Annotated in this window: 53 protein-coding genes and 1 tRNA gene (1 of these 54 running past the window's edge); 31 read left to right on the top strand and 23 right to left on the bottom strand. The window is 43.9% G+C overall.

Annotation, left to right across the window (positions count from 1 at the left end):
* Together ISR87_02275 and ISR87_02270 are read left to right on the top strand one after the other, a co-directional pair.
* A protein-coding gene (locus tag ISR87_02275) for a threonylcarbamoyl-AMP synthase (GenBank protein ID MBL7024256.1) crosses the window boundary here: on the top strand, positions 1–622 show its 3' portion. It extends 11 nt beyond the left edge of the window; the window shows 622 of its 633 coding nt (coding positions 12–633); its start codon lies beyond the left edge, outside the window; the stop codon is at positions 620–622.
* Between the two features lie 7 nt (positions 623–629).
* The gene (locus ISR87_02270; GenBank protein MBL7024255.1) at positions 630–2,459 is read left to right on the top strand and encodes an ABC transporter ATP-binding protein; all 1,830 of its coding nucleotides are present in this window, start codon (positions 630–632) and stop codon (positions 2,457–2,459) included.
* A 3-nt stretch (positions 2,460–2,462) separates the two neighbouring features.
* Here the strand turns inward: ISR87_02270 and ISR87_02265 are convergent, their stop codons facing one another.
* The gene (locus ISR87_02265) at positions 2,463–2,888 is read right to left on the bottom strand and encodes a GtrA family protein (GenBank protein ID MBL7024254.1); all 426 of its coding nucleotides are present in this window, start codon (positions 2,886–2,888) and stop codon (positions 2,463–2,465) included.
* An 89-nt stretch (positions 2,889–2,977) separates the two neighbouring features.
* Between ISR87_02265 and ISR87_02260 the strand changes: the two genes are divergently transcribed.
* The 4 genes from ISR87_02260 to ISR87_02245 all read left to right on the top strand — a co-directional run bounded on the left by ISR87_02260 (position 2,978) and on the right by ISR87_02245 (position 6,577).
* The gene (locus ISR87_02260; GenBank protein ID MBL7024253.1) at positions 2,978–3,649 is read left to right on the top strand and encodes a DUF3108 domain-containing protein; all 672 of its coding nucleotides are present in this window, start codon (positions 2,978–2,980) and stop codon (positions 3,647–3,649) included.
* A gap of 91 nt (positions 3,650–3,740) precedes the next feature.
* Positions 3,741–5,078 carry a nodulation protein NfeD gene (locus ISR87_02255; protein ID MBL7024252.1) on the top strand — a complete coding sequence of 446 codons (1,338 nt, stop codon included), beginning with the start codon at positions 3,741–3,743 and terminating at the stop codon, positions 5,076–5,078.
* Positions 5,079–5,098: 20 nt separating this feature from the next.
* Positions 5,099–6,073 (top strand): flotillin-like protein FloA, encoded by a 975-nt coding sequence (gene floA / locus ISR87_02250; protein ID MBL7024251.1) that lies wholly within the window; start codon positions 5,099–5,101, stop codon positions 6,071–6,073.
* A gap of 12 nt (positions 6,074–6,085) precedes the next feature.
* Positions 6,086–6,577 (top strand): hypothetical protein, encoded by a 492-nt coding sequence (locus tag ISR87_02245; GenBank protein ID MBL7024250.1) that lies wholly within the window; start codon positions 6,086–6,088, stop codon positions 6,575–6,577.
* A 69-nt stretch (positions 6,578–6,646) separates the two neighbouring features.
* Here ISR87_02245 and ISR87_02240 read toward each other — a convergent pair whose 3' ends face one another.
* From ISR87_02240 to ISR87_02195, 10 genes are all read right to left on the bottom strand, one after another.
* On the bottom strand, positions 6,647–7,903 hold the full coding sequence (locus ISR87_02240; GenBank protein MBL7024249.1) for a hypothetical protein: 1,257 nt from the start codon (positions 7,901–7,903) through the stop codon (positions 6,647–6,649).
* A 39-nt stretch (positions 7,904–7,942) separates the two neighbouring features.
* Positions 7,943–8,782, bottom strand: coding sequence for an SPOR domain-containing protein (locus ISR87_02235; protein MBL7024248.1), 840 nt, complete (start codon positions 8,780–8,782; stop codon positions 7,943–7,945).
* Between the two features lie 26 nt (positions 8,783–8,808).
* Positions 8,809–9,216, bottom strand: coding sequence for a nucleoside-diphosphate kinase (gene ndk / locus ISR87_02230; protein MBL7024247.1), 408 nt, complete (start codon positions 9,214–9,216; stop codon positions 8,809–8,811).
* A gap of 51 nt (positions 9,217–9,267) precedes the next feature.
* Positions 9,268–10,140: a succinate--CoA ligase subunit alpha gene (gene sucD / locus ISR87_02225; GenBank protein ID MBL7024246.1), complete on the bottom strand. Its 873-nt coding sequence runs from the start codon at positions 10,138–10,140 to the stop codon at positions 9,268–9,270.
* Between the two features lie 4 nt (positions 10,141–10,144).
* Positions 10,145–11,308, bottom strand: a complete 1,164-nt coding sequence (gene sucC / locus ISR87_02220) for an ADP-forming succinate--CoA ligase subunit beta (protein MBL7024245.1) — start codon at positions 11,306–11,308, stop codon at positions 10,145–10,147.
* A gap of 64 nt (positions 11,309–11,372) precedes the next feature.
* Positions 11,373–12,326 carry a carbamate kinase gene (locus tag ISR87_02215; GenBank protein ID MBL7024244.1) on the bottom strand — a complete coding sequence of 318 codons (954 nt, stop codon included), beginning with the start codon at positions 12,324–12,326 and terminating at the stop codon, positions 11,373–11,375.
* A 115-nt stretch (positions 12,327–12,441) separates the two neighbouring features.
* On the bottom strand, positions 12,442–13,167 hold the full coding sequence (locus ISR87_02210; GenBank protein MBL7024243.1) for a hypothetical protein: 726 nt from the start codon (positions 13,165–13,167) through the stop codon (positions 12,442–12,444).
* The gene (locus ISR87_02205; GenBank protein ID MBL7024242.1) at positions 13,164–14,006 is read right to left on the bottom strand and encodes an ABC transporter permease subunit; all 843 of its coding nucleotides are present in this window, start codon (positions 14,004–14,006) and stop codon (positions 13,164–13,166) included. The genes ISR87_02210 and ISR87_02205 overlap by 4 nt, the downstream gene beginning before the upstream one ends.
* Complete coding sequence (locus tag ISR87_02200; protein ID MBL7024241.1) at positions 14,003–14,965, bottom strand: ABC transporter ATP-binding protein; 963 nt, start codon at positions 14,963–14,965, stop codon at positions 14,003–14,005. Before ISR87_02200 ends, ISR87_02205 begins: the two co-directional genes overlap by 4 nt.
* A gap of 126 nt (positions 14,966–15,091) precedes the next feature.
* Positions 15,092–15,283 (bottom strand): 50S ribosomal protein L28, encoded by a 192-nt coding sequence (locus ISR87_02195; GenBank protein ID MBL7024240.1) that lies wholly within the window; start codon positions 15,281–15,283, stop codon positions 15,092–15,094.
* A gap of 226 nt (positions 15,284–15,509) precedes the next feature.
* On the opposite strand from ISR87_02195, the gene rnd reads away from it, so the two are divergent.
* The 14 genes from rnd (at position 15,510) to ISR87_02125 (ending at position 29,743) form a co-directional block, all read left to right on the top strand.
* Complete coding sequence (gene rnd, locus ISR87_02190; protein ID MBL7024239.1) at positions 15,510–16,643, top strand: ribonuclease D; 1,134 nt, start codon at positions 15,510–15,512, stop codon at positions 16,641–16,643.
* Between the two features lie 87 nt (positions 16,644–16,730).
* Complete coding sequence (locus tag ISR87_02185) at positions 16,731–17,345, top strand: methyltransferase domain-containing protein (GenBank protein ID MBL7024238.1); 615 nt, start codon at positions 16,731–16,733, stop codon at positions 17,343–17,345.
* A 97-nt stretch (positions 17,346–17,442) separates the two neighbouring features.
* A complete protein-coding gene (locus tag ISR87_02180; protein ID MBL7024237.1) occupies positions 17,443–18,216 on the top strand; it encodes a C-GCAxxG-C-C family protein in 774 nt (257 codons plus the stop codon).
* Between the two features lie 41 nt (positions 18,217–18,257).
* Complete coding sequence (locus tag ISR87_02175) at positions 18,258–18,458, top strand: hypothetical protein (GenBank protein MBL7024236.1); 201 nt, start codon at positions 18,258–18,260, stop codon at positions 18,456–18,458.
* Between the two features lie 45 nt (positions 18,459–18,503).
* Positions 18,504–19,634 (top strand): acyltransferase family protein, encoded by a 1,131-nt coding sequence (locus ISR87_02170; GenBank protein MBL7024235.1) that lies wholly within the window; start codon positions 18,504–18,506, stop codon positions 19,632–19,634.
* 142 nt (positions 19,635–19,776) lie between these two features.
* Positions 19,777–20,859, top strand: coding sequence for a ribosome small subunit-dependent GTPase A (gene rsgA / locus ISR87_02165; GenBank protein MBL7024234.1), 1,083 nt, complete (start codon positions 19,777–19,779; stop codon positions 20,857–20,859).
* Between the two features lie 51 nt (positions 20,860–20,910).
* A complete protein-coding gene (locus ISR87_02160) occupies positions 20,911–22,332 on the top strand; it encodes a trimethylamine methyltransferase family protein (protein ID MBL7024233.1) in 1,422 nt (473 codons plus the stop codon).
* A gap of 18 nt (positions 22,333–22,350) precedes the next feature.
* Positions 22,351–22,794 (top strand): C_GCAxxG_C_C family protein, encoded by a 444-nt coding sequence (locus ISR87_02155; GenBank protein MBL7024232.1) that lies wholly within the window; start codon positions 22,351–22,353, stop codon positions 22,792–22,794.
* Positions 22,795–22,915: 121 nt separating this feature from the next.
* Positions 22,916–23,944, top strand: a complete 1,029-nt coding sequence (dusB, locus tag ISR87_02150; GenBank protein ID MBL7024231.1) for a tRNA dihydrouridine synthase DusB — start codon at positions 22,916–22,918, stop codon at positions 23,942–23,944.
* 172 nt (positions 23,945–24,116) lie between these two features.
* Positions 24,117–25,469, top strand: a complete 1,353-nt coding sequence (locus tag ISR87_02145; protein ID MBL7024230.1) for a GTPase — start codon at positions 24,117–24,119, stop codon at positions 25,467–25,469.
* Between the two features lie 101 nt (positions 25,470–25,570).
* The gene (locus ISR87_02140) at positions 25,571–25,885 is read left to right on the top strand and encodes a translation initiation factor (protein MBL7024229.1); all 315 of its coding nucleotides are present in this window, start codon (positions 25,571–25,573) and stop codon (positions 25,883–25,885) included.
* Positions 25,886–25,887: 2 nt separating this feature from the next.
* The gene (locus ISR87_02135; GenBank protein MBL7024228.1) at positions 25,888–26,184 is read left to right on the top strand and encodes a hypothetical protein; all 297 of its coding nucleotides are present in this window, start codon (positions 25,888–25,890) and stop codon (positions 26,182–26,184) included.
* 139 nt (positions 26,185–26,323) lie between these two features.
* Positions 26,324–27,817: a glycosyltransferase family 39 protein gene (locus tag ISR87_02130; protein MBL7024227.1), complete on the top strand. Its 1,494-nt coding sequence runs from the start codon at positions 26,324–26,326 to the stop codon at positions 27,815–27,817.
* Between the two features lie 9 nt (positions 27,818–27,826).
* A complete protein-coding gene (locus ISR87_02125; GenBank protein ID MBL7024226.1) occupies positions 27,827–29,743 on the top strand; it encodes a S9 family peptidase in 1,917 nt (638 codons plus the stop codon).
* A gap of 364 nt (positions 29,744–30,107) precedes the next feature.
* Here the strand turns inward: ISR87_02125 and ISR87_02120 are convergent, their stop codons facing one another.
* On the bottom strand, positions 30,108–31,346 hold the full coding sequence (locus ISR87_02120) for a dicarboxylate/amino acid:cation symporter (protein MBL7024225.1): 1,239 nt from the start codon (positions 31,344–31,346) through the stop codon (positions 30,108–30,110).
* A 176-nt stretch (positions 31,347–31,522) separates the two neighbouring features.
* Here ISR87_02120 and ISR87_02115 point away from each other — a divergent pair, with 176 nt between their 5' ends.
* A complete protein-coding gene (locus ISR87_02115; protein ID MBL7024224.1) occupies positions 31,523–32,716 on the top strand; it encodes a metallophosphoesterase in 1,194 nt (397 codons plus the stop codon).
* An 80-nt stretch (positions 32,717–32,796) separates the two neighbouring features.
* Here ISR87_02115 and ISR87_02110 read toward each other — a convergent pair whose 3' ends face one another.
* Positions 32,797–33,276, bottom strand: coding sequence for a periplasmic heavy metal sensor (locus ISR87_02110; protein ID MBL7024223.1), 480 nt, complete (start codon positions 33,274–33,276; stop codon positions 32,797–32,799).
* Between the two features lie 139 nt (positions 33,277–33,415).
* On the opposite strand from ISR87_02110, the gene ISR87_02105 reads away from it, so the two are divergent.
* The 3 genes from ISR87_02105 (at position 33,416) to pckA (ending at position 37,209) form a co-directional block, all read left to right on the top strand.
* On the top strand, positions 33,416–34,564 hold the full coding sequence (locus ISR87_02105) for a cysteine desulfurase (protein ID MBL7024222.1): 1,149 nt from the start codon (positions 33,416–33,418) through the stop codon (positions 34,562–34,564).
* A 75-nt stretch (positions 34,565–34,639) separates the two neighbouring features.
* Positions 34,640–35,437 carry a hypothetical protein gene (locus tag ISR87_02100; protein MBL7024221.1) on the top strand — a complete coding sequence of 266 codons (798 nt, stop codon included), beginning with the start codon at positions 34,640–34,642 and terminating at the stop codon, positions 35,435–35,437.
* Positions 35,438–35,592: 155 nt separating this feature from the next.
* Positions 35,593–37,209 (top strand): phosphoenolpyruvate carboxykinase (ATP), encoded by a 1,617-nt coding sequence (pckA, locus tag ISR87_02095; GenBank protein ID MBL7024220.1) that lies wholly within the window; start codon positions 35,593–35,595, stop codon positions 37,207–37,209.
* A 36-nt stretch (positions 37,210–37,245) separates the two neighbouring features.
* Here pckA and ISR87_02090 read toward each other — a convergent pair whose 3' ends face one another.
* The 7 genes from ISR87_02090 to ISR87_02060 all read right to left on the bottom strand — a co-directional run bounded on the left by ISR87_02090 (position 37,246) and on the right by ISR87_02060 (position 45,440).
* Positions 37,246–38,109: a GNAT family N-acetyltransferase gene (locus ISR87_02090; protein ID MBL7024219.1), complete on the bottom strand. Its 864-nt coding sequence runs from the start codon at positions 38,107–38,109 to the stop codon at positions 37,246–37,248.
* 32 nt (positions 38,110–38,141) lie between these two features.
* A complete protein-coding gene (locus ISR87_02085; GenBank protein ID MBL7024218.1) occupies positions 38,142–41,168 on the bottom strand; it encodes a xanthan lyase in 3,027 nt (1,008 codons plus the stop codon).
* A 189-nt stretch (positions 41,169–41,357) separates the two neighbouring features.
* Positions 41,358–42,077, bottom strand: coding sequence for a glycosyltransferase family 2 protein (locus tag ISR87_02080; GenBank protein ID MBL7024217.1), 720 nt, complete (start codon positions 42,075–42,077; stop codon positions 41,358–41,360).
* The gene (gene glf, locus ISR87_02075; GenBank protein ID MBL7024216.1) at positions 42,074–43,213 is read right to left on the bottom strand and encodes a UDP-galactopyranose mutase; all 1,140 of its coding nucleotides are present in this window, start codon (positions 43,211–43,213) and stop codon (positions 42,074–42,076) included. Before glf ends, ISR87_02080 begins: the two co-directional genes overlap by 4 nt.
* Complete coding sequence (locus tag ISR87_02070; protein MBL7024215.1) at positions 43,203–44,720, bottom strand: glycosyltransferase family 39 protein; 1,518 nt, start codon at positions 44,718–44,720, stop codon at positions 43,203–43,205. The genes glf and ISR87_02070 overlap by 11 nt, the downstream gene beginning before the upstream one ends.
* 301 nt (positions 44,721–45,021) lie before the next feature.
* A tRNA-Asp gene (locus ISR87_02065) sits at positions 45,022–45,096 on the bottom strand.
* A 113-nt stretch (positions 45,097–45,209) separates the two neighbouring features.
* Positions 45,210–45,440, bottom strand: a complete 231-nt coding sequence (locus ISR87_02060; protein ID MBL7024214.1) for a DUF3098 domain-containing protein — start codon at positions 45,438–45,440, stop codon at positions 45,210–45,212.
* Positions 45,441–45,569: 129 nt separating this feature from the next.
* Between ISR87_02060 and mltG the strand changes: the two genes are divergently transcribed.
* The 6 genes from mltG to ISR87_02030 all read left to right on the top strand — a co-directional run bounded on the left by mltG (position 45,570) and on the right by ISR87_02030 (position 52,216).
* Positions 45,570–46,592 (top strand): endolytic transglycosylase MltG, encoded by a 1,023-nt coding sequence (gene mltG, locus ISR87_02055; protein ID MBL7024213.1) that lies wholly within the window; start codon positions 45,570–45,572, stop codon positions 46,590–46,592.
* A complete protein-coding gene (locus tag ISR87_02050) occupies positions 46,589–48,817 on the top strand; it encodes a UvrD-helicase domain-containing protein (protein ID MBL7024212.1) in 2,229 nt (742 codons plus the stop codon). The genes mltG and ISR87_02050 overlap by 4 nt, the downstream gene beginning before the upstream one ends.
* Positions 48,818–48,989: 172 nt before the next feature.
* Positions 48,990–49,430: a transcriptional repressor gene (locus ISR87_02045; GenBank protein ID MBL7024211.1), complete on the top strand. Its 441-nt coding sequence runs from the start codon at positions 48,990–48,992 to the stop codon at positions 49,428–49,430.
* Between the two features lie 50 nt (positions 49,431–49,480).
* Positions 49,481–49,762: a ferrous iron transport protein A gene (locus tag ISR87_02040; protein ID MBL7024210.1), complete on the top strand. Its 282-nt coding sequence runs from the start codon at positions 49,481–49,483 to the stop codon at positions 49,760–49,762.
* A gap of 1 nt (position 49,763) precedes the next feature.
* Positions 49,764–52,037: a ferrous iron transport protein B gene (feoB, locus tag ISR87_02035; protein MBL7024209.1), complete on the top strand. Its 2,274-nt coding sequence runs from the start codon at positions 49,764–49,766 to the stop codon at positions 52,035–52,037.
* Positions 52,025–52,216 (top strand): hypothetical protein, encoded by a 192-nt coding sequence (locus ISR87_02030; GenBank protein ID MBL7024208.1) that lies wholly within the window; start codon positions 52,025–52,027, stop codon positions 52,214–52,216. Before feoB ends, ISR87_02030 begins: the two co-directional genes overlap by 13 nt.
* 11 nt (positions 52,217–52,227) lie before the next feature.
* Here ISR87_02030 and add read toward each other — a convergent pair whose 3' ends face one another.
* The 3 genes from add to ISR87_02015 all read right to left on the bottom strand — a co-directional run bounded on the left by add (position 52,228) and on the right by ISR87_02015 (position 56,912).
* Positions 52,228–53,283 carry an adenosine deaminase gene (add, locus tag ISR87_02025; protein MBL7024207.1) on the bottom strand — a complete coding sequence of 352 codons (1,056 nt, stop codon included), beginning with the start codon at positions 53,281–53,283 and terminating at the stop codon, positions 52,228–52,230.
* The gene (locus ISR87_02020) at positions 53,283–55,169 is read right to left on the bottom strand and encodes an oligopeptide transporter, OPT family (GenBank protein ID MBL7024206.1); all 1,887 of its coding nucleotides are present in this window, start codon (positions 55,167–55,169) and stop codon (positions 53,283–53,285) included. The genes add and ISR87_02020 overlap by 1 nt, the downstream gene beginning before the upstream one ends.
* Positions 55,170–55,256: 87 nt before the next feature.
* A complete protein-coding gene (locus tag ISR87_02015) occupies positions 55,257–56,912 on the bottom strand; it encodes a 1-acyl-sn-glycerol-3-phosphate acyltransferase (GenBank protein ID MBL7024205.1) in 1,656 nt (551 codons plus the stop codon).
* A 233-nt stretch (positions 56,913–57,145) separates the two neighbouring features.
* Between ISR87_02015 and ISR87_02010 the strand changes: the two genes are divergently transcribed.
* The gene (locus ISR87_02010) at positions 57,146–57,481 is read left to right on the top strand and encodes an anti-sigma factor antagonist (protein ID MBL7024204.1); all 336 of its coding nucleotides are present in this window, start codon (positions 57,146–57,148) and stop codon (positions 57,479–57,481) included.
* The last annotated feature ends 190 nt before the right edge of the window (positions 57,482–57,671 follow it).

The following is a 57,671-nucleotide window of genomic DNA, read 5'->3' as shown; positions in this document are numbered from 1 at the left end:
AAGTCCTTCAGGAGAAACCAGGCCCTTCTCAACCGAACAATCGGCTGAAATAAGAAGCGCTCTGCAGGCTGGTAGGGTTATTGTGTACCCAACTGATACCCTGTATGGTTTAGGAGCGGATGCCACCTCATCTGAGGCAGTAGATTTACTCTATGTGCTTAAATCTCGTGTGAATTCACCCGTTTCTGTACTCCTGGCCTCAATTTCTCAGCTATTTGATTTGACAAGTGATCTAAGTGAGAATGCTGCTGAGCTGATTAAATCTTTTATGCCAGGCCCTCTAACTGTCATATGTAGGAGTGAATACGGATTCGCTCCGCAATTGATATCACAAAATGGCACTATTGGGTTTCGGGTTCCGGGAGATGCAATTTCCCACGAAATACCTGAATTGTTTGGGAAACCCATCACAACAACCAGTGTTAACCCTACTGGAATGGCACCAGCCTCATCACGATCAGAAGTTGAAGCGTATTATAATGATCTGGTAGAGCTCATGATAGATGTTGGTCCCATGAAGCCTTCCAAGGGGAGTACAGTGATTGATCTTACTACCTCACCCTTCAAAATTCTCAGGGAAGGTGAAATCTCTCGCCAAGCCCTTCAAGATTTCCTAAACTAGCAGCCTTATGTATTTACGAATACTCAAACTGATCAAACCTTATTGGCTGCAAATTAGTGTAGGCATGGGTTTTTCAATTATTAATGTGATTTTCCATTCTTTGACACTATGGTTATCCGCATCCTTTATCACCACTATTTTTGCCAACCCCGATGAACAGATCGTCACTCCGGCAGAATCCATGGCTGGTAATATTGATCTAAATGAAAAATTGAAACAATTAACAAGTGAGTACTTTTTCTCAGGCACTCCTGTTGATGCTTTGGCTACCCTTGCAGTGGTTATCCTGTTCAGTTATCTCGTAAAATCAATAGCCTATTACGGTAACAAGCTTTTTACCGGTTATGTCCAGGCCAAAGTAGTTCAGGACTTGCGGCTGCGACTCTATCAGCATTTTTTATCTCAGCCACTGAGTTTCTTCCAAGCCCGTCGTAGTGGAGATCTCATTTCTCTTGCCATGAATGATGTATTAAAAGTTAACCAGGCCCTGGCCACTACCTTTCATCCCCTGGTAATTGAACCCATGTACATTGTCGCCTATCTGACCATTTTGTTTATTATAAATTGGCAATTGACTCTCATATCCATCCTGATTATTCCCATTACCATATTATTTATTGCAGTTATCAGCAAAAGCATTCGACGTAAGGTGGTTCGTGTCCAGACCCAGTTGGGAGAGATTACATCTCGATTTACGGAGATGATCTCAGGTATTAGAATCATCAAGGCTTTTGTCAACGAAGGTAACGAGAGCAAACGATTTGGCACTGAAGCCCAGAAACTTTTTCGACTCATGTTCAGGCAAATCAGTCTCCAGAGTCTATCCCTGCCGGTGACAGAGATGTTAGGGGTGAGCATGGCTGTGGTATTGCTTTGGATTGGTGGCGTTCAGGTACTTGAATATGGAACCATCACGAGCTCGGACTTTTTAAGATTTATTGTCATTCTTTTCGCCATCTATCAACCCATTAGGAATCTGGCAAAAGTCAATATCAGTATTCAGTCCGGTGTTGCAGCTGGAGGGCGTGTATTCAAAGTTTTAGATATAGAGCCAGCTATTCGTGATGAAAGTGGCAGCCAGGAGCTGGGACCTTTTGAAAAAGAGATTCGTTTTGAATCTGTTTCATTTGCCTATGATAATTCAGGAATGCAGGCCATCAAAAATCTCGATACAGTTATTGAGAAAGGGCAGGTGATAGCACTGGTGGGTCCATCAGGTGCTGGCAAAACTACTGTGGTGGATCTAATACCTCGTTTTCACGATATCAATGCTGGCAGTATCAGTATTGATGGGAATGATATCCGCAGCTTAACCCGGGCAAGTATTCGTCGACAGATTGGTATCGTCTCCCAGGAGACCATCCTTTTCAATGATACCGTATACAACAATATAGCCTACGGCATGGAGAGCACTCAGTTTGACGTTGAAGAAGCTGCCAAAAAAGCCAATGCCCATGATTTTATTCTCGAGCTGGAAGCGGGCTACCAAACCATGTTGGGTGAACATGGGGCGCGGTTATCAGGTGGTCAAAAACAACGCATTGCCATTGCCAGAGCACTGCTCAAGGATCCCTCAATTCTAATCCTTGATGAAGCAACATCTGCCTTGGATACCGAATCTGAAAAAGCGGTGCAGTCTGCCATTGAAACCTTGATGAAGGGTCGGACAGTGATTGTCATCGCCCACCGCCTATCCACCATTTTAAGTGCTGACAAAATATTGGTCATGGATTCAGGTGAGATTGTTGAGCAGGGGAACCATGCCAGTTTGAGCACAGCAGGTGGCTTATATGAAAAATTATATCGCCTCCAGTTTGCCGAAGGCGATACAGTCTAAAACTCAGTTATCAGATTTCTCGTTATTCCCAGGGTGACGAAATGTCCATAAATCATTCAAAAAATAATTCAAGATGGATGCAATAAAGATGGCGATCAAGTTTGCCAGGAGATAGTGGATTCCTACATAGTGATGAAGCAGGAGCAGAATGATCCAGTTTAGCCCTCCGGCAATCCAGCTAACCAGCGTAAATCTAATCAAGCCAGTTCTGATAGCCTGATACCCCTTCATTCCCCTGTCTGTCCAGGTGAATCGATGATTCCAGAAAAAATTGTTAAATATGGCTATCTGAATGGCTATGAGGGATGCTATTGGAATGGGAACATACAGGTATTCCTTTGCGTAGTACAGAATCGCACTGTTGACGAAAATACCGGAAACACCCACAAAGGAGAAGGCAATAAAGCGTTTTGGAAGTCTTATTTGCATGGATGAATTTAATTGTATCGTTATGAATGGATAGACAAAAAGCTTGAGGAATGCAAACATCCCGTCTAGTTTCTGAATCTATGAACCTGATGAATAAGATATTACTCAGTATTTTTCTTCTTTTTGCAAGTGGAAGATCTGCAGAGACCTATTCCTATAAAGTTAAATATGGACCAGTTCATGCAGGCGGGGCGACCCTGATTCATACAGTGGAAGAAAATGTTTTAAAGAGCATCTTTATTATCGAGTCTTCCCCCTGGCTTTCAACACTGTGGACCCTCGCTGATACTGTGATCACAGAGTATATGATTGATGTGGGACGTCTGATCACTCATCACAGAGCCATTCATGAAGGGTCTTATCATCGTAACTATGAAGTGAGTTTTAGCGATAGCAACCTGGCCACAGTAAATGGCAAGGATAAGAAAGTAGACACCCAGGGATTGAGGGATATTCCCAGTCTATTATACAGTTTATCCCTTACCAAGTTTCAGCACGGCGATACACTTCAGTATCATATGTGGGATGGTCGAGGATCTGGTGTGTTGAAACTTCTGGTTGAGAAAGTTGGTAAACCCTCACTATTCAAACCTTTTGAAAAACCAGGTTGGCGTCTGACTCCACTTAACAGTACGCGTAAGTCCAGAGCAAATCAGATTCAGCTCTCCATGCTTTATTCCAAATCCTACCCACACACTCCCTTAGAGATTGAAATTAATACGAAGTATGGCAACATTCAAATGCGCATAGAAGACCCCTGATATTTCGGAAAACGGTACCGACCAGCGAGATAAAAGGTTATCTTTGGCCACAATATTTATGCTGTAGAAATCAAAACAATTGGGAACAGTTATGCGACGAATATTCCTGCTTTTGTTAATCCCCATTCTCATTTTTCCCCAAGTCTATGTTCTGGAGGTGAAGGGAACCATTGATATGGGTTTGGCATATTTCTTTGAACGCCAGATTCCTGCATTGAATGCAGCAGGTGGTGATGCTATCATTTTGGATATAGACACCTTTGGTGGTCGAGTGGACGCAGCCACAATGATGAAAAATGCCCTCTTAAATTCAAAAATTGAGACATATGCTTTTATCAACACCAAAGCCATCTCTGCAGGCTCGCTTATATCTTTGGCTTGTGATACCATTATTATGCGGTCTGGAGCGACTATGGGGGCAACTACGGTCGTAGATGGGCAAAGCCAGAAGGCAGGAGAGAAGGCTCAATCCTATATGCGTGAGGAAATGGCCTCAACTGCTGAGTCAAAAGGGCGCAATCCTGACATTGCTATGGCCATGGTAGATGAATCCCTTGATATTGATACCCTAGTAACTGCTGCGGGTGATACCATTTTCCTCGACGATATTGAAGGCGCTCACGGGGGCAAATTACTGACCCTGAGAACATCCACAGCCATGAAATATGGAATGGCTGATTATCAAATGGACTCAATGGGTGAAGTGCTTGACCATTTTGGGTTTTCCGATTTAGAAATTGTATATGTGGTGCCAACGTGGTCTGAAGCAGTGGTTCGTTTTCTTACAGATCCCATCGTTAGCTCTCTGCTTATGACCCTGGGATTTTTGGGACTTATCTTTGAGATTCAGAGTCCAGGGTGGGGAATACCTGGAACCGTTGGATTGCTTGCCCTCTTCCTATTCTTCTCCACGTCTTTCATTGCCAATCTCGCCAGTATGATGGAATTGTTGTTCCTGATTGGGGGTATAGTTTTACTGGGTATAGAAGCCTTTGTAATTCCTGGCTTCGGAGTGGTAGGTATTCTGGGTATCATTGTTATGATTTACGCCATGTTCACCATGCTCCTGCCTATGGCACCTACATCAGGTGACATCAACGCAGCGTTGTGGGGTTTGGTCATTGCCATCATTGGAGGTCTATTTGGTTTGGGCCTCATGGTAAAACGGATGCTTAAAACGAAGGCCTGGCAGCGTCTCAGTCTGCCCGAAGCAGAAACCCATGCTAAAGGATACAGCGGAAGCCTTGGTCTGGAAGAAATGGTGGGAAAAAGTGGTGTTGCCATGACATCTCTGCGACCCGCTGGAACTGCACTGATCGAAGGACGGCGGGTTGATGTTGTAACCCCAGGTACCTTTATTGATAAAGACACAGAAATTACAATCATTCGCATCGATGGAAATCGAGTGGTTGTAGATAAAAAAGTTTAATAATTAACACAGGAGGAATTGTGGAAGCTATACCTTTAATGCTCATACTGATTGGCCTGGTTGCCTTTCTTGTATTATTTACTTATTTCATTCCAATTGGATTGTGGATAAGCGCAGCCGCAGCACAAGTCTACGTGGGTCTTTTAACGCTCATCGGAATGAGACTGCGTCGAATCCCGCCACCGCTGATTATCAATTCACTGGTAAGTGCCCGTAAAGCCGGAATAGACTTGGATACCAATGTGTTGGAAGCTCACTATCTGGCTGGTGGAGACGTAAACAAGGTTGTCCTGGCCCTCATAGCAGCGGACAAAGCCAATATTGATCTGGAATTTCAACGCGCTGCAGCCATTGATCTGGCCGGTCGCGATGTACTGGATGCAGTAAAAATGAGTGTGAATCCACGTGTGATTGAAACTCCACGTGTATCAGCCATCGCCAAGGATGGAATTCAGCTTTTTGCAGTGGCCAAGGTGACGGTGCGTGCCAATATTGATCGTCTGATTGGTGGTGCAGGAGAAGAAACAGTTCTGGCCCGTGTTGGTGAAGGAATTGTCAGTTCAATTGGTTCCTCACAGTCACATAAACAAGTATTGGAAAATCCAGATATTATTTCCAAAAATGTCCTGGCAAAGGGTCTCGATGCAGGAACTGCTTTTGAGATACTTTCCATCGATATTGCTGATGTAGATGTCGGTAAGAATATCGGTGCCACACTGCAAATGGATCAAGCTGATGCTGATAAGAACATTGCTCAGGCCGTTGCAGAGAAACGCCGTGCCATGGCTGTTGCCGAAGAACAGGAAATGAAAGCCAAGACCCAGGAAATGCGGGCCAAGGTTGTAGAAGCAGAATCTGAAGTTCCACGGGCTATGGCTGAAGCCTTCCGCCAGGGAAATCTGGGTATTCTGGACTATTATCGTATGGAAAACATCCAGGCTGATTCATCCATGAGACAGAATCTTTCTGGTTCAAACAAAACAGATAAGAAGTAAGGTCTAACCCTTATGGATTTGGACAATCTAGGTCCAATAGTTCTATTTATCGTTTATATGGCAATCTCTGCCTGGTCAAAGCAAAAAAAAGCCAGGCAGAGAGTCAAACCAGCGGAGAAACCTAGAACTGCTCCCATATCAAAACCACTTCAAGGTGTGGGTGGGATTCTTGATCAACTCAAGAAAGAGCTGTTTGAGATAGATGAGGAACCTCTGACTTTTCAGCAGGTCACTCCAGAGTATGAACCTGAAGAGGAAGATGAGGAAGAGGTGATTCCGGTTTCAACGATTGACACATCTCCACGGTTTGCGGAGGGATCGCAAAAGCAACCTCACAGTCATCCACTAATAAAGGTAGTTGAGTCGGTGAAGAGCAATGCCGGTCAGACTCTGGACGAGGTTTTAGAACCCTATTCGAAACTTGAGCAGGGTATTATCCTCCATGAGATTATGGGAAAACCTCGGGCTTATCAAAAAAACGAAGAATGGTTCCATCGGAGCTAGATAAAAATAAAATGAGTTAAAAAGGGCTGGGTGATACCCAGCCCTTTTTATTTCTAATTGATGAGAGACTTATTCGGCCTCAGGCTCTTCAGTCTTGGTTTCATCTTCAACTTCAGGAGTCTCAGACGGGTCCTCTTCTTCGGCGGCTTCAGCCTCTCCACGTTCATCAGCATCTTTTCGTTTGATCAAATCCTGATCATCTTTGTGCTTTGTGAGAACGATGAAGGAGGTGGATAAGCCCGTAGCTAATGTTGCCAGCGCATAGGCTGGAACTGCCAGGTGTGCCAGAAGTGTGAATAGACCAACTAAAACACCAGTAATTGTCTGAGTAATTGTGGCCGATATCACAGCTGGAGCTGTAGATGCGCAGCCACCACAACCACCACCACAACCTGCGGCGACAGGTTCAAACACACTGCTTAAACAATTGGGCATTAATAGACAGACAGAATCATGACAGGTGGCGGCGAAAATATTTGGAGGTAGGAAACTGTAATTACCGAATAAATCCATTCCCACCTGCTTGACGGCAATGTAGGCGTTGCCCATAATCATTTCATGGCCGAAAACCATCTCAATAAACTTGAAACTAGAGAGAATGAATAAGTAAAATATTTGATATCCTATCATGGCTGCAATTACAATCAGAATTGTGTAGCCGATCAAGCGAACGGGCTGATTCCAGAGGAGGGTATAGGAGCCGAACATGGAGCCCATGGTGTCCTCTTCTGCACAGGCAACGATGCTGGGTGACATTATCACGCCGACAGCAAAAGCCAGAGCAGAGAATGTGAGGAATAGGGCTGTGGGCAGAAAGATGACAAACAAAAGACCATAAAAGATAATATCCAGGACTGGCCATTGCGCTAGCCAACCAAAGAGGGCGGCCAGAAGTACAAAAAATCCAATCACAACTCCAATAGATATGGGGCCAAAAAATACAGGGAACCAATTTTTAGTCGCCCATTTCCAACCATCTCGGGAGGAGTAAAATAAATCACCCTTATACTCTTTGATGGTAATTTTAGCAACTGATGTGAGTCCAAGCCATATGGCGACCACTGAAATGACATAGGACAGAGAAATTAGAATTCGTGCGAAAATGCCCATGGAGGCAGTCACACAACATGATGGCAAGAGATGATATTTATTCCAGATACTCCCAAAAGAGTTGCCATCAACCAATAGGGCAAGATAGGTAAGGACAACGAAGGCCACGTATGAAATAAAAAGTGCTTCCAGCATAACCAGCATTCGTCGGCCAAGTGCCAGGCGAGGCGCGCGAAACATATCCTTGAAATTGAAATACAGTTGAGTTTCAAGCATGAGTGAGTCTCCGTATTGAAGTTTTAATATTTATATGGATTACATTTCCTGTCGGACAAAGTCAACCCAGACAGGGAGGCTGGTCATATCCTGGATTTCTTTGGCGTAGGCTTCAGCTTCTTTTGATCCTTGAAAATTTCCTACGCGCAGGCGATAGTAGATTTCGTCTTTATCCTTAAAGAATGCTCTCTGGATATAGCTTTCAATACCATATTTCTCCTGCAGATCCCGTGAGGCAGATTGAGCATCTTCTAATGATGGCCAGGAAGAAACTTGAATGGTCCAGGTGCGAGCAGCCAGGGGAATAAGATTTCCTCGACTGATAATAGCGGGTTTAGCTTTTTTAGCTTTTTTTCTCTTAACCACACTTTTGGTTGGTTTAACAACATCACCAGGCGTTTTCATTTTAGATAGATAACGTCTCTGGACACCATCATCCGTAAGACTTACTGAGGGTGTATCAGCCACAGTTGTGTCCCCGGTTTTAGAAGCTTCAAAGAGATGATCAGGGATTTCACCGTCCACGAGTGTATTGTCTTCACCCATTAGTGCATCGTAGTAGAAATGGGTTTGTTCTGTTTCACCATCCACGGTGACTTCAAGAATCACATCATATTTACCAGCGAAATCAGGTTTAAATGAGACCAATTCAAGCGTATCAGCAGGCAGAAAACCCAGCAACTTGCTGCTATCTGGTAATTGAGAAAAGATCCAATTTACTTCCTGTCCTTCGACAGGTTCTTCAACTCTAAGGGTGATATATTCACCCAGATTGACCTCTTCTCGACCAAATCGGCTATTATACATGTCGCAGTTGACAATAATGCTCAGACCTATCAGAATCAATATAGCGCGCTTAAGTAAAACATTATTAGTCATTTCTGCCTCCTGATACAGGATAATAATTAGAGATTTGAGGCGATAATTTCAGCCCCACTAAAGAAAAATGCAATCTCTTTCTCAGCATTTTCATCTGAGTCAGATCCATGAACCGCATTTCTGCCCTTGTTCTCTGCGTACATTTTACGAATTGTACCCTCTGCAGCCTCAGCTGGATCTGTAGCCCCAATAGTATCTCTCCAGGCCTGAACAGCGTTGTCTTTTTCCAGAGCCATTACAAATGTGGGCCCAGAGGACATGAAGTCAACCAGCTCACCATAGAAGGGACGCTCCCGGTGAACTGCGTAGAATTCTTCAGCCTGTGCACGCGTAATCAGTGTCAGCCGACCTCCCTTGATTGAAAAACCAGCCTGCAGTGTGGCATCGATAACTTTGCCTAGTTTGCCAGATGCCACGGCATCAGGTTTGATCATTGCGAATGTTTTGTTACTCAAAATCTTAACTCCTATAACGTTTAAATTTGCTTACTTCTTTAATATTTGTTCCATGAGTTCACCAATTCCTGCAGGACTTTCAGATACTGCAATACCAGCAGCCTTCAGAGCTGCAATCTTATCCGCTGCAGTTCCCTTACCACCTGAAATAATAGCACCTGCATGACCCATACGCCGACCTGGAGGGGCAGTAGTTCCTGCTATAAATGCTACGATAGGTTTGGTGAAATGCTTTTGTGCCCATTCAGCGGCTTCCTCTTCAGCAGTCCCACCAATCTCACCAATCATGACCACAGCATCCGTACCCTCGTCTTCATTGAAAAGGTTAAGTAAATCAATAAAGTTGGAACCGATGATGGGATCACCCCCAATTCCAATACAGGTAGACTGCCCGATACCCCTGGAGCTTAATTGATGCACTGCTTCGTAGGTGAGGGTACCACTTCTAGAAATCACACCAACAGAACCTTGCTGATGAATAAATCCTGGCATGATGCCAATTTTTCCAGCTCCAGGTGAAATCACACCAGGGCAGTTTGGACCAACCATACGGGTTTTTTTACCAGCCATATAGGCATGAACTTTAACCATATCAGCTGTGGGGATTCCTTCTGTAATACAGATTACCAGATCCAGCTCAGCATCCACAGCTTCCATGATGGCATCTGCCGCAAAGGGAGGTGGGACGAAAATGACTGAGGTATTGGCTTGAGCCTTGTCCTTCGCTTCTTGAACCGTGTTGAAAATCGGGACACCAGTATCTGTAGTTTGTCCACCTTTTCCTGGAGTCACCCCTGCGACCACCTTGGTTCCGTATTCAAGCATTTGTTCAGTATGAAAAGAGCCTTCGCTCCCGGTAATACCCTGAACAACCAGCTTTGTATCATTATTTACTAAAATCATTGGACTACTCCTTGATCGCTGCAGTAACTTTTTCTGCAGCGTCAGCCAGACTTGTGGCTACAATAAAATCAATATCCGAATTGGCCAGAAGCCGGGCACCTTCTTTGGCATTTGTTCCCTCTAATCTCACGACGATTGGGACACTCACCTTCACTTTTTCAAGCGCTAGAATGATACCCATGGCGACCCGATCGCATCTCACGATGCCACCAAAAATGTTGATCAATACTGCTTTGACATTGGAGTCACTCATGATGATACGGAATCCATTCGACACAGTGTCAGGATTGGCAACGCCACCAACATCCAGGAAATTAGCAGGTTCTCCGCCGTATAATTTAATGATATCCATGGTACCCATAGCCAGACCAGCGCCATTCACCATGCAACCAACATTCCCATCGAGTTTAATGTAGTTCAGGTTGTAGCTGGAGGCTTCAACTTCTGAGGCTTCTTCTTCACTGAGATCCCGATACTTAAGGATATCCTTTTGGCGATAGAGTGCATTATCATCAAAATTCATTTTTGCATCCAGGGCCATGACTTCGCCACTTCCAGTCACTACCAGAGGGTTGATTTCAACCAGTGATGCATCTGATGCATTGAACGCGTCCCAGAGTGCAAACATAAATTTGACGGCTTCTCGAACCTGGACTCCCTCCAGTTTTAAGGCATAAGCTAACTTCCTGGCCTGAAAAGCTTGTAGACCCATACCTGGGTCAATCCACTCCTTGATGATTTTTTCTGGAGTTTCAGAGGCAACTTTCTCGATTTCCATGCCACCTTCTTCAGAAACCATAAAAACGAACTGTCCAGTCTGTCGATCCAACACAATCCCCATATACAGTTCCCTGGCAATATCGATACCTTCCTCAACCAGAAGGCGTCCCACTGTTTTTCCTGCAGGACCTGTTTGATGGGTAACCAGTGTTTTGCCTAATATTTCGTTGGCGTACAGCGTGACTTCGTCAAGGTCTTTGGCAATTTTTACACCGCCAGCCTTACCACGTCCCCCTGCATGAATCTGAGCTTTGACTACAAAGATGTTCGAGTCAAGAGATTTGGCAACATTTAAAGCCTCCTCTGCAGAAAAGGCAACGCCACCCTTGGGAACTGGGACGTTGTATTTCCTAAAGATCTCTTTCGCCTGATACTCATGAATATTCATGTATTACTTCCTCATTTTTGTCAGATCTCAACCATGATTGAGAGAGTCATTTTTATAATTGTTTTTAATGTGTAATAATGGTTCCGTTTTGTCCTGAAGTGTCTTTTTTGATGCCCTCAATGCTGGTGATAATGACCTGCCTGCCGCCGCCTTCCAGGAAACTGATGCTGGCTTCGATCTTTGGACCCATATTACCAGCGGGGAAATGGCCATCAGCCAGATATTGTTTTGCATCGACTAGTGTGAGATTGGACAGAAGCTTTTGATTCTCTTTGCCAAAATTCAAAGCGACCCGTTCCACATTGGTGAAAATATAGAGAAGCTCCGCACCAATCTGAGTACCCAGCAGGGCAGAAGCCTTATCCTTATCAATGACAGCATCAAGACCTTCTAGATTTCCATTTATATCTCTAAATGCCGGGACACCACCTCCGCCGACGGCGATCACAATGTGCCCAGCTTCAATGAGCTGGCTAATCACCTTGGAATTAATGATATCAATGGGCTCTGGTGAGGGTACCACGCGTCTCCATTTGCCATTGTCAAGTTCCTTGATACTCCAACCAAATTGGGCAGCTTTTTTCGTCGCATCTTCTTTTGAAAGTTCAGTCCCGATATATTTGGTGGGGTTCTGTATGGAGGGGTCTTTTTCATCAACCAAGACTTGAGAGATCAAAGTGACAACTTGTCGGTTAATCCCATCTTGTCTGAGACGGTTGATCAAGGATTGCTCAATCATATATCCCATGCCACCTTCAGTATCGGCCACATTGATTCCCAAAGGTAAATAGGGAATGGAACCAGCCAGTTCTTCAGTTCGGAGAGCAGCATTGCCAACCTGAGGGCCATTGCCATGAGTGATGACAGGAATGATATCCTGTTTTAACAGGTCAATGATGGATCCAAGGCTTTCTCGCGTGTGTTTGAACTGGTTCCGAATTGAATCAACTTCTCCAGGTGGAGAGATAGCATTTCCACCTAAAGCTACAACTGCTTTTCGCAATAGTTTCTCCTTCAAGATTAAAAGCAAAGTAATGTATCTGCTGTGATATGAAACTCAACCCAAATCCATGAATTTGAACCAAATTATTGGATAAACCGTTGGTTAATAATGAAGCGAGGAAATCGGTAATTTAGTCCTGAATGGCGTCTTCAGTTTCATCCTCAAACTTGTAGTCTGGAATACCTCGATTGACTTTATAATTTTTGAATTGAATCGTAATGGAGCCGTTTAACCATTCATCAGTCAAGCTTGCTTCAAAATCCCGCATATCAGTTGGTTTTTTGCCCAGACGTTGAAGGTTTTTAAAGTCAGGTGGAAAGGTCATCTTTATGGATGTAGATGTTGGTAGGAAGATACCATCCACTTGGTCGTATTCAGAATAAAGCCGAAAAAATTCTTGACCATCATGAACCACCCAGGCCTCTGCAATATTCCCTGTCTTCTGATTTACAAAAAAGCTAATGATTCCTGGTTCATTCATAAATGTGTCTTCAAGAGTGACCTCAAATAGGGCCTCTCCTTTTATCAGTGAGTCATTTACGATCTTAAGGGAGACCGAATCCCGCAAAAAAGTGAAGAATGGTTGAATCCCCTGTTTAGGCACAATGGCGAATCCTTTTACCTCGACTTTGCTCATATCAGGTGATTTGTACATGTAGTGAATTTGGCGAGAGGGCATACGAAAACCTGGAATGTCCAAATCAAGCTTAATATCCACCTCATAGTCTTCAATGCGCTCCCAGTTGCTTAGCATCAGATCCTGAAGCTCTTTTTGGCTGGGATAGGTCTGGGCAGATAAGCCTGCAGACAGGCATAGCATGATAATAATTGCAATACTTTTATATGTATGATTCATGAAAGGATATCCTTTCTACGGAATATGATAAGGGCAATACCAAGAAACATTACGATATTGGAGAATACAAGTCCAAGACCCCTGAATAGATCAGCCCATGGAATAGGATCAAAAAATGATTGCTCCCAATTCGAAAAATAAGTGGTAAAAAGATAGGGTTGAATACTCTTGAATACCTCCAGGGGGAGGCTTGATACCATTAGAATAAAAATGAACAAGGCCATGGTTCCAATCACTGGACCTACGGCATTTCTCACCATGGTTGAAAAGAAAATAGCAATGGAACTTACCAGGACCATATTAATAAAGGAGAATGAGTACGCGATAAAAAATCTTACCAGCGCATCACTGGACTCCAGAATGAGAACGCCATTATGAAACACCAGCATATCACCACCACCATGCCAGATCAGTCCCAACCCCAACGTTAGTATCCCGAAATAAAACACGAAAATGAAGGTATAAATAATGGTTGCCAGAACTTTAGATGTGAATATGCTCAGCCGCGAAATTGGTCTCGTCGCATACACTCTAAATGTTCCATTGGCGTGTTCCCCGGCAAAGATATCACCTCCCACAAGGGCCAGCAGAAATGGAATGTGTATCCAGAAGAAATTCATTATAAAATATGCTGCTGTATAACCGTTGGTGGGGGAGCCTTCAATAAAGAACATGTCTGAGACTGAACTCTCAATTTGACCCTCAATATGGGAAGTGCCCATGCCGTAGCCCCACAGGATGAGGGGGACGATAGCGGTAAAAAGGATGATACCTATATAGGAGCGTACCAGTGAGAAAATCTTGTACAGTTCGTTACGAGTGAGCTTAAAGAGTATCATTTTCCCTCCATGAGTGAGAGAAAATAATTCTCCAGCCGATTCCGCTGAGAAACAGAGAAAATGTTAATTTTCGCAGCGGACATAAGTCGAATGAGCTCCGGAATTTTATTATAGTGAATCTCAATGCTGATGGCATTCGCCATTGGAGTCACCTGAGTAACCAGATCGTTCATCTCCAGAAATGCCAGAGTTGTATCCGAATCCTCAACCTCTAACTCAATAGTCACATTATCAATTTCACGAAATATGTTCTGCATGGAGCCCTGGGCTGCTAGCTTGCCATTGAAAATGAGGGCAATATCTGAACATATCAGTTCAACCTCGTGTAGCAGATGAGAGGACAAAAAAATGGTCACATTCTGTTCAGCTGCTATTTTCAGAATAAAATCTCGTATCTCATGCATACCCTGGGGGTCAAGACCTGTGGTGGGCTCATCCAGAACCAGGAGCCTTGGATTGGGGAGTAAAGCCTGGGCTAACCCCAGACGTTGTTTCATACCCTGGGAAAAAGTTTTAACCTTATCCTTGCGACGTCCATACAATCCCAGTAACTCTAGCAAACTGTTGATGTGTTCATCACTATCATGACCGGTGATTCTTCCCAGCATTTTCATATTCTGATAGGCGCTGAGGTTTTTATAGAAATCCGCCCTGTCCACCAGAGCACTCATCCCTTCACGGACTCTATGGCCTTCAAGACTTGATTTCCCCAGCACATCAAAATGTCCCTTATCAGCGGAGATAAGACCGGCGACCACTCTGATTAAAGTAGATTTTCCAGCTCCATTTGGTCCAAGAAACCCGAAAATGGATCCACGGGGAACCGTGAGACTCACATCATCCAATGCCTGGATGGTTTTAAATTTTTTAGATAACCCATAACACGCCAGAGCAGGGGAGCCCTGATCAACTGCAATGTGGTCGTTTGGTTGGGGTGGGCTCATGTCAATTTCAATCATGCCAGGGTCACTTGTTTTTTGAGAATGTTAATCATGGAAAAATCTAGCTCCAACGGGAAGCATTGGTACAAAAAAAGCTCCGATTCACGGAGCTTTTTTAAATTTTTTCTAAATATTGGAAAAAAATCAGGCAGCTTTAACAACTTTTCCTGACTTGATACAGCTCGTGCAAACTTTTTTATGTGTGTTTTGTCCATCGACTGAAACACGAACACGTTGCAGGTTAGGTAACCATCTGCGACGAGATTTCTTGTGTGAGTGACTCACATTGTTGCCCGTTTCTGGACCTTTTCCGCATATATCACATCGTTTTGCCATTTTCATACTCCCATTCTAAAGCGCGCAAATATAGACGGACATGTCCCTGTGTCAAAGAATATTTCATCTAATCTGTGAAGTAGCAGATATTCCTACCTCCAGGTTCAATCCAGGGGAAAAACTTACGCCAGCTCACATGTAAGCATAACCTGGGGAAGAGCTTTCTCGGAAAATTGTCTGCTTCAGGCTACATTGAATGAAAGAGAACAGGAGATACATCAATTTGTTGATTAATAAAACCCAGGATTTAGTCAAATTTATACACGATTTGGGGACGCCTCCCTATGTGTCGCTGGATACAGAGTTTCTTTCTGAAAAAACCTATTACCCTCAACTTTGCCTGATTCAAATCGCACATGGCCCCCACGCTGCTGTTATTGATGCCCTGGCTGACATTGATCTTGAACCCCTTATCCAATACCTCAAAAACCCCAAAATAGTGAAAGTCTTCCACGCAGCGGAGCAGGACCTGGTCATTTTATGGAATGACTTTAAACTCTCATTGACCCCAATATTTGACACCCAGATTGCTGCCATGGTTTGTGGATTTGGAGACCAGGTCTCTTATGCTCAGCTGGTGAAGACCTTTGCAAAAGCCAGAATAGATAAAAGTTCACAGATTGTTGACTGGTCAAAAAGACCCCTTCGTGATCGTCATATTGAATATGCTCAGGCTGATGTTACTCATCTTTGTTCTGTATATGAGCGCTTGCAGCACGAAATTGAAAAACAGGGTCGAGGGAGTTGGGTGGCTGAGGAAATGTTGGAATTGTCAGATAAAAAGCGCTTCGATTTCAACCCCGAAACTCAGGCCAGGAAATTAAAATTACGGAATATGACGCCACATCGAATGGCAATACTCCATGAATTGGTAACCTGGCGCGAAGAGCGAGCGAAATCTCAAAATATCCCACGGGGATGGGTCATAAAAGATCTCGCCTTACGAGACCTGGTCTCCAACCCCCCCGATAATCTAAAGGATTTGGGTCGCGCAAGGGGGATTGGCGGCAATGCCCAGGGAAGAACCGGAGAAGCAATTCTTGGAAGTATCCAGAAAGCCAGGGGACTACCCATCTCAGAATGTCCGCCCGTTCAGGATACTTCATCTGATGAAGAAATAAATGGCGATGCCATCGTGCTATTACGTGCCCTTCTCACCCAGGTATGTGAGAAAAATAATGTGGCCCCAAAACTTGTGGCTTCGAAATCCGATCTAGAGCAATTGACCCTGGGTGTGGAAACTAGATTATCCAGGGGCTGGCGTAAAGATCTGTTCGGAGAACTGGCTGAACAACTTCTCCTGGGACAAATATCCCTGACCTTGAGACAAGGAAAAATTGGGATATTAAAAAGGCAATGACATCCTGAATTAATCAAAATGAGCAATCCAGCACCCATAAATAGAGTGACTCGGTCCAAAGCAGAAGCCAGGGCAAGTTATGATAAAATGAGTGGTTGGTATGACTTGCTCGCAGGTCTCTCCGAAAAAAAGTATAAAGAGATGGGTTTACATATCCTGGATATTCAAGCAGGCGAGAAGGTCCTGGAAGTAGGTTTCGGAACTGGACAATGCTTGAAGAAAATGGTCAGAGCTGTTGGAGAAACGGGGTGCGTTTTTGGGGTTGATCTCTCTCAGGGGATGCTGGAAGTTGCCCAGTCAAGACTCCAAAAAGCGGGGATGGGTGATTCTGTTGAGTTATGTCTCGGAGATGCAACTGTACTATCATATGCAGACAATTCCTTTGATGCAGCCTACTCAAGTTTCACCCTAGAGTTGTTTGATACTCCAGAAATTCCTGTGGTTCTGGCAGACTGTCAGCGGGTACTAAAGCCTGGCGGTCGACTGTGTATTGTATCCATGTCAAAAAAGTCGCGGGGTGGTTTCATGGTGAAACTTTATGAATGGACTCAGAATAATTTCAATAGGTATGTAGATTGTCGGCCTATTTATGTTGAACAATCCATAAGGGATAGTGGTTTTATTATATCAAGTGTGACAGAGATGTCCATGTTCGGGTTGCCAGTTGATATTGTCCTGGCAAAGAAAGCCTCGTTGAGATAAAAAAAGGGGAACGATGATGGCTAAAACAAATGGTACTGTTACAGGAATGGGTGCTGTAGGAGCCTTCCTGAAGGTAGGCACGTGATCAGAGACCTTGTTGAGAGTTCTCAACCAGGGATTTGATAACAGCAGGGCTCCTGAGGAAAAGGCAACCGCCACCCTGGCAGGTGGTATCATGCAGCATGGCTACCAGTGTGGAATGATATGGGGAGCAGCACTTGCAGCAGGGGCTGAAGCTTTCAAACTCTATGGCTCAGGATCAGAAGCTGAAACCAGAGCAGTCAAAGCATCTCAACGATTGGTTGAAACATTTCGAGCTCAAAATAAACATATGAATTGCCTTGAAATCACTGATATAGACAAAACATCTTCTACATTAAAAATGGTGACATTCTTTTTACTCAAAGGTGGCACAATTGGCTGTTTTAGAATGGCAGCGAAATTCGCTCCTCAAGCCTATGCGGAAATCCAGAAAACACTCACAGATGATGGTCCTGAATTTCCACCACAACCTGTCAGTTGTGCATCCCTTTTGGCTAAAAAAATGGGTTTCTCAAAAGAACATCAGGTCATGGCTGCCGGCTTGGCCGGTGGTATTGGGTTAAGTGGAGGTGCCTGTGGCGCACTGGGAGCTGCCATCTGGCTGAAAGGCTTGCAAAGCAATCACGAATCTGGGGAGAGACTTGATTTTAATAATCCTGAAACACTAGCGGCCATGGAGAAATTTTTAGAAGTCAGCGATTATGAGTTTGAGTGTTCAAATATTGTTGGCAGAAAATTTGAAAATGTGGAAGACCATGCCGACTACATTGCCTGTGGCGGCTGTTCAAAAATTCTTGATCAATTGGCTAATACAGGTGTCATGAATTAACACCTCAAGTATGATTAGATATGAAAAAGGAATGTTGAGAAATGTCAATCTACATTGAAACCCGAACTCTCATCCATATCCTCCTTGGGCTTTTGGTACTATTAACTACGGTTATCACAATTCTACTAAAGTATAAGAACAAGAAAAATACTCAGGAAAGTATACCTGGTGTAGAGGAAATGGCCAAAACCACCTTCTTCTGGTCCGATTATCATCGGGGTAGAATTGGAGATGATGAATAGTTCTATTAGACAAAAACGAATTCTGGATTAAGGGGAGCAGCCACCATGAATAATAATGAAGAACCAAAAACAAATCTAACCACTCGACTCCATTGGATGGACAATTTGAGAACTTTCACCATTTTTTTGGTAGTTCTTTATCACGTAGGTGGTGTGTATGAGGCAGCTGGACTGTGGGGTTGGTTCTGGATTGTGGACGATCCAACTACAATCACCTGGGTGGGTATTATTGGAATCATGTTTGATGTTATGGTCATGCCAATAATGTTCTTTATTGCGGGCTATCTGGTTCCAGGGTCTCTAAGGAACAAGACCCCAATGGCATTCCTGAAAGGAAAGACCAAAAGATTACTCCTTCCCTGGTTGATTGCAGTCTTCACCCTAATTCCACTATATAAGGTCATCTTCCTCTATTCACGCGGTTTGCCCCAGGAGGTCTGGACCAACTACCTTCACTTCAACAACCCCAATAGCCAGAACTGGTTATGGTTCCTGCCAGTTCTCTTTTTGTTTAATCTGCTTTATCTTCCAATCTCAAAATCCAAATTCAAGTTTCCCGTATTATCAATCAAAGCATGGATCGGGATCACCCTCATTGTTGGATTTATCTATAGCTATGGTGTGGGGGCGTGGTTGGGAATGCGGAGTTGGACACTCACGCCTCTCCTGGATTTTGAAAACGAGAGGCTCCTAATTTATTTCATGTCCTTTTTACTGGGAGCCAACAGTTTCAGCCAAGGTTCGTTCACCAACAATCCCCCCAGGAAAATGCTGTATAATATCACAAATGGCGTTGCCTGGATACCGGTTACCCTTCACATTTTTGCCCGCTTGTATCCCTTCTTTTACCCCGAAGGGTTTAGTGTTACACCGCTATATCGAACTATCTGGTGGCTCAGTTTTGATTTATCACTCCTTGCTCTCCTCTTTTTAATGTTTGGCACCTTCTGGAGGTATTTTAATAAACCGGGAAAACTCTGGAATCATTTAAACTTAAATTCATATGGCGTGTACGTCATTCACGTCATCATGATCGGCATTTTTGGTACTTTGCTGATGAATACTGGTCTACCAGCTCTGGTCAAATATCCTTCACTTATCCTGTTAACCTATTTTTTCAGCAATCTGGCTGTTGCAGGATATCAACAGGTTCGCAGATTGTTATTTGGGAAATAGGAGCATACATCTTTCAACAGATTGGGAAGTCATTTTAATTCTGGTTCTTCACATCGGTATGCTTAGAATCGAAGCTATTGATAGATTATATAACTCAACCAATAGATCTCATGGTTGAGCAGCCAAAAAAGAAAGCGCTTATATGAGTCTTGAAGACTATGGGTGGGATGAAACCTGGGCTGAAAAGTTAGCTCTCGCAGAGGATATCCAAGGTATCCCTGCCCGTGTTGTTTCTGAGCATCGCAGCGAGTACAAGGTTCATACCGGTGAGGTTGAAATTTCTGCAAAAGCTGCAGGAAGACTCTTCCATGCTCCCTTCAAGCAAACCGAATTACCCGCCGTAGGGGATTGGGTGGTTGTGGATGACACTGATGAAAGAGGCAAAGCCACGATTCGTGGTGTTTTACCACGCAAATCCACATTCTCACGCAAAGTTGCTGGGAAAAACACCAATGAACAGGTCATGGCCACCAATCTGGATACAGTTTGGATAGTCACAACGTTTGGCACGGATTTAAATCCTGCTCGACTGGAAAGATATGTTTCACTTGTGGTTGAGAGTGGTGCAAAACCGGTAATCATCCTCGCCAAAGCTGATCTGGAAGAACTGACTGAACCAGCCATGGAATCAATTCAGGCAAGAATTCAGGATGTGCCAATCTATGCAGTCAGTGCCAAAGCACATTCAGGCCTTGATAGTCTGAATCAATATATCGCTCCAGGCCAAACCATCGCTCTATTGGGATCTTCTGGGGTAGGCAAGTCCACGCTTATCAATCATTTTGTGGGTCATGAACTTCTGCATACCGCCTCCGTTAGAGAAAAGGACGGCAAAGGCCGACACACTACCACCCATCGAGAATTAATCTTTCTCCCTACAGGAGGGTTGTTGATCGATACGCCTGGGATGCGCGAGCTCCAACTCTGGCAACGGGATGATAATCTAGACAAAAGTTTCGCCGATATTGAAGAAATTTCCGAGGGCTGCCGATTTTCAGACTGTTCCCATGAGACAGAACCTGGTTGCGCTGTCATAGCTGCCGTTGAAAGCGGTGTTCTTTCAGAGGAAAGAATTAATAATTATATGAAATTAAAAAAAGAACTCACCTATCTCGACAGGAAGACTGATGTACAGGCCGAGCAAGCGGAAAGAAAGAAGTGGAAGGCGATCAGCAAAGAGCAAAAGCGCCTGACACAGCAGCACAAAGGTAACAAAAAGAGATAAGACGCGGACCTTCCATTTTCAACACCCTGGGGTAACCCATTGCGAGAACATATGCATAGAATTCAACCCAAGCTTTCCGTTCTTAGCGAAGAACAAATTCTGAAAGTCCATCAAGACTCCCTTAAGGTTCTGTCTCATACTGGGATACGGGTAGACTCAGAACGAGCGAGGGTAATGTTCTCTGGTGCAATTGGTGGGACAATTCACGACAATCTTGTTCGAATACCGGCTGAACTGGTTCAGCAATCACTCCAGTCTGCACCTTCAAATATCCATATGTACAATAGGGATGGCAGTCTGGCTTTTTCTTTAGGTGGCCATCAGCAATCTGGAACTATTTATGGGATTGGTGTAACCAACTCCTGGTATCAGAATCCGGAAAATGACTCTCTCACCCCCATAACGCGGAAGCATATTGAAATCGCTTCCTCCCTGGGCAATACCCTTTCCCGGTTTGATCTTGTTTCAACCCCAGGGGTGATCCAAAATGACAGTTCTAAAGTAGGGGAGGTACTGGCTACCCTGGAGATGATGGCCAATACCACCAAACCTCTATGTATACTAATATCTGAACCAATACAATTTGACCGAACGCTTGACATGCTGGAGCATCTTCATGGGAATATCTCGCAAAAACCATTTATCCTCCCATATTTCAATCCAGTTACACCCCTGGTCCTGAATGAGGACACCACGGATAAGATGTTCTCCACAATTGATCGTGGCTTGCCTTTCATATTCTCCAGTTACGGAATGTCAGGGGCAACAGCACCCATCAGCGCGGAGGGTACTCTGATCATGCTCAATGCTGAATTATTGGCAGGTCTGGTACTCTCTCAATTAATCAAACCCGGGACACCAATCATTTTAGGGAGCCTGCCTTCAGTTTTTGACATGCAGAATATGATTTCCGCATATACATCTCAAACCATGCTGGTCAATCTGGCTTGTGCCGAGATGATGGATCACTACCACATTCCACATGCAGGAACGTCTGGCAGCGGTACCGGGTGGGGACCAGATTTATTAGCCAGTGGTACCCTGTGGATGAATCATCTTACCAATTCCATAGGCAAGGTTGGATTGGCCCCTTTTGTTGGAGGTAATTTTGATTCACAAGCATTTTCACCTACCACAGTGGTCTATGCTGATGAAATCATTCGTCAAGTGAGACAATTTGCTGCCGGTTTTGTAATGGATGACCATCCCGATCCTTTACCGGATATCGAATCAGCGGGACCGGGGGGGAGTTTCCTCATATCCGAAGCAACCCTGGCTCAATACCGAGAAGTGCATGAACAGCACAGTCAAATCTGGCCAGGATACACTTTAGAAAAGTGGCTCGATGAGGAAGAGCCCAAGGCTTCGGAAAAGCTGAGGAAGCACACAATGGACATTTTAGAAAATCTGAGTTTGCCAGAAGACCATGATGAGTTGATTGAAAACGGTGAGCGAATTATCTCCAGAATATAAACGAGAGAGGTTGGTGCTATGAGTAGGGTAGAGGATGCCATGGGAAAGTTTAATAATGGAAGCAATTGTGCTCAGTCCATAATCGGCACCTATGGCCCCCTGCGAGGTCTTGCTGAAGCTGATTGTCTCAGAATTGGCAGTGGCTTTGGCAGTGGTATGCGCCGTGCTGAAGTTTGCGGGGCTGTCAGTGGATCCATTATGGTGCTCGGCTTGGATTTTCAGCCTTCAGATTTGACTGGTGTCTCAAAAGATTACGTCAATCAGAGAACACTGGCATTCACCAACAAATTTGGAAAAAAGTGTGGGTCCATTCTTTGTCGTGACTTGTTGAGTTGTGATGTCAGTACGCCTGAAGGTGAACTCGAAGCAAAATCCAAAGAAACATCCCAAACGATTTGTCCTGGTCTGGTCCAGGCTGCCGCAGAACTAGTGGAAGAATTCATTCTATTACCCGAAAAATAATCAGTATAAAAACCAATTCAATTTCACCAAATAATGACTCCCGAAATCAATACAAACTAGTTGTTGACCAAGATCTCTACGAATAACATGTTCTGAGATGTTTAAGATTGGATCTATAGAATTGAAATCGATAGCTCTGTTGGCTCCCATGGCCGGTGTGACAGGTCATCCTTTTCGTGTGCTCTGCAAAGAACAGGGTGCCGGTCTGGTCTATACTGAATTTGTTTCTGCCAACGGTATCATCCGAGAGAATCAGAAAACGCTGGATATGATGAAATTCACAGAATCTGAGCGACCCATCGGGGTTCAGATTTTTGGTGAAACGCCAGAAGTCCTGGCTCAGAGTGCCAAATATATCGAAGACATTGTCAAACCAGATCTCATAGATCTGAACTTTGGATGCCCTGTTCCCAAGGTTACCAAGAGGGGAGCGGGATCGGCCATCTTAAGAGATTTGCCCCTGATGGACGAAGTTGCCCGAGCTGTTGTGGAAGCTGTTTCGATACCGGTGACAGCAAAAATTCGATCAGGTTGGAACAACGGTTGTATTGTTGCTCCAGTAGCTGCCGCTGCCCTGGAAGCAGCTGGCATTAAGGCTCTCACTTTGCACCCCCGTACCACCAAGCAACTGTATACAGGTGAAGCGGATTGGAGTTTGATTGCTGAAACACGAAAGGCCATCAGTATTCCTCTCATTGGGAACGGCGACATTAAAAGTGCAGCGGATGCCAAGCGCATGCTTGATGAAACGGGTTGTGATGGCGTTATGATTGGTCGGAGAGCTCTGGGGAATCCCTGGATATTCCGAGAGATCAATGAATATCTCAGTACTGGGGTTCTGCCTGAGGCAGTTAGATTGATTGACCGTGTGAAATTATGCCATCGTCATTTGTACCTTGAATCAGTAGCTATGGGTGATTATCGGGCAACCAATTATATCAAGAAACACCTCAGTTGGTATCTCAAAGGTTTCCCCGGTGCCTCAGAATACCGGAAGCGTCTCTATCGCCATATGGAATTTGCTTATATGGAAGGTGAAATTTCAAGAATTATTACTGAGTTGGAAAATGATCCTGAATTGGCAAACTTCTCATATCGTGAAGAAGGAGCCTTGTTCCCCAATGTTCCTGGTAGCAAAGATAATTACTAAATAGTTGTTTTAAGAATGGCTGGGCATTAAAAAGCCTAACAATCTCTATACATATTAATAAAAAAGATTATAATGTTTGCATTACAATCCTGCCTTTATTGGCGGGAATTTTGCATTGAATCGTGTTGTAGATTTTGTTTCAATCCAGAAATAATTATATAAAGGAGATAAAATGAGCGATCGAACTAAAGTATTGATCATGGGTGCAGCCGGGCGCGATTTTCATAATTTCAACGTTTTTTTCCGGGACAACGAAGACTACGATGTGGTTGCCTTCACCGCCACACAGATTCCAGATATTGATGGCAGAAAATACCCGGCAGAATTAGCTGGAAGCCTTTATCCAGAGGGCATATCAATTCACGATGAAGAAGAACTCGAAGATCTGATTTACGATCTTGATGTGGATGAAGTTGTTTTTGCCTACAGTGATCTTCCCTACGATTATGTCATGTCAAAAGCTGCCATTGTGAATTATGCCGGTGCAGATTTTCGTCTCATGGGTGCCAAATCAACCATGATTCCAAGCACTAAACCTGTGATTGCCATCTGTGCTGCTCGTACAGGTTGTGGTAAAAGCCAGACAACCCGTGCTGTCTGTGATCATCTTACAGCCCAGGGTAAAAAAGTGGTGGCCATCCGTCATCCCATGCCATATGGTGATCTTGTAAAACAAAAGGTGCAGCGCTTTGCTGAGCTGGCAGATCTCAAGAAACATGATTGTACTATTGAAGAAATGGAAGAATATGAACCACATATCATGAATAATACGGTTGTCTATGCCGGTGTCGACTATGAAGCCATCTTGAGAGAGGCCGAAAAAGAAGCTGATATCATCATCTGGGATGGTGGGAATAACGATATGCCCTTTTATATGCCTGATATCATGATCACCGTTGTTGATCCTCATCGAGCTGGTCACGAATTGACCTACTATCCTGGTGAAACCAACCTGCTCATGGCTGATGTGATAGTCATCAATAAAATTGATACCGCAGATATTGATGATATATCCACGATACGTGAGAATATCCGTATCGTCAATCCTGAAGCCATTGTAGTCGATGCTGCATCACCAGTTTCTGTTGATGATGAAGAGGTGATTTACGGCAAAAATGTATTGGTCGTCGAAGATGGCCCAACCCTGACCCATGGCGAGATGCAATATGGTGCTGGCGTGGTAGCTGCTGAGAAATATGGCGCTGCGAGTCTGGTTGATCCAAGACCCTGGACAGTCGGCAAGCTTTCTGAAACCTTCGAGAAATATCCAAATATTGGTGAGATTTTACCGGCCATGGGATATGGTGAAGAACAGATGAAAGATCTTGAAGCCACCATTAATGCAGTTGATTGTGAAGCCGTGGTTATTGGTACTCCAATCGATCTCAGACGCATCATTAATATTGAAAAACCCTCAGTCCGCGTGACCTACAAGTTGCAGGAAATTGGGATGCCTACCCTGGCTTCCATTCTGAATCCTGAAGTTCTCAAGGAAATGGAAGAGGCGGTTAAAAAGAGTCTCTAACGACTGGCTACGAGCCACATGTTAGATTGAAGAGGTCCTGTCTGCATGCATTCGGGACCTTTTTGTTTTAATCAGACCAGTCAGTCATAGATTATGGGCGTATGAGCCGTAAGAAATCAAATAGAATCAGTGTGGGCGAAGGCTGGACTTTCAATGCAGCCGCAGACCACTCAACGAGTAACCGTGGGAGTGGTAATAAGATTGTACGGTTACGCATGGAAAAGCGTAAAGGGAAACCTACCACGATTTTATATGACATGGAGGGAGTCGCTGACATGAAAGCGCTGGCAAAACAGCTAAAAAACCTGGTAAGTGCCGGCGGGACGACAAAAAACGAGAAAATTGAAATCCAGGGTGAACATCGAGACCGTTTTCGTGTATACTTGAGCGATGAAGGTTACGAAGTGAAAGGTTGACGATGTTACTACTCCTTACAATCGGTATTATCGGAGGCGCCATGCTCATCATGAGTATTGCGTTGATTCTCACGGGTGAAAATAAAGTCCATAGCTCATGCGCTGCGACTCATGAGCTTGATGGAGACGACCAATCCTGCGCCTTTTGTCCCAATGATGAGGATGAGGATCAACTCACGACTCTCTCCAAAGTTGGATATCCCGGACGTAAGGACATCGTCTCACAGGAAGCCTATAAGGGCAAATCGAATCGTAACATTATCGTGGAGCGTCTGAAATATAATAGCGGTCGCGACTAAGATCTTTCTCCCCTGATCCTTTGGGGCTGGTCTTCTTAGCCCTTCTTTTTCACAGCATTAATAACAAACTCATCGACATCCGAATTCGTATTCCTATCTTCTGACCTGAGCCACCCCAGACTAGAATAGGAATCGTTCCATGTCAGATAAAATCACACGAAAAGAAAGCTATTTGGGAATCTCCCCAAGTGCCTGGAAGGTTATCCTGGGTTTTACGCTCTTTAGATTATTCCTGGCCATCATCTTGCCGTTGACACCCCAGGAAGCCTACTATTGGAGCTGGAGCAGGGATCTCGCCTTATCCTATTTTGATCACCCTCCTTTGGCCAGTTATAGCATCTGGCTGACGACCCTCATTTTTGGCCAGACCATCTTTGGTATAAAGCTGGCTGCAGTGCTCTGGTATCTCGGAATGAACATCATCTGGGCTTCTATGATCCAGGAGATGTTTGACAATTCACGACAGACATTCTGGACCCTGCTTGCTTTGAATGCTTCTATTGTTTTCGAACTCTATGGTTTTGTCATTACCCCAGACACACCCTTATTATTTGCCTGGACCGCCACTATTTATGCGCTATGGAAGCTTGTTCAAACTGATCACCCCAAATGGTGGTATGTGGCTGGCTTGTTGATGGGACTTGCCTGGTTGGGAAAATATTCAGGGATCATGTTGGTACCTTCAGTTCTGCTTTTTACCATTGTTTCAAAAAATCAACGGAAATGGTTGCTTACGCCACATCCCTATCTGGGAGTATTACTGGCAATTGTGATCTTCTCACCTGTACTCATCTGGAACGCTCAACATGATTGGATGTCCTTTGCATTTCAAGGATCAGAAAGGGCATCCGGGATGGGTCACTGGAAGGTGAAACATTTTGGAGAGCTGTTGGGGTCACAGTTTTTTATCTTATCCCCCTATTTGTTTGTCGTCGTATTTGCCACATTAATCCGATATGGACGAAGGCTTTTCTCAGATCTGGATGACAAGATTCTACTCCTGCTTAGCAGTGGTCTCGTCACCGCAGTCTTTTTTATTGCCGTGAGTTTTAGGAGTCTGGTCAAAATGAATTGGTTAGCACCAGCGTACTGGTCACTCATCATTTTGGGTATTTATTTTCTCTTTCAATCTCCACAAAGATTTAATCGTATGCGAATCGGTATTTTCTCTTCAATTGTATTTCTCGGAATAGGTATCTCCGTCGTGGCGATTCCCAATGTACCTCTGGGCGAAGGGAATACCTGGAGTGGTTGGAAGCAAGCTGCTCATGATGTGAAGACCATACAGGATTCCCTTAAAAATGAGGGCCAAAATCCATTCATCTACAGCACCAATTATAAGGCGAGTTCACTGCTGAAATTCTATCTGCCCAATCAACCCAGAACCTATGCCCAGGACATCATCGGAAAACACGCTCTCCAATTCGATATCTGGCCCAAAGATGAAGAACTGAAGGGGCGGACAGGATTGCTTGTCGTGGATAATCGACGCGAATATCGTTTTAAATCTAAAAAAATAGTACCCTATTTCGATGATGTGAAAAAGGTGAAGACCACCAGGATTGAAAACTTCGGCAAATTGGTTCGAAAAATTGATATTTATCAATGTTCCAACTATCATGGTATAGAATAGGACACCAGTATGATAACTAAACCATATGGTTCCTGGAAATCTCCCATTTCAGGGAAGTCACTGGTGCAGAGTAGCTTGCGGTTGGGGCAAATCCAAATTAACGGTGATTCAATCTGTTGGACAGAGGGTCGACCTGCTGAAAAGGGTCGTACTGCACTCATGGGGTGGTCTGATGGTGAAATCCACGAGATTACATCCCCTGAATGTGATGTACGAACGCGAGCCCATGAGTATGGTGGAGGTGCATTTCTATGTCATGATGATTGCACTTATTATATAAACAACGCAGATCAACAAGTTTACCAAGTTCTTGGCAATGGTGGGTCCAGACAGATCACCCATGAACCAGATTACCGCTTTGCAGATATGATAAGAGATGAGGACCGCAATTTACTTTATGCTGTTGGCGAGAATCATGCAGATTCCAAAAAAGTTGTGAACTGTGTGCTCAGAATCTCTCTTTCAACTGGTGCATTGCATATCATTGCTGAAGGACATGATTTCTATTCCAACCCCCAGCTTAGTCCAGATGGAAATCAGCTTCTATTTCTGACCTGGGACCATCCAAATATGCCCTGGGACGGAACCCAGCTCTATGTAGCCAGCCTGAACATGGAAGGGGACGTCACGGGAATTCAGAACATCGCCGGAGGGAACCAGGAATCCATATTTCAGCCATGCTGGGATCCTGATGGCAGCATTTATTTTGTTTCTGATCGCACGGGGTGGTGGAACATCTATCACTATTCTGACTCTCAAGCTATTTGTGTCCTCGGAAAAGAGGCAGAATTTGGACTTCCACAGTGGGTTTTCGGAATGAGCAAGTATGCTGTTTTGGATTCTGGTGATCTGGTGGCGGCTTATACAGATATGTCAGGTTCACATCTCATTCGAATCGATGTTAATCTCGGCACTTTTCAAGATATTGCCACACCTTATTCCACCATTGATCAGGTCAGAGGCACAAAAAACCAAATTGCCTTTATAGGCAGTACGGAGTCTCATCCTGGTGAAGTGGTGACCATGGATTTGGATACAAATATGCTTACATGCTTGCGCAGGGCTGCGGAGACAAAGATGGAAGAAGCCTACATTTCCAGACCCCAGCATATCAGTTTTGAAACAGCTCCCCATGAATTGACCCACGCCTGGTTTTATCCTCCCCAAAACCCTGACTACCAGGCAGCTCCAGATGAACTACCTCCGCTTATTGTTCTGAGTCATGGCGGTCCCACCGGCAACAGCTCAAGCGCATTCAATATGGCCATTCAGTACTGGACGACCCGCGGTTTTGCTATCGTAGATGTGAACTACAGTGGCTCAACAGGTTATGGTCGCATTTATCGTGAACGTCTTAAACGGGATTGGGGGATTCGTGATGTCCATGACTGTGCTGCAGCAGCAAATTATCTGGCAGATCAAGGGTGGGTTGACAGAGAACGTCTCATCATCAAAGGAGGGAGTGCTGGGGGATATACCACACTCGCTGCATTGACCTTTTTAAATGTATTCAAGGCAGGAGCCAGCTATTATGGTGTTGGCGACTTAACCATACTGGCCCAGGACACTCATAAATTTGAGAGTCGTTATCTGGATAGTATGGTTGGACCTTATCCAGAAGACAAGCAGCTGTACTTGGACCGCTCACCCCTATATTTTGCTGATCAACTTGATTGTCCAGTCATTTTTATGCAAGGTTTGGATGATCCTGTTGTCCCACCAATACAAGCGGAGAGTATGGTGGCTGCCCTCAAGAAAAATGGTGTTCCAGTTGCTTATCTACCTTTTGAAGGGGAGTCCCACGGATTCAGACAGTCCTCGACTGTGATCAAAGCTATTGAGAGTGAATACTACTTTTATACTCGGATATTTGGAATCGAACCTGCTGAGTTACTGGAACCCATCGAAATTTTCAACTTGGATTAGTGCTTTAGTATCAAATTGGATGTTTCACCCTTTTCTGACATAAAAAAACTGCAACAATGTGACATTTTTGAACCGTGTTTATTCACGGTGGGCACCGCCCTTGAAAGATCAGACTTCCTTGATCCCTGGGGGGAGGGAAAGGCCTGCCTTAGCAATAAGGAGTTGGGTTCCCGTTGATTAGTTCTCGTTCAAAAAATGCCGAGCATCATTGCAGTTTAATTTTTAAAAAGCACCCAAATTTTCCCCCGATGCGCCAAATTTAGCTCCAGAGCTGTTCAAGTCCTAGAGCTATCGAATTTGATTTTAATAAAGGTTGATGTAGACCCTTCAGCAGGGCGGAAAAACCACTGGTAGAGGATGAATACTAGACCTTGGTCAGAACTTCCTCTCCCTCAGATTTTGCGACAATCACAGCACCCATGGTATCGCTGGTAATGTTTACTACGGTCCGAAACATATCAAGGGGACGATCAACAGCCAGCATGGTCCCGACAATGATAGCGGCTTGTGGATGATCACCTAGACCCACTGCATCCAGCACAATAAATATCATAACCAAACCTGCTGAGGGGATTGCGGCGGCTCCAACTGATGCGAGGAAAGCCGTGATAACAATGAGTAACTGTTGGGACACGGTCAGGTCAAATCCCAGTGCCTGGGCAATAAAAAGAACCCCTGCACATTCATAGAGAGCGGTTCCATCCATGTTGATCGTTGCACCCAGGGGGAGCACAAAACTGGTGACTTTATTTGAGACACCTGCACGATTTTCCACACAATCCATTGTCACAGGCAATGTGGCGCCTGAAGAACTGGTTGAAAAGGCCGTCGCCATGGCAGAAGCTATGGCTTTAAAGTGTTTTAGCGGATTGATCCTGGTGAAAAGATAAAAAACAATGGGCAATACGATAAAAATGTGAATGGTCAGCCCAGATGCTATGGTCACCATGTACCAGCCAACTGCCTTGAAAAGCATAAACCCCGTACTGGCAACTGCCTTGGCAATCAGTCCAAAGACACCAATGGGCAGGAAGAGGATCACACCCTGTGTCATTTTCATCATGACCTTAAAAAAGGTGTCAAAGAGATCTCTTACCACTTTGTATTGAGTTTTTGGCAATACGGTGATAGACATGCCCAGTGCTATTGAGAAAAAGATAACGGAAAGAACATCACCTTTTGCTGCAGCAGCAATGGGGTTCGTGGGAATCATACGAATGAGAATATTGCCTAAGCTTCCCGGTTGGCTAAGGCTGGAGGGATCAAAATCTTTACCACCTGCAGTTATATCCACACCAACACCTGGCTGAATAATATTGGTAAGCGTCAAGCCGATGAGGATGGCCAACATTGAAGTGAGGAAGTAGTATCCGAAGGTTTTCGCTCCTAGACGCCCCAGACTCTTGCTCTCGCCAATACCCGCTACACCAGATGTGATGGAGAAAAAGATAAGGGGCACGATGACCATTTTCAGCAAGCGCATAAACATGTCACCCACAGGGGCCACATTCATTGCTTTTTCACCCAACAATAGGGCATAGACTATTCCGGCACCCATTCCAATAAACACTTTCCAGTATAATTCCAAATTCCAGAACTTCATGAATGCCCGACGGAGCAATGACATAGTATCAACCTCAAAATTTTATTGATGCTTTATTATACGTGACACAATATAGAATTGCTATGCTGGATTGCACCCCGCAATTTGGATCAGAAAGGGATTGACTCATTGCAGGATTTGATTTAGTTCCTTGTGGGGAAAGAAAAGGATACGTTGTGTTTTTTATCGTCGTCATTTTTGTAATGACCCTCCTGTATGGGTATGTGGGCGCCAGAGTGATTGCCCCCTTTGATATTTCAGGTCTGGGTCTTTTTGTATACTGGACAATTATTGTCCTGTTGGCTGTCGCTCCCATCGCTGGAATGATCCTTAGGTCCAGGGGACATGAAACCCCCTCTATAGATGCCTTTTTGTGGGTAGGATTTATTGGTATGGGGTTGTTCTCTCTGGCTTTTATCGCTTTTATTATTCGGGATCTGGGCTGGATTACTGGTACGCTTTCATTCAAAATATTGAAATCAATTACCAACAGCAGTCCCAGCAGTCTTGAATTCGATCCAGGGCGCAGACAATTCCTTTTGATGTCCATGAACCTGGGCATTGTGGGAGTTACTTCTCTTTTGGGTGGGATTGGACTGTTTCAAGCGCGCAGAAGGGCTACTGTTATCACTCAAAACATTACCCTTCCAAATCTACCTGCAGAATTTCAGGGACTGAAGATTGCTCAGATATCAGATCTGCACATCGGACCTACGATCAAGGCAGACTATGCACGCACAGTAGTTAATCAGGTCAATGCTCTCAAACCAGATCTCATATTTTTCACCGGTGATATGGTGGATGGATCCGTTGACCGTTTATCAAAAGATGTTGAACCGCTACGCAATTTAAAATCTAAATACGGCACCTATTTTGTCACGGGTAATCATGAGTATTACTCAGGTGCCCTGCAATGGGTAGATAAAGTGCACGAACTGGGTATGATACATCTTGAGAACGAACATCGCATTTTGAGAATAGGGGAGGCCTCTCTGGCAATTGCCGGGGTTACCGACCTCATGGCCCACCATACTATTAAATCTCATAAAACAAACCCTCAGAAGGCCATGAGAGGAATCCCTGTTGATATGCCCACCATCATGCTGGCCCACCAGCCTGGAACAGCTGAGTTGACCCAGGACCTGGCCATTGATCTTATGTTATGCGGTCATACCCATGGTGGACAATTTATGCCCTTTAATCTGGCTGTGGCCAGGGCCCACAAATACTATGCTGGTTTGTATGTCCATGACAAAATGCAAGTATATGTAAATCGTGGCACAGGATATTGGGGTCCCCCCCTGCGTCTTGGAATTCCCTCAGAAATCACCTTAATCAACCTTGAATCTGATGTGAGTGGGATGAGCTGATCCCAGGAAACATTCGCAGATACTAAAAAGCACCCCGCTGAGCAGGGTGCTTTTTTTGTCTTCATAGGGAGGAAGAAGATTTATTTGCGAAAGGGTCCTGGACCTCCTTCGCAGTTACCACGGTTTCCTTTTCCGCGGTGGCCCTTACGACCGGCCTTGGCTTTCATATTTTTCTTGAAAATCTTATATTGGTCATCAGTCAGGACTTTACGAATTTCAAGATGGTGATCTGCCCGCGCTTTTTCCAGTGCGACCCTTTCCTCGCCAACCTTTTCGATTTGAGCATGAATTTTCTTTTTATTGGGCTCATCTGCCTGTTTAAGCTTTCTCAGCTCCAGTTGCTCAGTTTTTATATTGGCTTTCAGCGCTATTTGAAGCTTCTCAAAGTCATATCGCAGGTTTTGCATCTGTTCTTCCTGCTCACTTGTCAGCTGCAATTCCTGGAGTTTGTTTGTCTTCCTCATTCCAGATCCATCTCCAGCTCCCATTTGAGCAAATGTAGGTAGGGTAAGTCCCAAAAGAAGTATGGGGAGGATGAAGTGCTTCGTTTTTTTGTACATGGTGTTATTCCTTTCAATTTTCTGTGCTTTTAGACAACTATGTTTTAAGAAGGTTAAGTTCATCATAAATGTCTAAGGGAGTTACCGTCTGGAGGTTAATTTCACGTGTTCATTCATCTCATTTAGAAAGGAGTGAACCATGCTGCTATCCAATGGAAATATTTATCTCGATTATAATGCGACGACCCCCATTGATCCAATAGTGCTTGAAGCGATGGAACCTTTCTATCGTTCACATTTTGGGAATCCCTCTTCCAGTCATGGTCTTGGCAAATACAATCGACAAGCCATAGACGTTGCCCGAGAACAGGTGGCCGGGCTACTTGGTTGTAGTTCTCAAAATATCATATTCACATCTGGTGGTTCAGAATCAAATAATATGGCCTTAAAAGGCGTTGCTTCCCGAAGTTCGGAGAGAGGCCAGCATATTATTGTGTCCATGGTTGAGCATCCAGCTATCCTAAAGGTGGTTCAATACCTGCAACATCAGGGATTCAGAATCACATATCTTCCTGTTGACAATCAGGGAGTTGTCAAAGCTGAGGACCTGGAGGAGATTATTACTTCAAAAACCATCCTGGTTTCCGTTATGCATGCCAATAATGAGATTGGCAGTATCCAGCCTATCAATGAGCTGGCGGAAATAGCTCATCATGCAGGCGCAGTCTTTCATACTGATGCTGCCCAATCTATTGGGAAAATTCCCGTTGATGTGAACGATTTAGGATGTGACCTCTTGAGTGTGGCAGGACATAAATTGTATGCACCCAAAGGTGTTGGGGCCATCTATATCAAAGGGGGTGTTGATCTTGAACCCCTCATACACGGTGCAAATCATGAAAGAGGCTTAAGGGCAGGCACTGAAAATGTGGCCCAAATAGTTGGTTTGGGGATGGCTGCTGAAATTGCCAGTCAGAAATTGGAATCAGAGATGGTTAGACTAAAGAATTTGCGGGATCGTTTACAGGCAAGTCTGAAACAGGCATTCCCTGAAATACGCATCAATGCTTCAAGTACACCGAGGCTTCCCAATACGCTGAGTGTCAGTTTTGCTCAATTAAATGCACTTGAGATCTTGTCTGATCTTGATCAGGTCATGCTTTCAGCAGGTGCTGCTTGTCACAGTGCGGATGGGAAAGGTTCAGGTGTTCTGGAAGCCATGCACATTCCCTTAAACTACCAGCTTGGGACCATCAGAATTTCTCTCGGTAGATTTTGTGAAGAATCACAGGTGCAGCAGGCTTCAGCGATTCTCATTCAAAGAATAACTCAGCTGCTTGAAAATTAATTTATCGCCTTAACCAATTGAATAATTCGATGTCAAAGGAATGACATTTAACTCTATTTATAGATAGGAATTGAAATGATAAAGAAGTGGAAAACCATGGGATTGTTGAGTCTGGTGATCATACTGAGTGCGTGTAGTAGCAACGCATATTTGAGTCAGAAAGCAACAAATGATTTTAGAACCGATGGGCTACGCTCTGAGTGGACAGGTAGATTTCAGATTCCAGAAGGTGAGAGTTTTGCTCTTGGCGTGAGCCATGATAAGAATTACGTATATGTTGCTATAAGCAGTATCGATAAAGGCTTCCAGCGTCGAATAGCTTTGGGGGGGCTCACGTTGTGGCTTGATGTAAAAGGGGGCAAACGCCAGAATCTTGGAATTCAGTTTGAGGGCACAACGTCTGGAAGGAAACGGCCAAGTGCCTATCAGCGAGAACAATATAAAGTTGATGGGCGACAGAGTAGGGGTATGAATTCTGCTCCGTTACCAATAATTGAGGGTGACTTGACATTAATCCTTATAGATACCAAAGCAGGAAAAAGTCTGGGCCCTGCAGACCTGATGGCTTCGGCAAACTCTGATAATGAAACATTCTTTGTTGAATATCAGATTCCTTTGGCAATTCTGGGTGCTGACTTTGATAGACAGAAGAAATTGGGGCTGAGAATCGTCTCCACGTCAACAAAACCTAATATGAGAGAAGGACATTCAGGTGGAATGAAGGGCGGTCTGGAAGGTGGTGGTCAAGGCGGTAGATCTGGTGGCAGGGGAGGCGGCCAAAGGGGAGGTGGTCGACAAGCTGGTGGCCCATCAGGAACAGATATGGGGCAAAATGACCTTGATGTCTGGATGAAAATTAAACTCACTTCTTAAGAAATTAAGACCAAAAAAGTCTAAAAACTCCGTCTACATGGCGGAGTTTTTTTTGAAACAAATAATTGCATGTTGAGAACTCAAGCTTATCCTTGTCGTGACAATATTTATCACAAAATACTAGGGATGTTATGAAACGTCAATTACGCGATGAAATGAAGAAATCTCAATATGCTGGAACTTTAGCCAGTGACCATGGATTGGAGAATCACGGATTAAAACATTTAAACGATGTTTTTTGGAATTTATCCACATCGGAGCTTTATGAAGAGATTCTGGATCGGGAAGAGGGTAAAATTGCCCATAATGGTCCGCTTCTGGTTTATACAGGTGAGCATACCGCTCGTGCAGCCAATGACAAATTTGTAGTTCGAGAATCTTCAACCAAGGACGATATCTGGTGGGGTAAGCACAACAAACCATATACCAAAAAGAAATTTGCCAACCTGTCTAATAGACTAAAGGGTTATCTCCAGGGTAAAGATGTGTTTGTACAGGATTGCTATGTGGGAGCCGATGAAAAATATGGAATGCCCATCCGTGTGATCACCCAGTACGCCTGGCATAGCTTGTTTGCCCGAAATATGTTCGTGGTTGAGCGTGATGATGAAAAACTCAAGGAACATGTCCCTGCATTCACATTGATATCAGCGCCAGATTTCAAAGCAGATCCAGAATATGATGATTTACATAGTGAAACCTTCATTATCCTCAATTTTGAGGAGAGATTGGCGATTATTGGTGGTTCAAAATACGGTGGCGAAATAAAAAAATCATTTTTCACCATCATGAATTACCTCCTGCCAAAACGGGATGTCCTGACCATGCATTGCTCAGCCAATGTGGGTCAAAAAGGTGATGTAGCTATTTTCTTCGGCTTATCTGGCACTGGCAAAACCACGCTTTCAGCAGATGTGAATCGTGGACTGATCGGTGATGATGAACATGGTTGGAGTGATGATGGCGTCTTTAATTTTGAAGGTGGCTGCTATGCGAAAGTCATCAACCTCAATCCTGAGGCTGAGCCGCAAATTTATGCAGTAACCCAAATGTTCGGTACCATTCTCGAAAATGTTGTATTTGGTGGTCGTTTTCGACATTTAGATCTTGATGATAATATGTATACTGAAAATACCCGGGCATCATATCCCCTGGAATTTATAAGCAATGCGGTTCCAGGTGCCAGAGGTGGCAATCCCAAAAATATTTTTATGCTCACTTGTGATGTTTCTGGTGTACTGCCTCCCATCTCAAGGCTAAGCGCCGATCAGGCAATGTACCATTTTATATCCGGCTATACTTCCAAGGTGGGCGGTACCGAGATAGGTCTGGGTGCTGATCCCATCAGCACATTTAGTGCCTGTTTTGGTGCACCCTTCATGGTGCATCATCCCTATGTTTATGCTCGGCTTTTGAAGGATCGAATGCTGAAGCACAATGTGAATTGCTGGTTGATTAATACAGGTTGGACAGGTGGACCGTTTGGAGTCGGCAATCGCATTAGTATCAAGCATACCAGAGCTCTGCTTAATGCAGCGCTGGAGGGGGGATTGGATGCTGTAGATTTTAGAGAAGATCCCGTGTTTGGCTTCGAAATTCCAGAGAGCTGTCCTGAGGTACCTTCAGATATACTGGATCCAATTTTAACCTGGGCTGATAAAGATGATTATACCAGACGCTATCAGAACCTGGCAGTAAAATTTGTAGAAAACTTCAAACAGTTTGAGGATGGTGTTACGGCAGAAGTGATAGCAGCAGGTCCTAAAATCTAGTTGATTTTCTGCGCTAGGCTGAGTTTTGTGTGGCTGTTAAGCCCTTGCCGTATAGGGAAATGCAGGTGCTACTAGGGGAAAATGGTCTTTTACGAACGTATTATTGCTGCCCACGGTTCTGGTCTGAATATCGCTGATACTTAGTTTGTCCGTGTGAAAATGGAAATCGATCTGAGTATCAGTTTTCGAAGAGATATAGGGATAAATCTCCTGGAATGATGGGATCTCTTCTCCAAGAATATCATAAATGTTTACCACATCCTCCTTTCGATCAAAAAATACCAGACAGTTAAGCTCGGGGATCTCATACATCTTGTTGCGCATGGTGTATAATGCATGAAACATGAGCAATCTTGAGCTGAACACGCTGAATTCATTTGAGATGGGCACTCTGGATTTAGCATACAGATGAATCTTGTCCAGATGTTGCTGATTAGATGGATCAAGCTGAACAATACCGGCCTTTTTGTAAACAGGTTCAATTTGACAAAATTCCTGGCTTTCATCAAGGGGAGAGAAACCGTAACGCAGATAGAAAGGGATAGCCTCCTCATCAGCAAACAGGAAAACACCTTCATGTTGGCCCTTTGCCCAATCCAGACCCATATCGGTTAGTTCTCTACTTAAACCTTTTCTCCGCCAGCTGTTTTTAGTCCCAACACCGGAAATCTGTATCAACTTGGTTTTTCGACCCTGGATTACTGCATCCAGTAAATAAATACAAATACTGGAGATGACTTCGCCACCCTTAAAAAAAGTAAAGGGAGTAAATGCATCATCCCAATACCCTCGGGATTCCCATTCATTAAAATCAAGATTGTGTATATCTAAGATGAATTTCTTAAAGGCATCCTTGGCCTGCAGGTCATTCCAGTATTTAGTTTTTAACTCAAGATCCATGGAGCACCAATATTTTTTATGTTGGCAATCAGCTAGTCAGAATCCAGAAAAGATAAAACTGAAGCCATGACCTCATTTCTGCTGGTCTCTGAGAGAATACTTTCGAAGGGAAAGCCAAATACAACAATGTTGGATTCACCAGAAGCAGCGATGGCAGCACTGGTATTATTCTCAGAATACCGCAAAATAGTTTGGACATCTGAAGCTGCAGGCTCTATGGCATCAGGAGATTCAACCTTATAAAGCGTGGGATGAAAGCGAGTATTGAATTCCAGGTTCTGGGTAACTTTGAATTGGAACAGATCCTGGGCAATGGGGCTCAGTCCACCTGTGTTTACTGCGTGATCAGTTCGAAACTTGAACTTTAGTACTTCTTTGCCGAACTGCATATCCAATGTATCGTTCTCATTGTCGAAGAGATCAAATCCCACATGGGCACCGCTGAGGAACAAGTTTCCTCCTGATTGGGTATAGGCAGTGATTTTTTCCTGGAATGCTTGAGGAAAACCACGGAAATCCCTGGGGCTGAATTCTTTTGGACCCGGTACCTCTTTTTCTTCACCTAAAATAAGGTCAACCAGGGTATAATTGTTGATGTCCAATTGACCATCCCAGATGGCTTCATCACTTGAAGAAACAAATGAATAGCCTGCCTCACGTAAGGATTTCCCATGCAAATGGGGAAAGTCAAAGCTGTTGCCAGGTATGAGGGTGGTTTCCATGTCTCCAAAACTGGCACCATGTCCCGGTTCATCGTCATCAAGCCAGGGTGAATCTGCCCGTATGTCATATTGGGACCCGATATAATTCATATCATATCCATCTGAAACACCTTCATCCCACAGGTCAAAAAAGCCGAGGTATTCGTCCGATTCAATCGTTGTGGCTGCCGAAATACGATCAAAGGCATTCACAATTAAAACAGGTGCTTTTTCTCCACCCATATCGCATACAGATAGAATTTCAGAGGGGAAGCTCTCACCACCAGCGTTGAGAGCAGTCACCTTAAAACTGTATATGATACCCTCCTCCAGTGATTTGATATTGAGAATAGGACCATTCACCACAAAGCCGTTATCAAAACCCTCATCTTCAATTTGCGTATAAACCATGTATTTTTCAGGAATTGCCGTGCTCTCCAGAGAATCAAGTTCTGGCTGCCATTGCAGGTTTAAATCACCAGTTGGAGTAAAAGTGGCCTGGAAATGGGAGACAGGGAGGGGTTGAATAACATATTCAAGGTTCCATTGAGTTGAAATGTACCTGACCATGGCTTTATAGATAGATCTACTTGCATCAAATTGAAAGCGGGGATCATTGGCAAATTTCATATCAAGAAAGTTGTGGTGAGAGAGAAGCTCCAGTAATACTGAAGGTACATTGGGTCTATAAGCTTCACTATATCCTCTATCCCAGAGCATACGACGGGTCCAGGCTGGATCGTACTTGGCACGTATGTCATTCACAATCTGGGTTTGCAGAATATCTGCCAGATCCCGGTTGGTCATCCGGGACATTGAATCTGGAAAAAAATCTGTCTCTTCAGCGTCTTCAGTACTGTAAATAGACAACGTGCCGATGACAGTATCATTGCGTGTAAATCCAGCATCAGTATGAAAGGCAAAAGACAGATCGATGGGAATATTGAGCCCGGGTGCTTCACGGTCCAGATTGGGACCATATGGCGCTCCACGGAGATAATTGACCCACTCAGCGCGACATTGATAATCATCCTTATAATCACTCTCATCTTCGTTCAGATTATAAATCAGGGTATCTGGCATACCGGCATATTGGAGATAATAACGAGCTCCTTCGGTGAATCGTGGACGTCCACTAACTTGTCCTTCGCGGGAAATATTGCCTATGCCTCCGCCAAAACGTATGGCATCTGCGCTAATATACTGGCCTGATTCAGTGCTGCTATTGGTAAGCTCAACCCGATGGATATCCTCATTCAGGTCCTGGTTAAAATCAAATGTGCCCAGGTAGATCCAGGTACTGCCACCGATCTGTTGATTTACTAAAAATTCAGTCTGACCACCTCTATGAAAAACAGTATAGTGGGCATCCGTTACATTGCTGTCAGCCGCAGTATAAGCAATATAGACCGCATATTTCCCTGCCTCAGGAAGACTGGGTATCCAGCGTATTTTAGCGCTTCCGCTGGTGTCTGCCTTGATGAGACGGGACGTTCCCATGAAAAAGGGATTGTCTCCAGATACATATGGTGGGGTACCAATGGCAAAACCGGGTTGTTCCAGGGTCTTCCATTGTTCTAATTTAGAGTCATATTCCTGATACGCTGATTTTACCCCTGGTGTGTCATTGTCAATGATGACTTCATTGGTCTGGAGGTCACGCTCTCGAGGCAGAAAAACTTGAGCGCCTGCATTTTCAAGCATGGGGACGAGATATTTTAAGGTAAAGGACATGGGGAGCAGGTCTTCCACGGTCTGGAATACTCTCGCTCTTTGCCATTCCCAGCGATGAAGCTTTTGTTCATAGTACCAACCATGGCTGTGCCACAATGCAATATTGCGATTGTATAGACCAGATGATGGAGTCCATTTGTGGCTCACATTTCGAACCAGTGGCAGAGATCTTATCTCAGGTATGGGCATCCTGGATCGGTCATAGCTGCGTTTGCTGCTCCGGAAGTAATTGGGGATGAGGTCCTCAATGAGGTAGTCTACAGCATAAATCTTCACCCTGTAGTCTCTAAATTTTCTTCCCAGGGATTCCTTCATGCTAGAATGAATGTCTGTGACAACATTTTCTCTAAAGGGTGTGTTGGCAAAATTCCGATTAAAATGGATTTCAATGTTTTTTGAATCAGAATCGATAATAATGGTGTCGATTTTTGTGTATCTGTTGAGTTTGAGATGTGAGTCCCGGCTGGTGTTAGCTTCCAGAAAGCGTTCAACACCCTGATAGGCTTTCCTGGTTGTCCTATCCATCTCGGAATAGTCGTAGGAGGAATTTCCTGGCATACTTGATGAGCAGGCAATCAAAAATAATACGAGAAGACTTGTGAGTAACTTTTGATAAATATTCATGTTCAGAGGCTCCAAATGCTATGCGACTAACATAAGAAATCCAACTTGCTTTTCAATTAGTCAAAGTTTGAATATGAAGGTGAGGAGGTGATGTATCGATGATATCTCTTGATGCTAGGATGGGGAGCTTGAAGCTGGGATGGCTATAAATAATCGCTGATAGTAGCGGACCGCTCTGGGGAGAAAGGTTTATATATCGCTAAACAACCTGAAGTGTATGGTTTGCCAAAAAGATTTCAATGATACAAGGAGCAATTTAAACCTCTTGATTGACACTTCTCCTGTTTGCCTTGACTGATGGGGGATCAAGGTTTCTGAGTGTTTAATCTTCTTCAAATTTACCATTCCAGAAATGATGAGATTTGGTGCAAAGGTATTGGCTGGAATATTAGCAATAATTGGGCTCATAACCGAAGTTCTCATCAATCGGAAGGGTGAGTTGACATCCCAGACACCTTTTCCGTAGAATAGATGAATCACACCTCGAGAGACAAGGCTAATGAGTTTACGTGAAAGGGGTTGAGATCGGTCTGATCGTCTTCCAATCAGGAAATCATACTCCTGACGACGACTCCACAAGTCACTAAAGTAGGCGGGTGATAATTCACCATCTGAATCTGTTTGAAAAATCCAGGTTTCTGAGAGGGAATGATTGTAGCCCATTAAAAGCGTTGGCCCATGGCCCTGGTTTTTAGAAGTATGAATGGTTAAGGATTCATACTTTGTGGATAATTCAGTCAAAACCTCAAGAGTCGTGTCGGTGGAACCGTCATTGTAGGCATGAATTGTATAACCGATACCAAGCTCATCCAGGCATGTGACCCAGGATTTTATCACATCTAAAATAACTTCAGCTTCATTGAAGATTGGAATCACGACGGAAAGTGTTTCGACCTGCTCGTCAATCATTTTGCTTGATCTCGAATGTGTTTATAGGTACGCAAGGCAGCAGCGATGGTCTTATCCATATCATAATACTTGTAGTCTCCCAAGCGGCCGCCCACCAGGAGCTTCCTCTGTTTGGAAACTTCTGCCTCGTACTTTTTCAAGATAGCACGGTTCGTTTCTCCGCCCACAGGGTAGAAGGGATCTTCGCCATTGCCACTATGCGAATACTCTTTAATGGTCAAGGTCTGATTCTCAGAATAGACTTTCTCAGGATGAAGATGCCTGGGCTCATGAATTCTGGTGTAGGGAATACTTTCTTCAGCATAATTCATCACTGAAGTCCCCTGAAAATCCTGAACACCGACGACTTGTTCCTCAAATAAAAGGGTTCGCCATTCCAAATGACCATGTCGATAGTCAAAAAGTCTATCAATAGGTCCAGTGTACACAACAAGAGTGTCACGGTCCAGTTTATGCCTGACAGAAAAAAAATCTGTATTCACGTCGACCCGTATCTTTGGGCTGGCCAAAAGTTTATCAAATATTGATGAATAACCCTTGAGTGGAATTCCTTGCCAGGGGTCGAAAAAGTAACTCTCATCATAATTTGTCCGAAAAGGCAATCGATTTAGCAGAGAAACTGGTAGACTTTTGGGCTCACATCCCCATTGTTTGGTTGTGTAGCCCTTTAGAAAAGCTTCGTACAATGGTAATCCCATCATACTTATTGCTTTTTCCTCAAAATTTCGTGGTTTTGTGATGCCTGACTTGTGTACTTCAGCTTTGATAAACTTGGAAACCTCAAATGGTTTTAAATTTATTCCATAGAAGCTGTTTATGGTTTCCAAATTTATTGGCATCTGGTACACCTTATTCTCATAGGTGGTAAGGACCTGATGATAATAGCCATTAAATTCTGTAAACCTGTTGACGTAATCCCAAACATCTCTATTGCTGGTATGAAATATATGAGTGCCATAACGATGGTAGTGGATACCAGTCTCGGGGTGGTCAACGGAATAACAATTGCCGCCAATATGGTCTCTTTTTTCAAGCACTAGTACTGGCTCACCGAGTTGGTTGGCAATACGTTCAGCTACAACGGCACCAAAAAACCCGCTGCCAACCACCACATATTTGTATTTCTCAAAACTCATATTTCTCCAGTTCGTTTACATAGATCTGAAAGTATGAGCGGTTCCCAAGCAAATGATAGCTCTCAGTGATAAAGTCATAGAGGTGACTTTTCTCCATAGGACCCTCCTTGCTGTTCCAGATAAAAATAGCTGGTGGCGTTTCCTCCAAATCTGCAAGGAGCCGTGAATTGAGAGCCTCTATTTGTTCATTATTTTTGTCCTTCAGTGGAAGGTTGTAGAATACACCTGAGGCAGATTTTCTTTGACTATAATAATACACACCGGACTCAGAACCCCAATAGTAAATCAGGTCATCGGGAGATGTAATAGCATTTATCTCATGACCAATTTCGCGGGCATCCAGGTACTGTCTACTATATTTTTTTAGGGACACTTCAATGGGATTAAGTTTAAAAAAATCAATTTGGAAATTTATCATCGTACCAAGTGTGCTCGCTAGCAGAACCGATCCGATTATGAGACGGGGCCATTTCCTGATCTTTATTTCATTAAAAACATAATAAATAAGAAGACTTGAATTCAGAACGAAAATCGGAATTAAAACTTGAAAATAGTGTGCGAAATTTTTTCCAAGGCTGCCTATTTCAAAAAGAACTCCTATGGTCACGAGTACAAAGAAATAATGAGGAACTTTCACACTTTTCGAGCGAGATCCGATAAATAACCAGGCATACCCCTGCAAAATCATGATCCAAATTCCAGTGAGGGATTGTGGAAATAAAAAATTGGGGTGGGTTAAAAAGGCCCAAATATTTCGAATTGAATTCCCTGCATACTGTCCATTGTACACAATAAGTATATCCCAGAAATCGTGAAATCGGCCCTGTAGAATAGCGTATCCAAACATTGAACCCCAAAGCAAGGGGACAGGGTATAAAAGCATGAGGCTTGAGAATAGCAAAGATCTGTAATTGAGCTCTTTCTCAACAGCATATTTCCTGATCAGAACATAAACAAGCATGGGGGCCAATACAAAAACAGCAACTGGCTTGAACATGGTTGCAATACCCATTGCCCACCCGGCGATGTGAATATGTCTGGTCTTGGGATTGGGGGTTTGCACCAGAGCCCAAATTGCAATCAGTGTAAAATAATTTATGAAGATTTCCGTGTTGGGCTGATTTGCCTGTAAAAAGATGGAGTTTGAAGCTAATGTATAATAAATCACACCAACAAGAGCTGCTTGCCAGCCAGTTATTTTGTCCAGTATGAGATAAATCTGGAATATTGATAAGATAGAAATCAAAGCCCATATAAAGGATATGGATTGCTGTCCGTACCCCCAAACAAGTTCAGCCAGGGCAAAAGTAATGTGGATACCAGGGGGTTTGTGATCCCATAGATCTGTATATAAGCTTTCTCCACTCAGAAGCGCATGGCCTATGTACCCATAGGTTGTTATATCTCTCTCCAGGGGTTCATCCATAGAATGCAGTGTAGATGCAAAAATGAAAACAATTGCAGAAATAAAAATAAGTGCAGAAATGAGGTTTCTATACTTGTCCAAGTGGAGCTCTCCCGGTAAAGATATTTAAAACGAATAAACCGATCTAAAATATCAATGTGACAGTGAAAAAATAGTGATACCTCAGGAATATAGGTACATGGCCAATGGGCTCCAAACACGCCAGACAGGTTTTTTATATAGATTTAACGCTTTGGAGCAAAGCGATTACCGCTGGGGGTTGCAATCAAAATCTACCCTTTGCGTTCTCTGCGCACTTCGCGGTTCAAAAAATTCGTAACATCGTTGTTTCGTTGTGAGCGTGCTAAAAACAAAAAATCCCACCAGAGGCAGGATTTTATTGCGGGACCGACCGGGATCGAACCGGCGACCTCCGGCTTGACAGGCCGGCGTTCTAACCAAGCTGAACTACGATCCCAAAGTATCAAAAATTTGTGGGGGACACCGCTTTCACACTTTAACCAAGCTGCCTGTCACGGCGAAGCTCGGAGAGCGAAGACGGAAACTACGATCCCAAAAATTTCAAATGGCTTAGTCTTTTTTCCTGTATAAGATTGACACTGGAATAATTACCAGATAACCGATGAGCAATACAATGGGTGAAACCGACAGCGCTTGTACACTGTTTAGTTCACCTGTACCCATCAAAACATATCCAAGAACAATGACAAAAAGCCCTGCTATGAAAAGAAAATAGTTTATTCGCGAAAAAGGTAACTCAGAGAGCCAGTGTTTGGTGCCGTTCTTACCTTCACTTATCATAGCGCGGCGAATATAGATGGTGACAAATAGGTGCGCAAATAAAAATCATTTAATTGTTTAAATATTTACACTCGTTGACATGACAAATGACCCCTTCTATATTGATAGACTTTAGAAAGGAAATTGTGCTTGAATAGGATTCTGCGCTACGCTCTCACAGCTCTTATTATTCTTAGTCTGGCGGGCATCACCAGTCTGTATATCATTTTTGATTCAAGACCGGGTAAAACTGATAATGAACTTGCCCAGATAATTATTCGTGATGGAAGCTCATTGAGCTCCATTGCACAGCAACTCTATGAGGCTGACATCATCTCCTCGCCAGAATCGTTCAAGGTCGCAGCAAAATTACTTAATCGAACACGAGCCATTTACCCTGGGGCTTATTCCATTCAAAAAGGTCTTTCCAATACTGAGGCCATAGAAGCACTGGCTCATGCAAAAGCAATTGAGATTACGGTTACCATTCCAGAAGGGTTGCGCTCAGATGAAATCATCGGACTTCTGAGTCGGCAGTTAAATCTGGATTCGCTCAAAATGATGGACCTTCTCACAGATTCTACCTTGATCAGCATAGCAGGGCATGGTTTTTCCCATCTGGAAGGTACTCTTTTTCCTGAGACCTATCGATTTCTTGAAAATAGCGATGAATTTATGGTGCTTGCAAAAATGGTCAGGCACTTTAAGGATAGTATTCAACCAGAAATGCTTGAAAAGGCAAACAGCATGGGGTTTGACCTTCAACGGCTGATTACGTTTGCCTCACTAGTTGAGAAAGAAACTGCCAGAGAAGATGAGCGCCGCTTGGTTTCCTCAGTCTATCACAATCGAATTCAGAAAAATATGCTTCTGGGTTGTGATCCAACGGTGATTTATATGCTGGTGCGACGGGGAGAATGGAATGGGAACCTTCAGCGGAAACATTTTTTAATCAATGATCCCTACAATAGTTATTTGAAGCGTGGGCTTCCCCCTGGTCCTATTGCCAATCCTGGATTGGCCAGCATCACTGCGGCACTCAACCCTGAAACAACTGATTTTTTATATTTTGTCGGAAAAAATGATGGCACTGGTGCTCACGATTTTTCTAAAACGCTTCGCGAACACAATAATAAAGTGAATCGCTATCAACGCCGGAGATCCAACAGATGAACAATGTCCTGGCTGGACTAAATCCTCAACAACAAGCTGCAGTTGAAGCCCTGGAAGGTCCGGTCCTTATTTTCGCTGGTGCCGGTAGTGGAAAAACCCGCGTGCTGACCCATCGTATAGCCAATATGATATATAGTGGGACTGCCCAGCCCCATGAAATTCTGTCCGTTACCTTCACCAATAAAGCCGCTGGGGAAATGCGTGAACGCATAAAACGTATGCTCGGTGAAGAGCGGTCCTATGTCAACATGGGTACTTTCCACTCCATTTGCGCCAGAATTCTTAGGCGAGAAGCACTCTATATCGGGTATGAGCAGAGTTTTAGCATTTATGATGATGAGGATGGTCAGAAAGTGGTCAAAAAGATCATGAAAGACCTTCAAATCTCAACTGATGTCATCAAACCCAATTCTGTGTTCTACAATATCAAGCAATTCAAATCGCAAATGATATTTCCGCCTGAGGCAACTGATTTGGCGATGTCTACTTTTGACGATACCGTTGCAAAAATCTATGGGATGTATCAATCCGAGCTCAAAAATAGCAGCGCCATGGATTTTGATGATCTTCTTTTGAAGCCTTTGGAATTATTTGAGAAGAACCCACATATCCTGAAAAAATATCAAGATCAATTCAAATTCATCATGGTGGATGAGTACCAGGATACAAACAAAGCACAATTCTTGTTTGTCGAGGCCCTCAGTCATGAGCACAAAAATTTATGTGTTGTGGGTGATGATGATCAATCCATTTATGGTTGGCGCGGAGCAGATATTGGAAATATTCTTGATTTTCAACAACATTTTCCCGGCGCACAGATTTTTAAGCTCGAGCAGAACTACCGATCCACCAAAACAATCCTGGCTGCGGCTTCTGCTGTGGTGAAGCTCAATGAAAAAAGAGCAGAAAAAGAATTATTCACTGAAAGTGGTGATGGCGATATCATCAAGGTATTGGAAGGACGAAATGAACTGGATGAGGGGCGCTTGATTGTTGATGAGATCCAATCAGTTTGTCGTCGCAATAAACATGGTTTTCAGGATATTGCCCTGCTCTATCGCACCAATGCTCAATCCCGCCCACTTGAAGATGTATTGCGCAGAAATGGGGTTCCCTATCAGATCATTGGAGGTACCAAATTTTATGACCGCATGGAAGTGAAGGATATCCTGGGATATTTCAGACTCATAGTAAACCCTTTGGATAATGTCAGTTTCATGAGGATTATCAACAAACCCACCCGAGGCATAGGGAAAACGAGCCAGGATGCCATCAATGCCTTTGCCGTCAATCAGGGTATTTCACTTTTTAGCGCTGCTACCCGTGCCCAGGAATACGGCTTGACCTCAAGAGCATTTAACAAGGTCATAGAGTTCGTCCAGTTGATTGGGAAGTATTCTGGTTTACTCAAAGAGTTGAATCTGGAAGAGTGGGCTCGTGTTTTTGTGGATGAGCTTGGAATTGTGAGGCAATACAAAGAGGAGGGGACGGCAGAGAGTGACATTCGTGCAGATAATATTTACGAATTGCTATCAGCTATTTCTGAATATGCTCAGCGAGCGGAAGAACCAAATTTGACAGGCTATATGGAAGAAGTCGCTCTTCTCACCGATATTGACAAGTTTAATCAAGATAAACAACAGGTCACTCTGATGACGCTGCATAGTGCCAAGGGACTTGAATTTCCTGTAGTATTTTTGACAGGAATGGAAGATGGACTCTTTCCATTACAGCGCTCAATTGATGACAATGAAGCTCTTGAAGAAGAACGAAGACTTTTTTATGTAGGCTTGACACGAGCCATGGAACGTGCATATTTAAGTGGTGCTCAAATGAGGCAGCGATATGGTGAGACGATGTATAGCCGTCCCTCACGATTTCTCGAAGAAATACCAGCTCATTTATTAGACTATTCAACAAGAAGTATCAGCGATTTTACCCGAGAGGAATATCGCAAGAAACCTGGAGTAAAAGTGACTCGAACCAAACCCACAAAACCTGCGCCAAAACAGACAACTGGTATGCGTCGGGCGATGGGAACCCTGAATCAGCATGAACCGGGGGTCTATGTGGCTGGGATGCAAGTTGGTCACAAGATCTTTGGGAAGGGAAAAATTCTTGTTGTTGATGGTACGGGTCCAGAAGCTAAAGTCACAGTGATGTTCCAGGGCAACGTTAAAAAGAAGTTGATTGCCAAGTTTGCCAATCTTGATGTTACCGATTAATTTTTTTGTCTCATTATTCCTAAAATACTAACTACATAGATTTATTCTACATTCCAGGGGGCATAACAGCTCCCTGATACAACATTACTCACACTTTAAATCTAAATGAGACTTATTTGCACTTGTGTAGATGAGATTCATTCTTATTTTCAAAATGAGAGGAGAATGGATCATGTCTGCAGCAAAAAATCAAGAATTAAAGCAAGTGCTCCGGGAGCATGAACTCAAAGCGACAACTCAACGCATTGCTCTGTTAAAATTACTAGACGCAACTCACGAACATTTTGATGCCGAAGAGATTTATCTTGAGCTTATCAAGAAACAAAAAAATGTTAGTCGAGCAACAGTATATCGTTCCCTTGAAGCTCTGGTTGATCAAAGTCTGGTCACCAGGTTGGATTTTGGGGACGGACGCATGCGATTTGAACGCAGCAAGGGTGAAGATGAGCACCATGATCATCTCATCTGTGAGGGGTGTGGCAAGGTCATAGAGTTTTTTAATCTGGAAATGGAAGCTCAGCAGCTATCTGTTTGTGAAGAAAATGATTTTACACCCTCAACGCATACCATGCACATTTTTGGAACCTGCTCTGATTGCAAGAAAACCAGTTAAATGAAGTATTATCATAGAGTGGTAAGTATGTAACATGCTGGAAACCTGCAATGTTTAATTTTAAGAAACCCCGTCACAGGCTGCCTATCTCAGATGAAAATGATTTACGACTCAGCGATTTAAAACCCGGTGAAAGGGGTCGCATTGTTGAAATTGGGGGGAGTGAAAATTTCCGACATCGTCTGATTGAAATGGGTATTACCCGTGACGCTGAAATATGTGTTGATAAATACGCACCCCTCCGTGATCCAATGGAACTCATCGTAAAAGGATATCACCTTTCTCTGCGAGGTATGGATGCACAAAAAATCAGTGTCAAGCGGATAGCCTAGGATGAATTTTAACATTGCAATAGCTGGCAATCCCAACTGTGGTAAAACCACGATCTTTAATGCACTGACAGGCGCAAGGCAGCGGGTCGGCAATTGGCCTGGTGTGACAGTTGAGAAAAAATCAGGACACTATAACTATTCAGACCTCAAATTTGATGTTATTGATCTCCCTGGTACATACTCTTTAGCGGCTTTCTCGGCCGAGGAAACTGTGGTTCGCCACTACCTTGAACAAGATGAAGCTCAAGTCGTTGTAAATATAATTGATGCCTCCAACCTCGAGCGTAATCTCTTTCTCACAACTCAACTTATAGAATTGGGCAAACCCCTGGTCATTGTTCTCAATATGATGGATATGGCACATGAGAAAGGTCTGCAAATAGATGCCGATACGCTGGCAATCCTTTTAGGTGCCCCAGTGGTTCCTGTAGTTGGGCGCACAGGTGAGGGTATTGACCTCCTCAAGGAGAAAATTTTACGGGTATGTACTGAAATATCCATGAAGTCTCGCCTCATTGACATTAGCTACCCCAGAGATATCGAATTAGAAATTCAAAAGCTCACTCCTCTGATTCAAAAAAATAATGTTACTGATAAGCATAGCCGATGGACCAGTATCAAACTGTTGGAATCGGATAAGCAAACGCGTGATGAAGTTCGGCTCCATCCTAATGGAACTGACATTCTCGATCAGGCCAGGGTCTCCATTGACAGGATTGAGGTATTATTCAAAGATACTGGGAGGGCAATTATTTCCCATGCGCGCTATGGGTTTATTCAAGGTGCACTGCGTGAGTGCGTGGTCGAAAGCATCATCGCTACTGCGGATTATAGCCGCCAGATAGATAGGGTGATCACCAATCGCTGGTTAGGTTTGCCTATTTTTGGTCTTTTCATGTGGCTCATGTTCAAACTGACCTATGATCTGGGGTCGATTCCCATGGACTGGATCGACTCTGGTCTTGTATGGCTCATGAATTTTATTTCCGGCCTCATGCCAGAAAGTATGTTTGCCAGTTTACTGGTGGATGGTGTCATCGGTGGCGTTGGTGCCATCGCTGTATTCTTACCTAACATTTTTATACTCTTTTTCATTATAGCTGTACTGGAAGATTCAGGGTACATGGCCAGGGTTGCTTTTATCATGGATAGGGTCATGCACAATATTGGGCTTCACGGGAAAGCATTCATCCCCATGATCATGGGGTTTGGTTGTAATGTCCCAGCGATTATGGGAACCCGCATCCTGGAGTCACGACGAGATAGAATTCTCACAGTCCTTATCAACCCCTTTATGAGTTGTTCTGCAAGATTGCCGGTTTATGTCCTTGTAGCTGGGGCCTTTTTTCCTGATAACGCTGCGACGGTAATTTTTTCCATGTATATATTGGGCATTGTCGCAGCTATAGCCAGTGGCAAGCTTTTCAGCCGAACCATTCTGAAGGGCATGTCTAAACCCTTTGTACTGGAGTTGCCACCCTATCAGCGTCCGACGCTGCGGTCGCTTATCCTGCATACCTGGGAACGAGGCTATCTGTTTATCCAGAAAATGGGTACTGTCATTCTGGTTGGATCTGTTATTATCTGGGTTCTGGGATACTTCCCTAGAGAAGTTGAGTTGGAAAGAGATTATCAGAAAGAAAGAATGACACTGACCCAAAATTATGATTTCCAATTGATCGACCTGGGATCAAAATTCAAAAAATCAGTTTTAAAGGACCGACGAGCATACCATTCTGAGATGGTGGACTATTCAGCCAGCGCAAGTTATCAGGAACTTCATCGTCAATTCCAGCTATTGCAGGAAGCGTTAGCTAGCGAGGAAACCAAGGAACTCAACAAGCTTCGCCAAGAGGAGATTGGGGATATTACTGAGCAAAAATGGATAGGACGCGTTGGGAAAATATTTGAGCCTATTGTCCGACCTCTTGGATTTACCTGGCGGGAAAGCGTGGCCCTTATTACAGGTTTTGTTGCCAAAGAAATTGTTGTTTCGACCTATGGTGTCCTGCTCGGTGTTGGTGAGGATGTTGATGAAGGCAGCCAGGGAGTGATCAGTGGTCTAAGGTCCTCTGGAATGACACCCCTTGTTGCACTGAGCTTTCTGGTATTCACGTTACTCTATACGCCCTGTCTGGCAACGGTAGCAGCTATTAAACGAGAAACCGGCACCTGGGCATATACCTTATTTTCAATTGCATATTCACTGGGGCTGGCATACACACTGGCCTTTGCTGTAACTTATTTTGGGGGGATGTTTAATTGGCTCAGTTGATTGACTTGTTAATGGTGACTTTGGCTGTTGGCATCGCCATATGGTTTACTGTGAAGTATTTCTATAATCTGGGGAAAGCTCCCAAAGGCGAGTCTGTCAGTTGCTCAGGCTGTAATTCTGGCTGCCATGATGATATTCCCGAAAATCCATCCCTGGGATTGCTCAGAAAAAATAAATAAAGCTAATCAGCTTAGTACTTATGCGCTCCCATCCCTAGATAATCATCTATCTGATGGGCAACTTCCTTGATTAATTTTGTACGTTCTCGGTGCTCAAGAAAAGCGCTTTTAAATCCGCTGATAATAAAATCCTTAAAATCTTCCATATTGAAATTAAAGGTTTTGTGGGCCAGCATATACTCATCTACCAATGTAACACCGCTAATGAGCCTATTGTCCGTATTCAAACTCAGTCTCAAACCGTAGTCATGGTAAAACTTGAGGGGATGATTACCAACTTTGCCAATAGTGCCAGTTTGAAAGTTTGAGGTAAGACAAACTTCAAGACAAATACGGTGGTCATTAATGTAATTCATAAGGTCACCATCTTCTCTCAGACGGGTACCATGTCCAATACGATTTGCTCCACAATAGTGGATGGCCTGATGGATTGACTGGGGCCCGTAGGCTTCTCCTGCATGGAGGGTTACGTTAACATTGTTATTGCGAATCAGATAGAAGGCTTCAAGATGATCCTTTGCAGGAAAATTTTCTTCTGCCCCAGCAAGGTCGTATCCCACAACACCCCTGTACTTATAGGCGATGGCGAGTTCTGCGAGCTCAATAGATGATTCAATAGAAAAATTCCTGATTCCACAAATGATGACCCCGGTACTGATATTGAATTCATGTTCAGCATCCCGTAGACCCTTGATTACTGCATCCAGTGATTCCATGGGGGTCATACCCTTGTCTTTGTGCAGAATAGGGGAGTATCTCACTTCCAGATGTCGCACATTCTCAGCTGCTGCATCTTCGGCCAGCTCAAAAGCAGCACGTTCCAATGCCTCAGGGGTTTGGAGGACGGCCAGGGTAAATTGGAATTTTTCAATGTACTCTTCCAGACTCTTGACTCGGTTTTGGACAACCACTGCCTTTTTAAGACCATCCAGATCTTTGGCAGGTAATTCAACCTTATCTTTCTGAGCCAAATCCAGCATGGTTTCCAATCTCAGGGAGCCATCAAGGTGACAGTGAAGTTCTGGCTTGGGAAGCTCAATTAAGAAATCTCTTCGAACCGGTTTCATCAATTTTCTCCGACTTGTGTTCTATCAGTTTTTAAGGTAGTGAGGAACCAGATGGCGATGGCAATCACAAGGATAGGTCCAAGCCAGCCAAAACCACCATAGTTGGGCCACCAATCTTTATCGGCAGTTAGGAAGATTGGCAATGCTACCAGAATACCCATAATGGCTTCGCCAGTGATCATTCCAGCTGCCAGTAGTAAACCCTTTTTCCTCGTAGCATCAGATGCACCCATCTTGTCACCAAAATGAGCTAACATTCCTCCGATGAAAATAGGCGTAGTCAGGGAAATGGGCAGGTATATACCCACGGCCACAGCCAGAATTGGAATTCTAAATTCGGAGCCCTTGCGTTCTTGGCGAATATCAAGGGCAATGATAATGACACCAATGATGGCGCCCATGATTACCATATCCCAGGGTAAATTCCCCTGAAAAACACCCTCTGCCACAGCCTTCATTAAGGTGGCTTGAGGTGCCGAAAGGGTGGGGGAGCCAATGGTATATGCCGTGTGCAGAATGTCCAACACAAGCCCAAGTACTATAGCTGCGCTTAAAACCCCAATGACCTGCATTATTTGCTGCTTCCACGGTGTTGCACCAACGATATGTCCAGTTTTTAAATCCTGAAGGTTGTCACCTCCAATGGCAGCCGCATTACAGACGACGGCGCCGACCATAATGGCCGCTGCGGCCCCTTGCAGAGATCCTGCACCCAGAATAGCCAGGAGCAGGAGTGAAGCAAAAAGGACAGTGGCTACCGTAACTCCTGAAATGGGGTTATTTGATGAACCCACCACACCTGCCATGTAGGCAGCTACAGCTGAGAAGAAAAAGCCAAAGACCATCATGATGATGGTTATTAAAACAGCCAGCTGGGGGGTAGGAAGAATATCATTATAAATAATAAAGACGGGAATCATAAGTACGAGCAGTGCAATCCCCACATATTTAATGGGAATGTCTTGTTCTTCTCGCGGCACGACTTCACCACTCTGAACTTTACTGTAAGCTCTTAAACTTGCCTGTATTCCAATCATGAGGGGCTTGAAGAGCTTGATTAAGGACCAAATCCCACCAACGACCATAGCACCTACACCAAGATATCGGATTTCTGTATCCCATATGGTGTTTGCAGCGTCCAGAGCGTTGCCTTCGTAGCCATGAATAGCAGTGTAAATAGGAATTGCAAAGAACCACGAGATGAGCCCCCCTGAAAATACAAGTATACTAATATTTCTACCGACGATGTATCCTACGGAAATCAAGGCTGGTGACAAATCCATTCCAAAACCGAAAACTGAACGTCCTAAATGAGTGGCCCCTTCCAGGGCAGAATGCCACAAAGCGAATCCTTGTTGCCCCAATTTCATAAGTGCGGCAGTTACACTGGCCATGGTGAGCAATCGTAGCCCCCCCTGAACCTCATCCTCAGCGCTTCCACTTTTAGCATTCCCAGCCTCAAGCACTGCTGCCGTGGCCACCCCTTCAGGATAAGTCAGTTTGGCTTCCACGATGAGGGCGCGCCGTAGCGGGATAGTGAATAAGACACCAATTAATCCACCCACACTGGCGATTTTAGCAACCTCCAAATAATTGAAAGTTTCCCAATAGCCCATGAGCAGTAGAGCAGGGATAGTGAAGATGACACCAGCTGCAAGGGACTCACCTGCAGAGGCGGCGGTTTGGACAATGTTATCTTCAAGAATATTATGATTTTTGAATAAACTCAAAACACCCATACTGATCACAGCTGCTGGAATAGAAGCGGAGGCTGTCATGCCAGCGAAAAGACCCAGGTAGGCATTGGCGCCAGCCAGGACCATGGATAGTATTATGCCGAGGAAAACTGCTTTAACTGTAATTTCAGGTAATGGCTTACTCACGATATCCCTTTCTTATCTTGATGTGACCGCAAAGATAAGGGAGATTAAAAAGGGGGAAAGTGCTATTTATTTCGAATGATTAAGGGAATATCAGACTGAATTGGCAACATTGTTCGAAAATTCGGCCCTTAGTGTATCAAAATAAGTTTGCCACTTGAGGCTGATTTCTCGCGGGGGAAGTTTAAAGCTGTGTCTTATACCTCCTACCCCAATAGAAACTGCATTGAAGTAATCCATGGTGAATATTGTGATATTTGCCAGGGACCAGGACTGGATTTGATTCTGTTTGTCAGACAGTACGACTCTCTGGTTTGAGAGCGTTAAGCTCAGGTCATTACCCTCAAGTACAGCTTCTTCACTTTCATATTTTACAATTGGAGTATGAAGCTGAATAATTTCATCCTTCTCAAGGGTAAAAGGAAGATCAAGATTGAGGGGATATCCTAAAATATCCGCTTCGATCTGTTTAATCCATTGAATGCTGGAGAGAGGCTGGGTTTCGGTGGAAGTGTTAAATGTATAATCATCAGCCACCTGCCACTCCGTACCACAGCTATTGCACCTGAGGTTTTGGCCAGAAGTTACCTCGATTGAATTGCGCGTACGACATTTAATACAGGCCCATAATAAATGTTCCATCCCACGAGTAATTGTCCTGCTTTTTACCCTGCGAAAGATTTTTTCCTCTGCAAAGATGTTGGCTTTTATTTGATTCTCTAATTCATTCAAATCAGACTGAGCCTCAAGTGGAATAATGGGCTTGAAGGAAACTCTGACCTTTCCCCGTCTGCGATTTGGTGCCCACCTGGGCCATATTTCATAGGCCCCATCAAGATGAACTGGTAAAATGGGTACTTTACAGTGTTGAATAAGTTTTAGAGTTTCTTTGAGGATTGGCAGGGGAGAGCCATCAAGAGATCTACCCCCCTCGGGGAAAATACAAACAACCTGCCCCTTGCTTATCATCCTAATCATGGTGCGAATAGATGTTAAGTCCTGCTTATGTCTATGCATTGGAAAGCTGCCAGTCCCTTTGAGTAAAAAACGCATCAGAGGTGTTGTGAAAACGTCAGCCGTGGTCACAAATTTTATCTCGTAAGGTATGAAAATGGCAAATAGAAATGGATCCAGATAGCATTCATGATTGGATACAACGAGAAATGGTCGGTTATGAGGAATGTTTTCAGTACCCTCTACCTTAATTCTGTACCAGAAGCGAATAAATAGCATGCCAATGAGCCATACAAGTTGTGGCCGAAAACCTACCTGGAGATTATCTGCGACCTTTACTTTCCAATACCAGAATGGTGTATTCTTTTTATACACCAGATAAGATTCACCCAGGGATCGGGAAAGAAGAGGCTCTTGATACATCAGGAGCCATAAAAAGTAAATCAAAGGAAAAATCAGGGACAGGATCAAGGTTTGCCAGGTAAGTCCTATGAATATGAGAAAAACTCCAGCTTGATAGATGGAGAAAAACCAGGTAAATGGATGTCGGGTTCTGGCATAAAAGCCCACATCTACCAAACGGGATATTTTTGTAGAGAAGTGAAGATTGCCATTTCCAAATCTTAGAATTAAAAGATCGGCAAGCATCATTCCATGTAAACCGATTAAAATTAAAAGTGTACCCAGCCAGAAACTCACAGGTCCCGCAGTATGATGGGGTAATGATACAGTTGAGGTGTATAGAACAAGGGGAAGTATGGACAATTTAATGACCAATCCCAAGAAGTTGCGCAATATCTTTAGTCCATTTTTCACAGCCAGCATTTTAATAGAAATTCTAGACCCCTGTTATAGAATAAAGCTTAGGAATTTATTTCAGATTACACTGGTTATGACCTTGCCCTCATAATGGACATCGAATATATTCGGGCTTGCGTTATTGAACTCGGAACTGGTCTTTGTGGTTTAAAGACGTCGAATAGAGTGAAAAGCACTAAATATTTTTGTGCAAGTGGGAATCCCATCAAATGAAATTTGAGACAGAATTTAAAAATGATACTCTCATCGTGAGAGTCCAGAATACAACCTTTGATATCCGTGGAGTAAAGGCCTTTAAGCGTGACATTTTTATGGCCATTGCAGAATCGGACTTCAAAAATATCATTATCAACATGGAAAATGTCAGAATGGTTGACAGTACCGGTCTGGGTGGATTGCTATTTGCGAAACGCCAGGCAACAATTAAAGGCGGTGAATGCTTTCTGGTTAAACCGCAGGCAAAAATTGCCTCTCTCATCAAAATATCCAAGCTGGATGATGTGTTCACTATTGTTGATGACGAAGAGACCGCACTAAAAAAATAGACTTACAAGTTTATGGATAAAAAAAAGCGACCGTGGTCGCTTTTTTTTGGTGTGTGCCGTGCATGGTTAATAACTAGGTGGTGCAAGTCCACTGTGGAGGATTGTAGTTTCCAACCACTAGTCGAGAGCAAGGGTGTCGTGGGTGACTGCGAATCTGAAGGAAGCTTAAGGCAAATCTCCGAACTGAGGA

Source organism: Candidatus Neomarinimicrobiota bacterium, from assembly GCA_016784545.1.
GTDB lineage: Bacteria > Fidelibacterota > UBA8477 > UBA8477 > JABMPR01 > JABMPR01.
Note: the sequence above shows the minus strand (reverse complement) of the source record. Positions and strands in the feature narration are given on the sequence as shown.

What these genes read in the sequence shown, in the direction of transcription:
- ISR87_02255 (MBL7024252.1), top strand. Translation starts at nt 3,741, where the DNA reads ATGCGACGAATATTCCTGCTTTTGTTAATCCCCATTCTCATTTTTCCC.
- ISR87_02060 (MBL7024214.1), bottom strand. Translation starts at nt 45,440, where the DNA reads ATGATAAGTGAAGGTAAGAACGGCACCAAACACTGGCTCTCTGAGTTA.
- ISR87_02155 (MBL7024232.1), top strand. Translation starts at nt 22,351, where the DNA reads ATGAGTAGGGTAGAGGATGCCATGGGAAAGTTTAATAATGGAAGCAAT.
- glf (MBL7024216.1), bottom strand. Translation starts at nt 43,213, where the DNA reads ATGAGTTTTGAGAAATACAAATATGTGGTGGTTGGCAGCGGGTTTTTT.
- add (MBL7024207.1), bottom strand. Translation starts at nt 53,283, where the DNA reads ATGAAACCGGTTCGAAGAGATTTCTTAATTGAGCTTCCCAAGCCAGAA.
- rsgA (MBL7024234.1), top strand. Translation starts at nt 19,777, where the DNA reads ATGAGTCTTGAAGACTATGGGTGGGATGAAACCTGGGCTGAAAAGTTA.
- ISR87_02170 (MBL7024235.1), top strand. Translation starts at nt 18,504, where the DNA reads ATGAATAATAATGAAGAACCAAAAACAAATCTAACCACTCGACTCCAT.
- ISR87_02195 (MBL7024240.1), bottom strand. Translation starts at nt 15,283, where the DNA reads ATGGCAAAACGATGTGATATATGCGGAAAAGGTCCAGAAACGGGCAAC.
- ISR87_02045 (MBL7024211.1), top strand. Translation starts at nt 48,990, where the DNA reads ATGTCTGCAGCAAAAAATCAAGAATTAAAGCAAGTGCTCCGGGAGCAT.
- ISR87_02080 (MBL7024217.1), bottom strand. Translation starts at nt 42,077, where the DNA reads ATGATTGACGAGCAGGTCGAAACACTTTCCGTCGTGATTCCAATCTTC.
- ISR87_02110 (MBL7024223.1), bottom strand. Translation starts at nt 33,276, where the DNA reads ATGTACAAAAAAACGAAGCACTTCATCCTCCCCATACTTCTTTTGGGA.
- ndk (MBL7024247.1), bottom strand. Translation starts at nt 9,216, where the DNA reads ATGATCAAACCTGATGCCGTGGCATCTGGCAAACTAGGCAAAGTTATC.
- ISR87_02040 (MBL7024210.1), top strand. Translation starts at nt 49,481, where the DNA reads ATGTTTAATTTTAAGAAACCCCGTCACAGGCTGCCTATCTCAGATGAA.
- ISR87_02050 (MBL7024212.1), top strand. Translation starts at nt 46,589, where the DNA reads ATGAACAATGTCCTGGCTGGACTAAATCCTCAACAACAAGCTGCAGTT.
- ISR87_02100 (MBL7024221.1), top strand. Translation starts at nt 34,640, where the DNA reads ATGATAAAGAAGTGGAAAACCATGGGATTGTTGAGTCTGGTGATCATA.
- ISR87_02125 (MBL7024226.1), top strand. Translation starts at nt 27,827, where the DNA reads ATGATAACTAAACCATATGGTTCCTGGAAATCTCCCATTTCAGGGAAG.
- ISR87_02160 (MBL7024233.1), top strand. Translation starts at nt 20,911, where the DNA reads ATGCATAGAATTCAACCCAAGCTTTCCGTTCTTAGCGAAGAACAAATT.
- ISR87_02090 (MBL7024219.1), bottom strand. Translation starts at nt 38,109, where the DNA reads ATGGATCTTGAGTTAAAAACTAAATACTGGAATGACCTGCAGGCCAAG.
- ISR87_02010 (MBL7024204.1), top strand. Translation starts at nt 57,146, where the DNA reads ATGAAATTTGAGACAGAATTTAAAAATGATACTCTCATCGTGAGAGTC.
- ISR87_02120 (MBL7024225.1), bottom strand. Translation starts at nt 31,346, where the DNA reads ATGAAGTTCTGGAATTTGGAATTATACTGGAAAGTGTTTATTGGAATG.
- ISR87_02205 (MBL7024242.1), bottom strand. Translation starts at nt 14,006, where the DNA reads ATGATACTCTTTAAGCTCACTCGTAACGAACTGTACAAGATTTTCTCA.
- sucD (MBL7024246.1), bottom strand. Translation starts at nt 10,140, where the DNA reads ATGATTTTAGTAAATAATGATACAAAGCTGGTTGTTCAGGGTATTACC.
- ISR87_02240 (MBL7024249.1), bottom strand. Translation starts at nt 7,903, where the DNA reads ATGCTTGAAACTCAACTGTATTTCAATTTCAAGGATATGTTTCGCGCG.
- ISR87_02235 (MBL7024248.1), bottom strand. Translation starts at nt 8,782, where the DNA reads ATGACTAATAATGTTTTACTTAAGCGCGCTATATTGATTCTGATAGGT.
- ISR87_02135 (MBL7024228.1), top strand. Translation starts at nt 25,888, where the DNA reads ATGTTACTACTCCTTACAATCGGTATTATCGGAGGCGCCATGCTCATC.
- ISR87_02140 (MBL7024229.1), top strand. Translation starts at nt 25,571, where the DNA reads ATGAGCCGTAAGAAATCAAATAGAATCAGTGTGGGCGAAGGCTGGACT.
- ISR87_02185 (MBL7024238.1), top strand. Translation starts at nt 16,731, where the DNA reads ATGAGTGGTTGGTATGACTTGCTCGCAGGTCTCTCCGAAAAAAAGTAT.
- ISR87_02175 (MBL7024236.1), top strand. Translation starts at nt 18,258, where the DNA reads ATGTCAATCTACATTGAAACCCGAACTCTCATCCATATCCTCCTTGGG.
- ISR87_02210 (MBL7024243.1), bottom strand. Translation starts at nt 13,167, where the DNA reads ATGAATCATACATATAAAAGTATTGCAATTATTATCATGCTATGCCTG.
- ISR87_02270 (MBL7024255.1), top strand. Translation starts at nt 630, where the DNA reads ATGTATTTACGAATACTCAAACTGATCAAACCTTATTGGCTGCAAATT.
- ISR87_02200 (MBL7024241.1), bottom strand. Translation starts at nt 14,965, where the DNA reads ATGATTGAAATTGACATGAGCCCACCCCAACCAAACGACCACATTGCA.
- ISR87_02260 (MBL7024253.1), top strand. Translation starts at nt 2,978, where the DNA reads ATGAATAAGATATTACTCAGTATTTTTCTTCTTTTTGCAAGTGGAAGA.
- feoB (MBL7024209.1), top strand. Translation starts at nt 49,764, where the DNA reads ATGAATTTTAACATTGCAATAGCTGGCAATCCCAACTGTGGTAAAACC.
- ISR87_02130 (MBL7024227.1), top strand. Translation starts at nt 26,324, where the DNA reads ATGTCAGATAAAATCACACGAAAAGAAAGCTATTTGGGAATCTCCCCA.
- pckA (MBL7024220.1), top strand. Translation starts at nt 35,593, where the DNA reads ATGAAGAAATCTCAATATGCTGGAACTTTAGCCAGTGACCATGGATTG.
- ISR87_02085 (MBL7024218.1), bottom strand. Translation starts at nt 41,168, where the DNA reads ATGAATATTTATCAAAAGTTACTCACAAGTCTTCTCGTATTATTTTTG.
- ISR87_02105 (MBL7024222.1), top strand. Translation starts at nt 33,416, where the DNA reads ATGCTGCTATCCAATGGAAATATTTATCTCGATTATAATGCGACGACC.
- sucC (MBL7024245.1), bottom strand. Translation starts at nt 11,308, where the DNA reads ATGAATATTCATGAGTATCAGGCGAAAGAGATCTTTAGGAAATACAAC.
- ISR87_02145 (MBL7024230.1), top strand. Translation starts at nt 24,117, where the DNA reads ATGAGCGATCGAACTAAAGTATTGATCATGGGTGCAGCCGGGCGCGAT.
- ISR87_02245 (MBL7024250.1), top strand. Translation starts at nt 6,086, where the DNA reads ATGGATTTGGACAATCTAGGTCCAATAGTTCTATTTATCGTTTATATG.
- ISR87_02265 (MBL7024254.1), bottom strand. Translation starts at nt 2,888, where the DNA reads ATGCAAATAAGACTTCCAAAACGCTTTATTGCCTTCTCCTTTGTGGGT.